Origin of the sequence: Aureimonas sp. AU22, assembly GCF_001463745.1 — a bacterium.
Taxonomy (GTDB): domain Bacteria; phylum Pseudomonadota; class Alphaproteobacteria; order Rhizobiales; family Rhizobiaceae; genus Aureimonas.
In genome coordinates, this window is the sequence record NZ_BBWJ01000058.1 from 1 (window position 1) to 57,671 (window position 57,671).

At 66.3% G+C, this 57,671-nt stretch carries 47 protein-coding genes (1 of these 47 running past the window's edge); 19 read left to right on the top strand and 28 right to left on the bottom strand.

Annotation, left to right across the window (positions count from 1 at the left end; translation table 11 throughout):
* Nucleotides 1-117: 117 nt before the first annotated feature.
* The 5 genes from AUL34_RS20540 to AUL34_RS20560 all read left to right on the top strand — a co-directional run bounded on the left by AUL34_RS20540 (nt 118) and on the right by AUL34_RS20560 (nt 6,289).
* Nucleotides 118-3,609, top strand: a complete 3,492-nt coding sequence (locus AUL34_RS20540) for an indolepyruvate ferredoxin oxidoreductase family protein (RefSeq protein WP_061938251.1) — start codon at nt 118-120, stop codon at nt 3,607-3,609.
* Between the two features lie 188 nt (nt 3,610-3,797).
* Entirely contained in the window at nt 3,798-4,055 is a 258-nt protein-coding gene (locus AUL34_RS20545) for a hypothetical protein (protein ID WP_061938254.1), read from the top strand.
* A 77-nt stretch (nt 4,056-4,132) separates the two neighbouring features.
* Nucleotides 4,133-4,330, top strand: coding sequence for a hypothetical protein (locus tag AUL34_RS20550; RefSeq protein WP_061938257.1), 198 nt, complete (start codon nt 4,133-4,135; stop codon nt 4,328-4,330).
* Between the two features lie 87 nt (nt 4,331-4,417).
* The gene (locus AUL34_RS20555) at nt 4,418-5,752 is read left to right on the top strand and encodes an O-antigen ligase (protein WP_061938260.1); all 1,335 of its coding nucleotides are present in this window, start codon (nt 4,418-4,420) and stop codon (nt 5,750-5,752) included.
* Nucleotides 5,753-5,911: 159 nt separating this feature from the next.
* Nucleotides 5,912-6,289 carry a helix-turn-helix domain-containing protein gene (locus AUL34_RS20560; protein ID WP_082653546.1) on the top strand — a complete coding sequence of 126 codons (378 nt, stop codon included), beginning with the start codon at nt 5,912-5,914 and terminating at the stop codon, nt 6,287-6,289.
* Nucleotides 6,290-6,311: 22 nt separating this feature from the next.
* Here the strand turns inward: AUL34_RS20560 and AUL34_RS20565 are convergent, their stop codons facing one another.
* Entirely contained in the window at nt 6,312-7,475 is a 1,164-nt protein-coding gene (locus tag AUL34_RS20565; protein ID WP_061938267.1) for a M20 aminoacylase family protein, read from the bottom strand.
* Between the two features lie 351 nt (nt 7,476-7,826).
* Between AUL34_RS20565 and AUL34_RS20570 the strand changes: the two genes are divergently transcribed.
* Together AUL34_RS20570 and AUL34_RS20575 are read left to right on the top strand one after the other, a co-directional pair.
* Nucleotides 7,827-9,041: a D-alanyl-D-alanine carboxypeptidase family protein gene (locus AUL34_RS20570; RefSeq protein ID WP_082653547.1), complete on the top strand. Its 1,215-nt coding sequence runs from the start codon at nt 7,827-7,829 to the stop codon at nt 9,039-9,041.
* Nucleotides 9,042-9,058: 17 nt separating this feature from the next.
* Entirely contained in the window at nt 9,059-10,162 is a 1,104-nt protein-coding gene (locus AUL34_RS20575; RefSeq protein WP_061938389.1) for a GTP-binding protein, read from the top strand.
* Here the strand turns inward: AUL34_RS20575 and AUL34_RS20580 are convergent.
* Entirely contained in the window at nt 10,159-10,446 is a 288-nt protein-coding gene (locus AUL34_RS20580) for a sulfurtransferase TusA family protein (RefSeq protein WP_244492663.1), read from the bottom strand. The two genes, AUL34_RS20575 and AUL34_RS20580, sit on opposite strands and share 4 nt — an antisense overlap.
* Before the next feature lie 26 nt (nt 10,447-10,472).
* Here AUL34_RS20580 and AUL34_RS20585 point away from each other — a divergent pair, with 26 nt between their 5' ends.
* A complete protein-coding gene (locus tag AUL34_RS20585) occupies nt 10,473-11,021 on the top strand; it encodes a DUF924 family protein (protein WP_061938270.1) in 549 nt (182 codons plus the stop codon).
* Between the two features lie 86 nt (nt 11,022-11,107).
* A complete protein-coding gene (locus AUL34_RS20590; RefSeq protein ID WP_061938273.1) occupies nt 11,108-12,394 on the top strand; it encodes a GNAT family N-acetyltransferase in 1,287 nt (428 codons plus the stop codon).
* Nucleotides 12,395-12,403: 9 nt separating this feature from the next.
* Here AUL34_RS20590 and AUL34_RS20595 read toward each other — a convergent pair whose 3' ends face one another.
* On the bottom strand, nt 12,404-13,219 hold the full coding sequence (locus AUL34_RS20595) for an N-acetylmuramic acid 6-phosphate etherase (RefSeq protein ID WP_061938276.1): 816 nt from the start codon (nt 13,217-13,219) through the stop codon (nt 12,404-12,406).
* 464 nt (nt 13,220-13,683) lie between these two features.
* Between AUL34_RS20595 and AUL34_RS20600 the strand changes: the two genes are divergently transcribed.
* Nucleotides 13,684-14,718 carry a calcium-binding protein gene (locus AUL34_RS20600; protein WP_061938278.1) on the top strand — a complete coding sequence of 345 codons (1,035 nt, stop codon included), beginning with the start codon at nt 13,684-13,686 and terminating at the stop codon, nt 14,716-14,718.
* A 148-nt stretch (nt 14,719-14,866) separates the two neighbouring features.
* On the opposite strand, the gene AUL34_RS22060 is transcribed toward AUL34_RS20600, so the two are convergent.
* The 9 genes from AUL34_RS22060 to AUL34_RS20640 all read right to left on the bottom strand — a co-directional run bounded on the left by AUL34_RS22060 (nt 14,867) and on the right by AUL34_RS20640 (nt 26,079).
* Nucleotides 14,867-15,457 (bottom strand): transglutaminase-like cysteine peptidase, encoded by a 591-nt coding sequence (locus AUL34_RS22060; RefSeq protein ID WP_082653549.1) that lies wholly within the window; start codon nt 15,455-15,457, stop codon nt 14,867-14,869.
* Nucleotides 15,458-15,600: 143 nt separating this feature from the next.
* On the bottom strand, nt 15,601-15,888 hold the full coding sequence (locus tag AUL34_RS22465; RefSeq protein ID WP_156421040.1) for a hypothetical protein: 288 nt from the start codon (nt 15,886-15,888) through the stop codon (nt 15,601-15,603).
* Between the two features lie 154 nt (nt 15,889-16,042).
* Nucleotides 16,043-16,858 (bottom strand): metallophosphoesterase family protein, encoded by an 816-nt coding sequence (locus tag AUL34_RS20610; RefSeq protein WP_061938284.1) that lies wholly within the window; start codon nt 16,856-16,858, stop codon nt 16,043-16,045.
* Between the two features lie 335 nt (nt 16,859-17,193).
* Nucleotides 17,194-18,399: a polysaccharide biosynthesis/export family protein gene (locus tag AUL34_RS20615; protein ID WP_244492664.1), complete on the bottom strand. Its 1,206-nt coding sequence runs from the start codon at nt 18,397-18,399 to the stop codon at nt 17,194-17,196.
* 211 nt (nt 18,400-18,610) lie between these two features.
* On the bottom strand, nt 18,611-19,921 hold the full coding sequence (locus AUL34_RS20620; RefSeq protein WP_061938286.1) for an HlyD family type I secretion periplasmic adaptor subunit: 1,311 nt from the start codon (nt 19,919-19,921) through the stop codon (nt 18,611-18,613).
* Nucleotides 19,918-21,672, bottom strand: a complete 1,755-nt coding sequence (locus AUL34_RS20625) for a type I secretion system permease/ATPase (protein ID WP_061938290.1) — start codon at nt 21,670-21,672, stop codon at nt 19,918-19,920. The genes AUL34_RS20620 and AUL34_RS20625 overlap by 4 nt, the downstream gene beginning before the upstream one ends.
* Nucleotides 21,673-21,842: 170 nt before the next feature.
* Nucleotides 21,843-22,595, bottom strand: coding sequence for a hypothetical protein (locus tag AUL34_RS20630; protein ID WP_156421041.1), 753 nt, complete (start codon nt 22,593-22,595; stop codon nt 21,843-21,845).
* Between the two features lie 26 nt (nt 22,596-22,621).
* A complete protein-coding gene (locus tag AUL34_RS20635) occupies nt 22,622-24,898 on the bottom strand; it encodes a polysaccharide biosynthesis tyrosine autokinase (RefSeq protein WP_244492665.1) in 2,277 nt (758 codons plus the stop codon).
* Between the two features lie 302 nt (nt 24,899-25,200).
* Nucleotides 25,201-26,079: a hypothetical protein gene (locus AUL34_RS20640; protein ID WP_156421042.1), complete on the bottom strand. Its 879-nt coding sequence runs from the start codon at nt 26,077-26,079 to the stop codon at nt 25,201-25,203.
* 357 nt (nt 26,080-26,436) lie between these two features.
* On the opposite strand from AUL34_RS20640, the gene AUL34_RS20645 reads away from it, so the two are divergent.
* Together AUL34_RS20645 and AUL34_RS20650 are read left to right on the top strand one after the other, a co-directional pair.
* The gene (locus AUL34_RS20645; RefSeq protein ID WP_061938300.1) at nt 26,437-27,981 is read left to right on the top strand and encodes an O-antigen ligase; all 1,545 of its coding nucleotides are present in this window, start codon (nt 26,437-26,439) and stop codon (nt 27,979-27,981) included.
* A gap of 192 nt (nt 27,982-28,173) precedes the next feature.
* A complete protein-coding gene (locus AUL34_RS20650) occupies nt 28,174-29,349 on the top strand; it encodes a glycosyltransferase family 4 protein (protein WP_082653551.1) in 1,176 nt (391 codons plus the stop codon).
* A gap of 100 nt (nt 29,350-29,449) precedes the next feature.
* Here AUL34_RS20650 and AUL34_RS20655 read toward each other — a convergent pair whose 3' ends face one another.
* Nucleotides 29,450-29,905, bottom strand: a complete 456-nt coding sequence (locus AUL34_RS20655) for a DapH/DapD/GlmU-related protein (protein WP_061938302.1) — start codon at nt 29,903-29,905, stop codon at nt 29,450-29,452.
* A gap of 459 nt (nt 29,906-30,364) precedes the next feature.
* Here AUL34_RS20655 and AUL34_RS20660 point away from each other — a divergent pair, with 459 nt between their 5' ends.
* Nucleotides 30,365-33,700, top strand: coding sequence for an Ig-like domain-containing protein (locus tag AUL34_RS20660; RefSeq protein WP_061938305.1), 3,336 nt, complete (start codon nt 30,365-30,367; stop codon nt 33,698-33,700).
* 41 nt (nt 33,701-33,741) lie between these two features.
* Here the strand turns inward: AUL34_RS20660 and AUL34_RS20665 are convergent, their stop codons facing one another.
* The 3 genes from AUL34_RS20665 to AUL34_RS20675 form a co-directional block, all read right to left on the bottom strand.
* Entirely contained in the window at nt 33,742-35,286 is a 1,545-nt protein-coding gene (locus tag AUL34_RS20665) for a hypothetical protein (protein ID WP_192845802.1), read from the bottom strand.
* A 242-nt stretch (nt 35,287-35,528) separates the two neighbouring features.
* Entirely contained in the window at nt 35,529-36,446 is a 918-nt protein-coding gene (locus AUL34_RS20670; protein WP_192845803.1) for a heparin lyase I family protein, read from the bottom strand.
* Nucleotides 36,447-36,636: 190 nt separating this feature from the next.
* Complete coding sequence (locus tag AUL34_RS20675) at nt 36,637-37,764, bottom strand: acyltransferase (protein WP_061938313.1); 1,128 nt, start codon at nt 37,762-37,764, stop codon at nt 36,637-36,639.
* A 749-nt stretch (nt 37,765-38,513) separates the two neighbouring features.
* Between AUL34_RS20675 and AUL34_RS20680 the strand changes: the two genes are divergently transcribed.
* Together AUL34_RS20680 and AUL34_RS20685 are read left to right on the top strand one after the other, a co-directional pair.
* Entirely contained in the window at nt 38,514-39,128 is a 615-nt protein-coding gene (locus AUL34_RS20680) for a hypothetical protein (RefSeq protein ID WP_061938316.1), read from the top strand.
* Between the two features lie 198 nt (nt 39,129-39,326).
* On the top strand, nt 39,327-39,731 hold the full coding sequence (locus tag AUL34_RS20685; RefSeq protein ID WP_061938319.1) for a host attachment protein: 405 nt from the start codon (nt 39,327-39,329) through the stop codon (nt 39,729-39,731).
* A 279-nt stretch (nt 39,732-40,010) separates the two neighbouring features.
* Here AUL34_RS20685 and AUL34_RS20690 read toward each other — a convergent pair whose 3' ends face one another.
* The 5 genes from AUL34_RS20690 to AUL34_RS20710 all read right to left on the bottom strand — a co-directional run bounded on the left by AUL34_RS20690 (nt 40,011) and on the right by AUL34_RS20710 (nt 47,045).
* On the bottom strand, nt 40,011-41,285 hold the full coding sequence (locus AUL34_RS20690) for an acyltransferase (protein ID WP_061938322.1): 1,275 nt from the start codon (nt 41,283-41,285) through the stop codon (nt 40,011-40,013).
* A 544-nt stretch (nt 41,286-41,829) separates the two neighbouring features.
* The gene (locus AUL34_RS20695; RefSeq protein WP_061938326.1) at nt 41,830-42,645 is read right to left on the bottom strand and encodes an inositol monophosphatase; all 816 of its coding nucleotides are present in this window, start codon (nt 42,643-42,645) and stop codon (nt 41,830-41,832) included.
* Nucleotides 42,646-42,653: 8 nt separating this feature from the next.
* A complete protein-coding gene (locus AUL34_RS20700) occupies nt 42,654-43,721 on the bottom strand; it encodes an ABC transporter ATP-binding protein (RefSeq protein ID WP_061938330.1) in 1,068 nt (355 codons plus the stop codon).
* Nucleotides 43,718-45,958: an iron ABC transporter permease gene (locus tag AUL34_RS20705; RefSeq protein WP_061938333.1), complete on the bottom strand. Its 2,241-nt coding sequence runs from the start codon at nt 45,956-45,958 to the stop codon at nt 43,718-43,720. The genes AUL34_RS20700 and AUL34_RS20705 overlap by 4 nt, the downstream gene beginning before the upstream one ends.
* Nucleotides 45,959-46,019: 61 nt before the next feature.
* Nucleotides 46,020-47,045, bottom strand: a complete 1,026-nt coding sequence (locus tag AUL34_RS20710) for an ABC transporter substrate-binding protein (protein ID WP_061938403.1) — start codon at nt 47,043-47,045, stop codon at nt 46,020-46,022.
* 123 nt (nt 47,046-47,168) lie between these two features.
* Here AUL34_RS20710 and AUL34_RS20715 point away from each other — a divergent pair, with 123 nt between their 5' ends.
* From AUL34_RS20715 to AUL34_RS20725, 3 genes are all read left to right on the top strand, one after another.
* Entirely contained in the window at nt 47,169-48,212 is a 1,044-nt protein-coding gene (locus AUL34_RS20715) for a LacI family DNA-binding transcriptional regulator (protein ID WP_061938335.1), read from the top strand.
* Nucleotides 48,213-48,524: 312 nt separating this feature from the next.
* The gene (locus AUL34_RS20720) at nt 48,525-48,902 is read left to right on the top strand and encodes a hypothetical protein (protein WP_192845804.1); all 378 of its coding nucleotides are present in this window, start codon (nt 48,525-48,527) and stop codon (nt 48,900-48,902) included.
* A gap of 18 nt (nt 48,903-48,920) precedes the next feature.
* A complete protein-coding gene (locus tag AUL34_RS20725) occupies nt 48,921-49,208 on the top strand; it encodes a hypothetical protein (RefSeq protein ID WP_061938340.1) in 288 nt (95 codons plus the stop codon).
* Between the two features lie 247 nt (nt 49,209-49,455).
* Here the strand turns inward: AUL34_RS20725 and AUL34_RS20730 are convergent, their stop codons facing one another.
* The 6 genes from AUL34_RS20730 to AUL34_RS20755 form a co-directional block, all read right to left on the bottom strand.
* Complete coding sequence (locus AUL34_RS20730) at nt 49,456-51,075, bottom strand: tannase/feruloyl esterase family alpha/beta hydrolase (RefSeq protein WP_061938406.1); 1,620 nt, start codon at nt 51,073-51,075, stop codon at nt 49,456-49,458.
* Nucleotides 51,076-51,153: 78 nt separating this feature from the next.
* A complete protein-coding gene (locus AUL34_RS20735) occupies nt 51,154-52,254 on the bottom strand; it encodes a serine hydrolase (RefSeq protein ID WP_244492667.1) in 1,101 nt (366 codons plus the stop codon).
* A gap of 243 nt (nt 52,255-52,497) precedes the next feature.
* Nucleotides 52,498-53,274 carry an ABC transporter permease gene (locus AUL34_RS20740; protein ID WP_061938343.1) on the bottom strand — a complete coding sequence of 259 codons (777 nt, stop codon included), beginning with the start codon at nt 53,272-53,274 and terminating at the stop codon, nt 52,498-52,500.
* Complete coding sequence (locus AUL34_RS20745) at nt 53,261-54,028, bottom strand: ABC transporter ATP-binding protein (protein WP_061938346.1); 768 nt, start codon at nt 54,026-54,028, stop codon at nt 53,261-53,263. The genes AUL34_RS20740 and AUL34_RS20745 overlap by 14 nt, the downstream gene beginning before the upstream one ends.
* 74 nt (nt 54,029-54,102) lie before the next feature.
* A complete protein-coding gene (locus AUL34_RS20750; RefSeq protein ID WP_061938349.1) occupies nt 54,103-55,104 on the bottom strand; it encodes an ABC transporter substrate-binding protein in 1,002 nt (333 codons plus the stop codon).
* A gap of 47 nt (nt 55,105-55,151) precedes the next feature.
* On the bottom strand, nt 55,152-56,234 hold the full coding sequence (locus AUL34_RS20755) for a 4-oxalomesaconate tautomerase (RefSeq protein ID WP_061938352.1): 1,083 nt from the start codon (nt 56,232-56,234) through the stop codon (nt 55,152-55,154).
* Between the two features lie 104 nt (nt 56,235-56,338).
* Between AUL34_RS20755 and AUL34_RS20760 the strand changes: the two genes are divergently transcribed.
* On the top strand, nt 56,339-57,238 hold the full coding sequence (locus tag AUL34_RS20760) for a LysR family transcriptional regulator (RefSeq protein ID WP_061938355.1): 900 nt from the start codon (nt 56,339-56,341) through the stop codon (nt 57,236-57,238).
* 290 nt (nt 57,239-57,528) lie between these two features.
* On the opposite strand, the gene AUL34_RS20765 is transcribed toward AUL34_RS20760, so the two are convergent.
* Nucleotides 57,529-57,671, bottom strand: the 3' portion of a protein-coding gene (locus AUL34_RS20765; protein WP_061938358.1) for an RraA family protein. The gene runs 532 nt beyond the window's last position; only the last 143 of its 675 coding nucleotides appear in the window; its start codon lies beyond the right edge, outside the window; the stop codon is at nt 57,529-57,531.

The window sequence follows — 57,671 nt, forward strand, 5'->3', positions numbered from 1 at the left end:
AGACGCGGAAAAACGCGCCTGCCGCGTCGCAGCGTGCCGGTGCGCTGCACATGCCTTAGATCTCTTCGCAACGAGAGCGGGTAAGCCGCCGGTGGTGAAGCGGATCGGGAGGATCCCATGGGGCTCGCAGCGAAACTGAACCAGAAGTATCTGGCGACGCATGGCCGCGTCTTCATGAGCGGGACGCAGGCTCTGGTCCGGCTTCCCCTCGTCCAGATGCGCCGTGACCGCGAGGCGGGGCTCGAAACCGGCGCGTTCATCTCCGGCTACCGCGGCTCGCCGCTCGGCGCCTACGACCAGCAACTCGAGGCCAACCGCGACCTTCTTCTCGCGGAGGGCGTCCATTTCCAGCCGGGGATCAACGAGGATCTGGCGGCCACCGCGGTCTGGGGCTCGCAGCAGGTCGGCCTGTCTCCGGGCGCGCGAAAGCAGGGCGTCGTCGGTATCTGGTACGGAAAGGGCCCGGGCGTCGACCGCTCCGGCGATGTCTTCAAGCATGCCAACGCCGCCGGTTCGGCAGCGCTCGGAGGCGTTCTCGCCATCGCCGGCGACGATCACGGTGCCAAGTCGTCCACCGTCCCGCACCAGTCCGACCACGCCTTTATGGCGGCGGTCATGCCGATGCTCTATCCGTCGTCGATCCACGAGTTCGTTGAGTTCGGTCTGCTCGGCATCGCCATGTCGCGCTATTCCGGCTGCTGGGTCGGCATGAAGGTGATTGCCGACACCGTCGAGACCACGGCGTCGGTGGATCTTTCCAACGAAGGCCGCCGGTTCGCTATTCCCCACGATTTCGAGTTGCCCGCCGGCGGCCTGAACCTTCGCGTGCCCGACGATCGCTGGAGCCAGGACAACCGGCTCCAGACCTACAAGGCTTATGCCGCGATCGCCTTCGCGCGGGCCAATCGCGTCGATCGCGTCACGCTGGATACGCCGGACGCGCGCCTCGGGATCATCGCCTCGGGCAAGGCCTACGAGGATGTCCGGCAGGCGTTGCGCGAGCTGGGCGTCGACGAGGATACCGCGCATCGTGCCGGGCTCCGGCTCTACAAGGTCGGCATGCCCTGGCCGCTCGAGCCGGAGGGGGTGCGCGAGTTTTCCGTCGGCCTCGAGGAAATCCTCGTCGTCGAGGAACGCCGCGAGATCATCGAGAACCAGATCAAGCAGCAGCTGTTCAACTGGCGCGCCGACGTGCGGCCGCGCATCATCGGCAAGTTCGACCATCTCGACCGGCCGGTCCTGTCGCTGGCGAAGGAACTCACCGTCGCGACGGCGGCCGTCGTGATCGGCGAACGCATCCTCGCGATGAGCCATCTCGACGAGGAGCACCGGGCCTTCATCGAGGCGCGGGTTCGCCATTTCCGCCGGCGCGGTGAAGAGGCCGGACAGCTGGAGCCGCCAGTGGCGCGCACACCGTTCTATTGCTCCGGCTGTCCCCATAATTCCTCCACCAAGGTGCCGGAAGGCTCGCGCGGGCTCGCGGGGATCGGGTGCCATTTCATGGTCACCTGGATGGGGCGCCGGACGGAGACGTTCAGCCAGATGGGCGGCGAGGGCGTCGCCTGGGTCGGCGCCGCACCCTTCACGGACGAGCGCCATGTCTTCGTGAATCTCGGCGACGGCACCTATTTCCATTCCGGCCAGCTCGCGATCCGCCAGGCGGTCGCCGCGAACGTCAACGCGACCTACAAGATCCTCTACAACGACGCGGTCGCGATGACCGGCGGCCAGCATGTGGACGGGCCGCTGGACCCGGCCAAGATCACGCATCAGCTCCAGCGCGAAGGCGTCTCGCCGATCTGGCTCGTGTCGGAATTCCCGGAGCGCTACCACGCCTCGCAGCTCGCGCCGGGCACCGAAATCCACCACCGCGACGACGTCGAGGCGGCGATGCTGGCGCTTCGCGAGATGCCGGGCGTCTCCGCCATCGTCTACGACCAGACCTGCGCGGCCGAGAAGCGGCGCCGCCGCAAGCGCGGGCTCCTGCCCGATCCCGACCTGCGCATCGCGATCAATCCGGCGGTGTGCGAGGGCTGCGGCGACTGCTCGGTGCAGTCGAACTGCCTGTCGGTCGAGCCGCTGGAGACCGAGTGGGGCCGCAAGCGACACATCAACCAGTCGACCTGCAACAAGGACACCTCGTGCCTCAAGGGCTTCTGCCCGTCCTTCGTGACGCTGGAAGGTGCCAAGCCGAAGACGCGCAGCGCCCTTGCGGTTCCCGACCTTGCCGGCATTGCGGAGCCGGCGCTGCCGAGCCTCACCGAGCCCTGCAATATCGCCATCACCGGCGTCGGCGGCACGGGCGTCCTGACCATCGGCGCCGTGCTCGGCATGGCGGCCCATCTCGACGGCAACGCGCCGATGCTCCTTGACATGGCGGGCCTTGCCCAGAAGGGCGGGGCGGTGCTGAGCCACGTGCGCATCGGCCGCCGGGCAGAGGATGTCACGTGCCCGCGCATCGTTTCGGGCTCGGCCGACGTCCTCATCGCCGCCGACGACGTCGTCGCGACCTCCAAGGATGCTGCCGGTCTCCTCAGCCCCGAGCGCACCCGCGCCGTCGTCAACACCCACCTGACGCCGGTTGCCCAGTTCGTGCGCGATCCCGACTTCGACTTCCGGCGCACGCTGGTCGCCGGCACCATTCGCCGCTCGGTCGGCGAAGCGGCTGACTTCGTCAACTTCACCGATCTTGCCGAAACGGTGAGCGGCGACGCCATCGCGACCAACATCATGATGCTGGGCTATGCCTGGCAGAAGGGCCTGATTCCCGTCACGCTCGCGAGCCTCCGCCATGCGATCGAGATCAACGGCGTCGCCGTGAAGGCCAATCTCGACGCTTTCGCCTGGGGCCGGTTCGCCGCCGCACGCCCCGACGAGATGAAGGAGTATCTGAGGCCCTGCACGTCGGCGCGAGCGCTTGCCGATCTGTCGACCGAGGATCTGATCGAGCACCGGGCAGCCTTCCTCGCAAGCTACCAGGACGAGCGACTGGCCATGCGCTATCGTGCGCTCGTCGAGCGGGCACGCGTTGCCGATGGGCGAGCGGAGGCGCACGGGCGCATCGAACGGGCGGTGGCCGAGAACTACGCCAAGCTCCTTGCGGTCAAGGACGAGTACGAGGTGGCGCGGCTCCAGACCGATGGCGCCTTCGATCGCATGCTGGAGGAGGAGTTCGAGGGAACGAGACGCCGACTCTACCACTTCGCGCCGCCGTTCCTCGGTGGACTGGATGCCAACGGACGTCCGAAGAAGCGCACGTTCGGACCGTGGATCCTGCCGGTGCTGCGTGTCCTTGCCCGCATGCGACGTCTGCGCGGCACGCCGTTCGATCCGTTCGATCCGTTCGGCCGCTCGGCGGAGCGCCGCGCCGAGCGTCGGCTGATCGACGACTACGAGGCCGACTGCCGCACGCTGTTCTCGCGCGCACGGCTCGCCGATCGCGATGTCGCGGTGGAGCTTCTGTCACTGCCGGCGAGCATCCGCGGCTTCGGCCCGGTCAAGCACGAGGCCATGCGGAAGGCCGCGCGCCGACGCGACGAGCTTCTGGTCCTGATGGGGGACGGCGCGCGCGAGCCGGACCGGCAGGCGCTGCGCACGCCAGCGCAATAGGGCCGAGCCGAAAGCCGGGAGAGGCGCGCGCGGCACCATTCACCCCTGACGGTTCCGTGCTAGAGGCAGGGCAGCGCGACGACGCGCGAACGCGCGGGGAAGGCGGGGGCGCACCCCCGTTCCCGCGCGTTCGGGGGAACCACGAGGCATCCGACCTCGTCTTACCCCAGCCAACAGGAGACCGCAGCATGCTGACCGACGCCCAGACCGACGAAATCTCCGAGAAGATCTCGACCCTGTTCCAGGGCATGGAGCTCGATGACGTCGCCAACGTCCTGAAGATCCAGATCGCGATGCTGGTCACACAAGGGAGCGAGGACGCCGACGGCGCCATGGAGTTCCTCGACGAGATCTACGAGGACGTCGAGCAGATGGTCGAATCCTTCCCCTTCGGCGAGGAAGAGGACGAGGATGAGGACGAGGCGGCGGCCAAGCCCCAGAACTGATCCGACTCGTTTCGAGCCGGAACGGAAGCGTCAGGCCAGGCGTCTACTCCCGGAGAACGCTCGCAGGAGATACGCCGATGTCCAACATCGAAGAGATCCCCAACGGACCGGGACGCGATCCCGGTCCGCCCGACGGGCCGGTTCCCATGGGCGACCCGCCGCAGCCCATGGTCGATCCGGACGAGGTTCGAGAGCCCGCCGACGATCCGATGCCCATCGAACCGGACCCGGAAGAGGTCCATCGCGACCGTCCGGACGACATCGAGCGTGCCTGACGCTTGGCACGGGGTCCGATGACCCCGGCGGGGACGACAAGACGGCCTTAACCGGCCGTTCAGCGAGATGGCGGATGATCTTGCGCAATGCGCCCCCTGCCGCCTCCCCGTTCCGGATCATCCCGCAGGGTCGTCTTCGACGCGCCCTCCGAGGCGTTCCCGCTCGGCACGGAAGAGGTGCGGGCCGTCAAGGCGGCGCTGTCGGCGCTGATCCTGACGCTTCTTCTCGTCACCTTCGAGCCCTATCAGGCGGCCTTCGTCGGGCCTGCGGGCTCGGGCAACCTCGTCAACCAGCTCGGTTATGGCGGGCTCGGGCTCGTGGCGGTGCTGATCCATGTGAGCATCACACCGCGCGCCGTGGCAGCACGGCTGATGCGGCCGGCCTGGGTCCTGATGGCGCTCGTCCTCCTCCTGTCGTCCACCCAGTCGATCTGGCCCGATTCGTCCTTGCGCGCCGTGGTCTTCTCGCTCGCCGCCATGCTGGCGATGACGGGAGCGCTGTGCCTGGCGCCCGACGAGCGCGCGTTCCGCTTCGCGCTCACGGTGGCCGCGCTCGGTGTCCTCGGCCTGTCCTATGCGGGGATCGTCCTGATGCCGGCCGCCGCCATCCACAACGAGGCGCTGGAGGCGCAGAACATCGGCCTGTGGCGGGGCATCTACTCCCACAAGAACGTCGCGGGGCCGGTGATGGCGGTGCTGTGCTTCGCCGGGCTCTATCTCGTGCGCAGCGGGCAATGGGCGACCGGTATCGTGATCGCGCTTCTGTCGGCCTTCTTCGTCCTCAAGACCGGATCGAAGACGACGCTCGGCCTGATGCCGCTCGTCGCCATCCTGGTCTCCGCCGGCCGGGTCTTCGGGGGGCGGCGCCTTCCGGTGATCGTCCTCGCACTCGCGCTCGGCGGGGCGGGGCTGATGACGCTGGGAACCGTGCTGTCGCCGCTTCTCTACGATCTCCTGCAATGGGCGCTTCCGGGCACCACCTACACCGGCCGGCTGGACCTTTGGCGTTTCGCCATCCACGCCCTTGGGCCTCGTGAGTGGACGGGAGCCGGTTTCGAAGCGTTCTGGTCGACCCCGGCCGTGATGCAGGCCGAGCCGCCCTTCGGCTCGAGCTGGGACCCGCGCGGCATCGTCAACGCGCATAACGGCTATCTCGACCTGGCGATCGCACTCGGCTGGCCGGGCCTCGCCTTCGGGCTCGTGGTGCTGGTCGTCCTGCCGCTGCGCGACTTCGTGCGCATCGGCGCGCAAGGGGCGGCCGTGACACGGGTGGCGGACTTCTTCCTGATGGTGCTGGCGTTCACGCTCCTCAACGCGCTTCTGGAATCCTTTCTCTTCGCACGCGGCAATCCGGTCTGGATGACGACATGGCTGGCCGTGGCCGGTCTGCATATCCTGCCCAAGCGCGACGGCATGACGTGAAGGGTCGCCGGCCGGCTATCGAATTCACGCAGACGCAGATTGCGCGATAATGGTACGCATCGGAGTTGCGCGTCGGCGTGTCGCGCTTTACTGCTCAGACAATTTTTGAAGGGTTCGGGATGGACGCCTTGGCCGTCCGTCGTGCGACAGGTGTAATTCGTGACCACTGTGAAGACCGAGCGAGATCCGATCGACCTGCATGTGGGCGCTCGGCTGCGCCTCGTGCGGACGTCGCGGCGTCTGTCTCTGGAAGAACTCGGCCGACAGATCGGCGTGACATACCAGCAGATCCAGAAGTACGAGACCGGGAGCAACCGCATCAGCGCGGCAACGCTCTATCGCGTCTCGCAGTTCTTCGAGGTCAGCCCGACCTTCTTTTTCGAGGGGCTCACGGAGCAGGGCGGGCCGGACGAGGTCACCGCGCCGAGTTCCGAGGTCATCCAGTCCTCCCTAGCCCTCGGGCGCATTCCCGACGGCGAGATTCGCCACCGCCTGCGTCTTCTGATCGACGCCCTCGCGCCCACCCAGGACCCCTGACGGCAGAGCACCCCCCGGCGCATCAAGGCCCCAGCGCACGCTCCACGAGGCGCACCCAATAGGACGCTCCGAAGGGAATGGCCGCGTCGTCGAAATCGTAGCCGGGATTGTGGAGGCCGGCCGTCGCCCCGTTGCCGAGAAACACGAAGGCTCCCGGGCGCGCCTCCAGCATGTAGGAGAAGTCCTCGGCCGCCATCAGCGGTGGTGCGGCGGCATCGACCTCCGTCTTTCCGCAGACTTCGGCAGCGACGGCGGCGCAGAAAGCGGCTTCGCGCGCATCGTTCACCGTCACCGGATAGTTGCGCTTGTAGCTCACCGTCGCCGTGGCCCCGTGCGCCGACGCGATCCCATGGGCGATCGCGCCGATGCGCCGCTCCGCAAGGTCCTGGGACGCGGCCGTGAGGGATCGCACGGTGCCGGAAAGCTGCGCCTCGTCCGGGATGATGTTGCGCGCGAAGCCCGAATGGAAGCGTGTGACAGAGAGGACCAGCGAATCGAGCGGATCGACGTTGCGGGCGGCGATCTGCTGCAGGGCCTGCACCAGCGCGGCTCCCGCCAGGATCGGGTCGGCGCCCTCGTGCGGCAGGGCGGCGTGGCTTGCCCGTCCGCGGATCGTCACTTCGAACTCGTCGGTCGCGGCCATGATCGGACCGGGGCGCAGCGCGATCCGGCCGACGGCCAGGCCGGGCAGGTTGTGCATCCCATAGACCGCCTCGATGCCGAAGCGCTCCATCAGCCCGTCCTCGATCATCGCCAGCGCCCCCGCGCCGCCTTCTTCCGCGGGCTGGAACACAAGCGCGACGCGGCCCCGGAAGGCTCGCGTCTCGCAGAGATGCCGCGCCGCGCCAAGCAGCATCGCCATGTGCCCGTCGTGCCCGCAGGCATGCATCATTCCCGAACGCGTCGAGGCGTAGGGCCGCCCGGTCTCCTCCGTGATCGGCAGGGCGTCCATGTCGGCGCGAAGCGCGATCGTGCGCCCGTCGCCGGCCCGGCCCTCGATGAGCCCGACGACGCCCGTCCTGCCCAGGCCGGTGACGACCTCGTCGCAGCCGAAGGCCCGCAGCTTGCCCGCCACGAACGCGGCGGTGTCCGGCAGGTCGTAGAGGATCTCGGGCATCGCGTGCAGAGCCTGCCGCCATGCGGCGATGTCGGCAACGCGCGTTGCGATCTCGGGAACGAGGGGCATCGATGTCTTCCGGTCGAGAGGCTGTCGGGCACCTGGAACAGGTGTTGTGCCGCGTCGGCGACGTTCAGGCGAGTGGGCGGTGTGGCTCAACCCGAGGCTGCGGGCTGAAGGGGACTTCGTGCCGGAGCGTGTTGCCGTTCCCGCCGATAGGCCCGCTGTCGACGGTGTCCGGCTTCGCCCGGCAGAGGGATCCGGTCAGCACGATGTTTCATCAAGATTCATAACCGCTCCCGGTGCCATCAAAAGGCGGAAATCGCCTGTTTCAAGGGACGCCTGAATCACCTTGCCATGATATGAACGCGGGTGCGAAGAGAACGCAAAGCGTCTTCGCGCGTCCGCGAGAAGGGTCCCATGACAATCATCCGCCGGCTCACGTTGATCCGCGCGCTTTCGGCGCTCCTGGTTCTGGCCGGCACGGGCATCGCGGCGGGACCGGCGCTGGCTGCCAACACGATCGTGGTGGACGTGGCGACGGGCAAGGTCCTGTCCGAAAGCAATGCCACCCAGCGCTGGTATCCCGCCTCGACCACCAAGCTGATGACCACCTATGTGGCGCTGAAGGCGCTGCAGACGGGAGAGGTCTCCGCCGACTTGCCCGTCGTGATGTCGCGTGCGGCCGCCGCGGAGCCGCCCTCCAAGATGGCCTACCCCGCGGGTTCGGTCATGCGGCTCGACGTGGCGTTGCGCATGATGCTGGTGAAGTCGGCCAACGACGTCGCCTTCGCCATCGGCCAGACCCTCGGCAAGGGATCGTTGGAAGCCTTCGTCGACCGGATGAACGCCGAAGCCGCAGCACTCGGCATGCGTGACAGCCACTTCGTCAACGCGAACGGACTTCCCGCGCCCGGCCAGTATTCCAGCGCCAAGGATCTGGCGATCCTCGCCGTCGCGCTGCGCAAGGAGTTCCCCGCCTTCAGCGACTACTTCTCCACCGAGGCCATCGCCGTCGGCAAGGGGACGATGAAGAACCACAACGGGCTGCTCGGTCGCTACAACGGCGCCGACGGCATGAAGACCGGCTATATCTGCGCCTCCGGCTTCAACCTCGTGGCATCGGCCACGCGCGACAACCGGACTCTCGTCGCCGTGGTGCTGGGCGCCGAGGGGCCGATCGTGCGCGAGCGCACCGCCGCCGAGATCCTCGAAAACGGCTTCAACACCAATCCGCGCTCGATCCGCGACACGGTGGCCGATCTTCCCGTCTCCAGCGGCCCGCCCGCCGACATCAGCGCCGCCATATGCTCGCCGGCCGGTCGCACCGCCCGGGCCAACGAGCGGCAGGAAGAGGACAAGCGCGAGGATACGTTCGGCTCGCCCTACATGACCGATCTCCAGCGCACGGCCGTCGCCGTACCGGTGGACCTCGGCGGCGCCGCCGGCGCACCGGGCATCGAGGCCGGCACGCGCCTGATCGCGGCCTACGGCATCCCCGTGCCGACCTGGCGACCGGCGCGTCCGGGCGAGCCGGGCTTCGACGGCGAACTGCCGGTGGGCGGCGCATCGGGCGAAGAGCATCCCGCCTCGCCCGCACCGGCAGCCGAAACCGCGGCGGCCGGCGGCGAATGAGGAGAGAAGCTGCGGGCATCGCGGGACCGGTGCCCGTCACCGTGCTGACCGGGTTCCTTGGTAGCGGCAAGACCACGCTCCTCAACCGCCTTCTGCGCGATCCCGCCCTCCGGGACACCGTCGTCATCGTCAACGAGTTCGGCGCGGTCGGGCTCGATCATCTTCTCGTCGAAAGCTCGGGCGAGGGGATCGTCGAACTCGCGGACGGCTGCATCTGCTGCACGGTGCGCGGCGACCTCGTCGATACGCTCGCCGACCTCGTGGACCGCGTCCAGACGGCGCGGCTCGCCCCGATGCGCCGCGTGGTGATCGAGACCACCGGGCTCGCCGATCCGACCCCGATCCTCGCCTCGCTGATGGGCCATCCCGTGCTGGTCCAGCACTTCGCGCTCGACGGCGTCGTGACGCTGATCGACGCGCAGAGCGGGACTGAAAGCTTGGCGGAGCGTCCCGAGGTGCGCCGGCAAGTCGCCTCCGCCGACCGCCTGGTCCTGACCAAGACGGATCTTGCGCCGGACACGGCCGCGTTGGTCCATTCGCTGCGCCATCTCAACGCGCGCGCGCCGCTGGTTGCGGTGGCGGATGTGGGACCCGCCGAGCTCTTCGGTTGCGGCCTCGTCGACCCCGCCACCCGGCGCGCCGACATCGGGCGCTGGCTGGGCGAGGAAGCCGGGGAGGATCACGGCGTCTGCGACGATCCGCATTGCGGCCACGACCATGCGCATGGGTCCCACCATGGCGTGCACGCGGGGATTCGCTCCCTGTCGCTCACCCACGACGCGCCGATGACGCGCTCGGACGCCGAGGGCTTCCTGGATCTTCTCCTGATGCGCTTCGGGGCAGGGCTCCTGCGCCTGAAGGCCGTCGTGTGGACGCAGGAGGAGCCCGGCCGGCCGCTCGTTCTTCACGGGGTGCGGACCTATCTCCATCCGCCCGTGCACCTCCCCGCCTGGCCTCCCGGGGAGACACCCCGCACCGCCTTCGTGCTGATCGGCGAGGGGTTGGACGAGCGGGTGGCGCGCGATCTCTTCGCCGCCTTTGCTCGCGCGCCCCGTATCGACGCGCCTGATCGCGCGGCGCTCGTCGACAATCCCCTCAGCCTGTCGTCGCGCGGGTTCTAGCGCAAGCTTTGCGCGCGGCGGATGCGAAAGCGCCAGCCGCCGTCCGGCAGGTCCTCGACCGCTCGCAGTTCATGGCCGCTCTCGCGGCAGAGATGGGCGATGTCGAGCCGCGCGAGCGGATCGTCGGCCAGCACCAGCAACTCGGCGCCCGGCTCGCATCGCCCCAGCGCCTTTTCGGTCCTGAGAGCCGGCAGCGGGCATTTCAGGCCGCGCAGATCGAGCGCTCGGCCGTCTGCACGCCCTTTTGCGTCCTCGTCGCGTATCCTATCTTTCGGCTCGACCACGTCCCTCTCCATTGCCGAACGGTTCCATGAGCGAATACTCGATCGATCCCCAGACCATCGTCGACTTCTGGCGCGATCTCGGCCCGGAGCGTTGGTTCGTCAAGGACGACGAACTCGACGAGACCATCACCCAGCGCTTCCGGGACGTTTACGAGCGGGCGGCGCAGGGCGAGTTCGACGACTGGGCGCAGGAGCCGAACGGTGCACTGGCGCTCGTGATCCTGCTCGACCAGTTTCCGCGCAACATGTTCCGTGGCACCGCCCAAGCCTTCGCGACCGACGAAAAGGCGCTGGACATCGCCAAGGCCGCCCTGCAGCGGGGCGACCAGTGGCATGTCGGCGAGGACGTGAACCAGTTCTTGGCCATGCCGCTGATGCATTCGGAAGACCTTGCCGACCAGGAGGACTGCGTGCGCTGGATGGGGGAGATCGGCGAGGAGAACGTGCCCTTCGCCGTCGAGCATCGCGACATCGTCGCCCGCTTCGGTCGCTTCCCCCACCGCAACGCGATCCTGGGACGCGCGACGACGGCGGACGAGACGACCTTCCTCGACGGCGGCGGCTTCGCCGGCTGATCGCCGCGCCGCACACAAACCTTTAAGCCCCATCCAATAGCCTATGGAGGACCCAGAAAGACCGACAGCATTTCGAGGCGTAGAGCGTGGCGAACCCGACCCTGACGAAGGCGCGAGAGGGTTCGGTCGAGCCCGTCGGCGAAAGGCCCTTGCTGCAAGAGGTCGACGCCCCGGCGCTGGATGGCTTTGCCGGCATGGAAGCGGGCGCCGACATTCGGCGCGTCGCGATCTACGATCCGCACGCCGTATTCGGCCTCGTGGACGAACTCGAGCATCTCGGTGCACGGGCCCTGGAGCCCAACGTCTTTTTCACTCCACGCTTTCTCGCCCCCGCCATGCCGCGCCTCGACGAGCGCCACGTGCGCCTCATGGTGGCGCGCGACGAGGACGACCGGCGGAGCCGCCTGCGCTTCCTGATGCCGTTTACGGTGGAGCGTCTGGAGCGCCCGTCCCGCCGGACGGCGGTGCGGGCGTGGACCCACCCCTTCGGCCCGCTCGGCAGTCTGCTGCTCGACCAGGACGATCCCGCCGGGACCGCGCGCAGCCTCTTCGAGGCGTTGCGCGCGCCGGAGCACGGCCTCCCCCCGCTCCTTGTCCTGCCCGATCTTCCCTTTGGCGGCGACCTCGCCAAGGTCTTCACGCAGACCGCGCGAGCGGCCGGAATGCCGCTCGCCTGGGCGGACCGGTCGAGCCGCGCGTTTCTGGACGCCGGGGATCGCGATCCCGACGAGGCGCTCGCCAAGGCCCTCGGGCCGGCGACGTTTCGCGACCATCGGCGCCGGCTGCGGCAGCTTTCCGAGCGCGGCCCGCTCGCCTTCGAATGCGCGCGTTCGCCCGGCGACGTGCGCCAAGCGCTAGAGGACTTCCTCCATCTCGAAGCCTCGGGCTGGAAAGGCCAGCGGCGCAGCGCGCTCCTCCTAGACCGCTACCGCGCCGCCTTCGCGCGCGAGGCGGTGAACGGTCTTGCCGAGCGCGACCTGGCGCGCGTCTATACCCTGCGTGCGGGAGGCGAGGCCGCCGCCAGTCTCGTCGTGCTTCATTCGCAGGGGCATGCCGTCGCCTGGAAGACCGCGTACGACGAACGTTTGCGACGCTACGGCCCGGGCGCCCTCGTGGCCGCGCTCGCCACGCGGGCGCTGATCGCCGATCCCGACATCGGCACCGTCGATTCCTGCGCCGTGCCCGACCACCGCGTGATGAACCGGCTATGGCGCGGTCGGATCGCCATCGGCACCCTGGTGATTGGGCTCGACGACCGGCGAGGCGAGGATGTCGCCGATGCTGTCGCCGCGATCGAGGGCGCGCGTCGCCGCCTCAACCGCCGGCGGATCTGGCGCGAGCGTCTGCGCGGCCTCTGGCCGGCGCGCGCCTGAAGCGAACCTTCAAAGCTTCCCTTCCACCATTAGGATTGCCTCGCGGATCGAGCCGCCGGACGCCTGGAGCGCCGCATCCGCCTGTGCCTCCGAACAGCCAGTCACTTCGCGAACGATGCGACCGGCGCGGGCCCTCAGCTTGGCGTTGGTCGGACGCATGTCCACCATGCGGCCGCGGAACACCTTGCCGAGACGGATCATCAGGAGCGTGGAGAAGAGGTTGAGCGCCGCCTTTTGGGCGGTGCCGGCGGCAAGGCGCGTCGATCCGGCGACGACCTCGGACCCGGTGCGCAGAAGGATCGCGTGCTCGCACGCGTCCAGAAGCGGCGAGCCGGGATTGTTGGCGAAACCAACGGTGAGGGCGCCTGCCTCACGTGCCGCTTCGCCCGCGGCGATCGTGAACGGCGTACGCCCGCTGGCGGCGAGCGCCAGACAGACGTCGGCCGGAGACGGATCGATCGCCAGCATGGCCGCACGGCCGGCCTCCGCATCGTCCTCGGCGCCCTCCCGCGCACGCCCGAGGCTCGCCTCGCCGCCAGCCAGGATGACGTGGCGCCGTCCGTCCGGCCAGTCGAAGGTCGGCCCGAGCTCCACTGCATCCAGCAGTCCGATCCGCCCGGACGTGCCTGCCCCGCAATAGATCAGGCGCCCTTGCGCGCCGAGCCGGTCGGCCGCGTCCGCGACCGCCCGCTCGATCGCGGGCAGGGCCGCCTCGACCGCGTCCAGCGATCGGCGCTGACCGGCGAGAAGCACGTCGAGGATCGCGGCCGGTGTCCGGCTTTCCAGATCGCGCAAGGTCTCGTCCGCCCGCTCGGTTTCCTCCATCTCGTGCTTCCCCGATGCCCAGACTTCATGTCGCGGAAGAACGTCAAAGGCGGCGAACGGTTCGAGCCGACGATGGGGCCGTCGGCGGACGGACGGGGAGAGTTCGCAGGCCGGGCCTCCTTCGATGCCAGGCGACCGCGGACCGGCCCGTTTGGGCCCACTGGGAACGCGATGGCCCTGTCCTGCAACGCCAACGGTGCGCGGGTGGTCTTGAGGCCGAAGACTTGGCGTTCCTGGCAACGGCCTCGCCGCTTTCGGCCCCGCGGCGGCCCTTGCTGCGCCGTTGCCTTGGTTCCGAGCATCAATTCGGCAAGGGGCGGCCGGCGAACGATCGGCGGCCCCCTTTCCTTTGACGAGACCTTTCGTATCTGCCCTGCAGCGGTTAGTAATAATTTGCTAACCTATATTGTTTGTAACGCAGCGGCGTGCATATGGTGCTGCCGATGCGTCACCTTGGAGATCCCATGATCTACGATCGCTCTACCGAAACCCTTTCCGGCCTCCAGCTTCTCGGCGAAGGCGACAACCGCCTGATCGCCGGCGGCTACGTCGGCGCTGCCGTCGTCGGCAACAGCGGCAACGACACGTTCGAGACCGCCAGCACCGGCGGCACCTATGCCTATTCCCAGTTCTTCGGTGGTGCGGGCGACGACCGCCTCATCATCAAGGACATCGACACCGTCGCGCAGGGCGTGAACTTCATCGGCGGCGCGGGTATCGACACCCTCGAGCTGACGGCCGGCTCGCGGATCACGATGACGAACGACGCGTTCGGCACCACGATCTCCTACGGCCAAACCGGCGGCACCATTTCCGTTACGGAAGTCGAGCGCTACATCATCAAGGGCAGCGCCGATGCGGACGCTCTCGCTGGTAGCGCGGGCGACGACTGGCTTGACGGCAAGGGCGGCCTCGACACGTTCCAGGGCTCGGCCGGCAACGACGGCTACGTGTTCGACACGGTCGGAGAGCGCGTTGTCGGCGAGACGGCGAACGGCGGCATCGACACGATCTGGGCCACCATCTCGGTGGACCTGCGCGACAACGCCAATGTCGAGAACCTTCGTCTGCAGGGCGGCAACATCAATGGCACCGGCAACGAGCTGAACAACCTCATCACCGGCTCGACGGGCAACAACGTCATCGCCGGCGGCGCTGGCAACGACCAGCTCTGGGGCAAGGGCGGTGCCGACACGTTCGTCTTCGCCGAGTTCGGCTCGGCCAACCGCGACACGATCTTCGACTTCGATGCCGACGACAAGATCCAGCTGGACTCCTCGGTGTTCTCGGGCCTCACGTCCGACGGCGGCGTGCTCGCGATGACCGACTTCGTGATCGGCACCAAGGCGACGGCCAATCACGCGCAGGTGCTCTACAACTCCAACACCGGCGTCCTGTCCTACGACGCGGACGGCACCGGCGGCGGCGCCGCGCAGGAGATCGCCTCGATCGGCAAGAAGCTCGGCTTCTTCGACCACACGGACATCCTGCTCGCCTGATCAGGCTGGCCTGTCCGCTATAGGGAGACCGTCGGCCCATCGGGTCGGCGGTCTTTTTCGTTCAAGGCGAGCGCACCGGGATGGAAAGCGCGCTCCATCCGCTCCGCGCAGGTGCTCGATGATCGCGTGTCGCCGCGCGAGGTGCACGTCAGGCGAGACGGTGCCACAGACGTGGGTCTTCCGACGATGCGATCTTCAGAAACGTCAGGTCGGTCTGGTGCCAGAGCAGGATGCGGTCGAGACGGTTGTCCAGGACGAAATCGCCGGACGGCGTGCTGACGACCAGAACGGCATGGCCTTCGCCCGATGCGGTCGTCGCCACGGCCATGCGCAGCGCGGAGGCCGGCAGCCCCATCTTCAGAAGCCGTTCGCGCTTCGTCAGCGCGAATTCCTCGCAGTCTCCCGCCGCAACGTTCGCCTGCCAGATGTCCCCGCCCTTGTCATTGACGGGGCGGATGCTCCGATTGACGCTCCGGTTGATCTCGGTAACCAGGTCCCGCACGTTCGGCGTCCATTCCATCGTCTCGCGCCCACTCACCCGGCAGGCCTGCGGGCTCGCGACGCAATAGCGGATGAAGGCGAAGGGAGCCCGCGTGTTGATGCCCTCCTGCAGTCTCGGGTGGGGCGAGGCGCGTTCCTGCCTCAGAGGTGCGAGGCTTCCTGCGTCTGCATGAGTAAGCAACGCGCCGCTCACGAGGACGGTCGATAGAATTCTCGATAAAATGTCTCGGAGTGCCATGCCACGTCTCCAATGCGCTGATTGGCACCAGAAGACATGACGAGTTCGGATATCCCGTTTAGGGACTTATTCGATTTTTAAGAGACCGAAACTTACCGGCGAAAAGAACGAAACTTCTCCCGGTGGTTCGAAGCCATTTCCATCTACTGTGTGACGACTGTATTTTTATTAGAATTCTTTGTATTGGCTGGACGTGAAGGTTGGCTCGGTTGGCGAAGCCGCTGAACCCGATCCTGGCTACGCTGACGCAGGCGCTGCAGCTGATCGAGCTCCCGGGCGTTGCGTGAACCATGGCGCAGCACCGAATCGTCGAGGCGTCGCTCCTGGCGCAGACGTTCCCCTTGGGAACGCGAACCGCCGACGGGCTGCTGAGCCTGCGCATCGCCAACGAACAGGCATGTGCCAAGAGCGAGGAAAAAAACCTTCATCATCCGCCTCTCCATCGCTTCCCCCGATCGGAACCTTGCCGCCAACCGGGGGAGCGCAGTCTAACGCATCGGCTGCCTGAAGCCGATACCGGCCAGTGGGATGGGGGTAGCGCCCGTCCGGGAGCGAACGGCAAAACGCCGTCACGCATGCGGCTGTTCAGCGGTCGTCGAGGAACGCCATCGTGCCCGCCATCAGACGAACAGCCGTCAGTTGCCCCCCCATATAGGCACCCGTATCCACTCCGACGCGTCCGCGCGTTGCGACAGGCACGTTGCCGGGCGTGTGGCCATGGATCACGAGCCGTCCGTCCTCGCCGGCGCCGTGCGTCAGGAACGGCTCACGAATCCAGAGGAGATCCTGGTCCTGTTGCTCAGTGAGGGGAACACCGGGCCGAAGCCCAGCATGGACGAAGATGTAGGACGGCGTCGACAGAACGGAGGGAAGCTGGCGGAGAAAGGCAATGTGCCGCTTCGGGATCGCTTCCAGGATCTCGGCCATCCGGTTCCCGCCACCGGCCCGGCGGTGCCGCGTCATGTAGGCGAGATCGTAGCCGTAGGACAGGAGCGTGCGCTCACCTCCGAGGCGCAGCCAGTCGTCCAGCGAACGACGTCCGTCCACGAGGTCGATCAGCGCTTCCTCGTGGTTGCCGCACAGGCAGACCCTGCTGAAACCGGCCGGAGGCGGCGCCATGAGGTGTTCCAGCACCGCCGACGAGTCCGGTCCGCGATCGATATAGTCGCCGAGGTAGACGAGGAGCTTCGAGCTCTCGATCACGGCGGCATCGGCGACGATCGCCTGCTCCAGACGTCGCAGCTTGTCGATGCAACCGTGGATATCGCCGATGGCGTAGGCGCATCGCGGATCGACGCCGATGTCGAACTTTCGTCGCGGCGCTCTGGGGCTCGGGGGGGCGACCGGAGCGGGCCGCGAAAGAAAGCGCTTCAGCATCTTCGGAATGGTGCTGAAACCCATGCCTGGCGCGATCCTCAACGAGACGAGAATGGAGGAAATGGCCCGTCGGCGTGGACGGTTTCACGAATACCGGGCGCGAAAGGCGACGGAGGGCCTGACGTCCCGGACCCCGAAACACGTATCACGGAATGTCCCGTTCCGCTGCCACCATCGACCGCTTCGATCGCGACGTCTTGACGATCGGCCATTCGCCGCCCGGGGTTCGCTCCCTCGCACGGATCTGCGAGCAGCGGCTTCGGTGGTTGGAATGGCGCACGCAGCCCGAGACGTGGTACCGGCGCGCCAGCCCTTGCGACCCGCCATAGGGTCGCAAGGATCGGGGCGGCGCCGAAGGATCAGCGCCGGATGAGGCGCGTCGACGTCCGGACGGACGCGGCATCCACCAGCGGGCCGCTGACGCCGCTCGTCGCCGCGTTCACGACGTCGAGGAACTTCACCACCTCCACCGAGTCCGAATTGGACACGTAGATGATGTCCTTGTCCTTCATCGGGAACCGCTGCGCCAGGAAGAGCGTCGACGGATCGCGCAGGTTTGCGCGGAAGATGACCGGGAAGGTCATGCCCGTCTTGCCTGCGACGGGGAAGCCCATGCGCGTCAGCGTTTCGGCGTCCACCATGCGGTAGAGGAAGACCTGGCCCGGATCGGCACGCGAATCGAGGAGGCCGCCGGCCTTGCCGACGCCTTCCGCCCAACTGAGGTTGGCGTCCTCGAAATCGATCGAGCCGTTGAGGCCCGAGGCGCCGAACGCCAGGTACGTCCGCCGCTCGCGGTTCACGTAGATGGTGTCGTTGGGGTAGACGAAGATGTTGTCCTGCGGGCTCGAGACCAGCTGGTTGAACGGCACGGTCGCGGAGGTGCCGCCACGCTGCAGGGTGACGCTGGTTTCCTCGGCGGGGGCACTGATGCCGCCTGCCCGCGAGATGACGTCGAGCACGCGCTCCCCGGCTTCGCTGAGGCTGACCCGCGCGGCGGCGTTCACGTCGCCGAGCACCGAGACCTGGCTGGACCGCTTCTCGATCAGGTTGATGATCGCCTGCGGCTCGATGGCCCGGTTGGAGAGGCGGTTCTCGATCTCCGCCTGGACCTGGCCCGGGGTGCGGCCGGTCACGGTCAGGGTGCCCGCGTAGGGGACCGAGATGCGGCCGGTCGTGTCGATGGTCTGCGGCGGCAGCGTGATGAAGTTGCCGGGGCGGCTGCCGGCCTCGGCCGGAATGAACAGACCGCCAGCCGAAGATTCGAACAGCGTGATCTGGATCGTGTCGCCGTTGCCGAGCGGCAGTTCGGGTGCGCCGCGGCGACTGGGGCCGAAGCCCGAGGCGAGACCCTGAGTCTGCATCGGAAAATAGCCCAGAACCGTCTCGGTGAGGTCCACCAGAACGTAGTCGGTGAGCGGTTTCTTCTTGTCCGCGGCGAAATAGATCGTCGCTTCGTCGCGGATTCGCTGATCGTCCGGCCCGGAACGGGGCAGGGTCGTGCAACCGGCGGAGGTGAAGGCCCCAAGGAGGCCCAAGGTTAGACCGATCGTCTTGGATCTATACAAATCGATACACCTATCCGACGGACGCAAAGACTCGGCCGCGAACCATAAGCCGACGTGGTAAAACGTCATATACAGGTAAGAGATTAAATTTCACGGAAATTGTCAGGGGTTGCATTTACGCGACACCATTTTCGCCGCGCCGCAGCATAGCATTCGGTGCCGGGCCCCGTCGGAGACCGGCCGAACGGCCGGTTCCGTCGCGATTGCCGGCTCAGCGCTCACGAAAGGCGCGCGAGACCTGATCCGACAGCGGCTGCACCAGGTAGGACAGGGCCGTGCGCTCCCCCGTCTGCACGAACGCTTCCACCGGCATGCCGGGTACGGGTCGCAGCCCCTCGAGCCGCGCCATCTCCTCGCTCGTCACGTCGATCCGCGCGGAATAGTAGGGAACGCCGGTTCGCTTGTCCTCGGACACGTCCGCCGCGACGCGGGTGACGGTTCCGTCGACCTCGGGCGTCGTGCGCTGGTTGATGCCGGAGAACCGCAGCTTCGCCGTCTGGCCGACATGCACGTCGTTGATGTCCTTGGGCAGGACCTTGATCTCGACGCTGAGCTTTTCCTCGAGCGGGACGATGTCCATGATCGTCTCGCCCGCCCGGATGACGCCGCCCACCGTATGGACGGCCAGCTTGTGGACGACGCCCGCCTGGGGGGCGCGGATCTCGATGCGGCGAAGCTCGTCCTCCGCCGCGGTCTTGCGCTCGACGAGTTCCGCGATCTGGGTGCGCGCTTCCTGGATTTCGCGCGAGGCCGCCTCGCGCGCGTCGTGATCCACCTGCGTGATCTGCAGCTTGGCGGCGGCGATCTTTCCGCGCGCCTCGGCGATCGTGGTGGTCAGCTGACCGCGCTCGCCGAGCGTCTCGGCCCGCTCGCGCTTGAGGGTGATCGCCCGCGTGGCGGTGACGAGCTTCTTCTGGACGAGCGAGACGACGTTGCCGAGCTCCTCGTCGATCAGCCCGAGCTGATCGTCCCGGGCCGCGACCTGGTCGGTAAGACCGGCGATCGTGCCTTCCAGCTCGTCGATCCGGCCCCGGAGCTGCGTTTGTTGGCCCTCGCGAGCGGCCCGGCGCAGTTCGAACATGGTCTGTTCGCCGGACAGGGCCTCCTGGACGTCGGGCAGGTCCGCTCGGCCGGCGAGTTCGCTGGGCATCGCGATGGTCGGCCGGGACGCCTGCTCGGCCTCGGCGCGGGCCTTGCGGGCGAGCGCCTCGTCGAGGCGCTTGACGACGATCTGAAGCGTCGTGCGCGCCTGTGTGGCGTCGAGGCGCACGAGGAGCTGGCCGGCCTCGACCTGGTCTCCCTCGCGCACCGCAAGCGTCTCGATGATGCCGCCGAGCGGATGCTGCGCCTGCTTGATGGCAGTATCCACGACAAGCGTGCCGTGAGCGATCACCGCTCCCGCCAGCGAGACGTTCGCGGCCCAGCCGCCCACGACACCGCCAAGAAGTGCCACGAGCGCGATGCCGACGGTCAGGTGGCGCCGTATGGAGCGCCGGGTGGTTTGCGTGAGAAGCGTGCTCATGCGGACTCCGCCTGCGGGATCTGCTGCTGCGGGGAGGGGCGGTCGGCCGCGACGGCCGGCGCCGCGGGTACCGGCGACAGGATGCGTCCGAGGACGTCGTCCTTGTCGCCGAAGGCCTGAACGCGGCCGTTGGCCATCATCATGACGAGGTTCATGGCAACGAGGGCGCTCGGCCTGTGGGCCACCACGATGACGATGCCGCCGCGCAGCCGGACGCCGGCCAGGGCGTTGGTGAGGGCGGCCTCGCCATCGGCGTCAAGGTTCGAGTTCGGCTCGTCGAGAACCACGAGGAAGGGCTTGCGGAAGAGCGCCCGGGCCAGACCGATCCGCTGGCGCTGGCCGACGGAAAGACCGAGGCCGTTCTCGCCCGTCGTGGTCTCGTAGCCGTCAGGAAGGCGCACGATCATCTCGTGGACGCCCGCCGCGGTGGCGGCCTCGATGATCTCCTCGGGCGTCGCGCTGGCGTCGAAGCGGGCGATGTTCTGCGCCACCGTTCCGGGGAAGAGCTGGAGCTCCTGCGGAAGGTATCCGACGTGGACCCCGAGCCGGTCCGGCGACCACTGGTCGATCGCCGCCCCGTCCAGTCTGATCGAGCCGTGCAGCGGAGCCCAGGCGCCGACGATCGCGCGCACGAGGCTCGACTTGCCCGAGGCGCTCTGCCCGATGATGCCGATCCCGTCGCCGGCCTTGGCGCGGAAGGTGGCGTCGCGCACGATCGGCACGCGGCTGGCCGGAGGCGCGACGCTGAGGTTCTCCACGGATAGATGACGGCACGGGCGGGGAAGATCGAGCGGTTCGGACTGCTCGGGGAGATGCTGGAGCACGTTGGACAGGCGGTTCCAGCTCGTGCGGGCCGAGATGAAGGACTTCCAGTTGCCGATCGCCAGCTCCACCGGCGCCAGAGCGCGGGAGCTGAGGATGGAACTGGCGATGATGATGCCGCCGGTGGCCAGGCCATCGATCACGAGATAGGCACCGACGGTCAGGACCGCCGACTGCAGCATCATGCGCGTGACCTTCGAGATCGCGCCCAGCCCCGAGTTCAGGTCGGCGTTGCGCTGCTGCGCCGTTGCGAGTTGGTCGTTGACGCTGGTCCAGGTCTGGCCGAGACGCCCCTCCATGCCCATGGCGCGCAGGACCTCCGCATTGCGGCGGAACGTCTCGGACAATGTGGTGCGCTGGCGTCCGAGAACGTAGGCGGCCTCGACCGGCTTGCGCGACAGGATCTCGGTGAAAAGGGCGATGACCACGAGGACGAGGCCGCCGATCGTCGCGGCCCAGCCGATCGCCGGATGGAAGGCGAAACAGATGACGAGGTAGAAGGGGATCCAGGGAATGTCGAACACGGCCGTTGGGCCGGGGCTCGCCAGGAAGCTGCGGATCGTGTCGAGGTCGCGCGCCGGCTGCGTGCTGTCGATGTTCGTGGTGATCAGCGGCAGGTGCGTCAGCGCCTGAAGGGTCCGGCCGTTGATCTGTGCGTCCACCGCCGTGCCGACGCGCGCCAGGAGGCGACCGCGGATCGCGTCGACGATGCCCTGGAACACGTAGAGGACGGCCACGATGATCGCGAGACCGACCAGCGTCGGGACGCTGCCGCTCGGCAGGACGCGGTCGTAGACTTCGAGCATGTAGAAGGAGCCGGTCAGGAACAGGACGTTCAGGACGCAGCTCAGAAGGGCGATGCCGAGGAAGGCCCAGCGGCAGGTGCCGATCGCCTTCACCAACTCTCTGTTTCGGCCAGGGTGCCTCATGCTCCGTCAGACTCCGTCATGCGTGTTACCCCGTCCGAATTGCCCTGATCCATCTCTTGGAGCGGAGCGAGCGACATGATCCTATGCCGTCCACGCTTTCGATTTCACGAATGGCCCTTCACCCGGATAATCGGTCCATCGCGGGCGACAGTGCCCGAGGCGGGAGAGGATCATCGGGCCGGTTCGCCAAAGGGTCGGTACTCGTAGGTGCGGTAGCGTTCCGGACGCCCGAAGGTCGAGCGCCGCCAACTCGTGCCGGTCTCCAGCGCTCGCAGGCGCTCGTCGGAGAGGCCAGCAACGAGATCGTCCGCCAGTGCCTGCCGGCCTCCCTTGCGCAGGCTGGCCAGGATCGCGGCCGCATCTTCGATCCGTGCGCTCGCGATCGCCCGGCGCAGGTCCGCCTCGAGGTCCAGGGGCAGCGCGACGCTCCCGCGCCCCAACTGCCAGGAAACCAGCCGCGCTCGTTTCGTCAGAAGGTCCGTTTCATGCGGTGCCAAGGCCGCGGAGAGAAGAAGCAACTCCTGGACGCGTCCCCAGTCCGTCCCGGATCGCTGTTCCAGGAGAGCCAGGAGGTACCAGAGGTTGGCATCGGCCGCGTTGCAACTGATGGCTTCGTGCACGGCCTTGCCGGCCGCGCCCTCCGCATCGGACCGGTTGGGCGAATCCGGTGCGTCCTCCCGGCTGCGTCGCAGAAGCTCCATGGCAACCGTGACACGGCTTTCCGGCAGATCCCAGTCGCAGGATGTCACGTCCTGCTCGGCCAGTCGCGCACTCAGGCGGTTGCGGACCCCACTCGGCAAATTCAAAGGAGCGGCGGCCGTTTCGATGCGCAGCGCGTAGCGGAGCCAGGGCTCCGCCCGGAGCGCGCCGACCAGCGCGACGCCGCTCGCCATCAGGAGGGCCAGCGCCGCAAGGCATGCCACACGGTCCGCCCCGCGCCCCGGCATCGTCAGTCGCGATAGTAGGATTCGTAGCGGGACGCGTAGTATTCCGGAGACCCGTAGGACCGGTAGAGCCGCATCTTCTTGCTATCGGCCTTGTTGAGGATCACGCCAAGCGACTTGCTGTGGAAGATGGGATTGCTGGCGATGGCGCTTCGCACGAGCTGGCGCGACGTCTTGCCCCACTCCACCACGAAGACGAAGGCATCCACCCTTTGTGCGAAGGCCTTCGCGTCAACCACGGGGCCGACCGGCGGGAGATCGACCACGATGTAGTCGTACTGGCCGCGGAAGCGGGCGAGGAGGCGGCTCATGCTGGCCGAGGCCAGAAGATCGCTGGTGTTGGTGATGCGGCTGCGCATGACCGTCGGCACGAGGGCGAGCGGCATCGGATCGTCCCGAAGCGTCACGTCCTCGACGTCGGCCTGTTCGAGCACGGCCTGGACGAGGCCCTGCTCGGGCTTGGTTTCGAGACCGCGCGTCAGGCCGGGATTGCGGATGTCTCCGTCGATCAGCAGGGTTCGCATGCCCTGAAGTGCCAGGAGATTGCCGAAGCTGGCCGCCACGGACGACTTGCCCTCGCCGGGAACGCAGGACACCACGCCGATCACCTTGCAGGGGATGTCGGGCATGCTGAGGTCCGCCGCCACCTTGATGTTGCGCAGCGTCTCGGCGAAGGATGACATCGGATGCCGCCGGACGTAGGTCGCCAGGGCACCCGGGCGCCACAGCTTGGACGGAGCCGCCTTCTGCTCGTCGGACTTGGCCTCCTCGGGGGTGAGGATGGGCATGAAGCCGAGGAACTCCATGTCGAGTTCGCTGCGGACCTGGCTGCCGACCCGGAAGAACCGCTCGCGGTACTCGCGGAACCCGGCGATGCCCGCGCCGGCCGCAGCGCCCATGAACGCGAACAGCGCGAGGATCAGCGGCTTCTTCGGCGCGCTCGGCTTGTCGGGGGCCTGGGGTTCGGTGATGACGCGCGCATCGGTGATCGGGAAGGACTGCTGCTGCACCGTCTGCTGATAGCGCTGCAGGAAGTCGTCGTAGAGCGCGCGGTAGGCCTCGGACTCGCGCTCGAGTTCGCGTAGGCGGACCTGCAGCGTGTTGTTGCCGGCGTTGACCGCCGTGACGTCGGTGAGGCTCGTCTCGAGCGAGCGCTCCCGCTCCAGCGACACCTCGTAGGTGCTGCGATAGCTTTCGGCGATGCGGCGCAGCTCGCCGAAGATCAGGCGTTCGTATTCCGCCATCTCGGTCTTCAGCCGGATCGCCTGGATATGGTCGGGGCCGAGCTTGCCCGCGATCTCGCTCTCGCGCCGGGCGGCGTCGAGATACTTGCCGCGAAGGGTGTTGATCGTGCTGCTGAGGAGGGCGTCGTTCACCAGGGCGTCCGTGCGCCCGTCCTGGATGATCTTCTCGATCTGGTCGAGCTGGGCCTTGGACTGTGCCGTCTGGGCGCGGGCGGCCGTGAGCTGGGTGTTGATCTCGCTCAACTGCTGCTGCGATACGAGACCGGTGCCGGTGAGGAGCAGCCCGTTGTCGTTGCGGAAATTCTGGACCGCGAGATCGGCATCGTAGGACTGCTGGCGCAACTCTGCGATGCGGTCCTGCAGCCAGCTGCTGGCGCGGCGGGTGGCCGCGTACTTGGCCTGCAGCTGGTCGTCGAGATAGGCGCTGCCGAAGCCGCGCGCGATGCTGCTGGCCAGGACCGGATCCGGAGAATCGTAGCTGAGGCGCAGGACATAGGTCCGCCCGACGCGCTGCACGTCGAGATTGTTCTGCAGGATGTTGATCGCCGTCTCGCGGCGCTGCGCCGACGCGTCGGCCTGCTCGACCGGAAGCTCGGAGCGAACCGCGGCGATGAGCCCGCCGACGGCCACGCGCACGGATCTGAGGATGGACGGGGTTCCGGCGAGGAACGCATCGTTCTCGTCGAGCTTGAGCTCGTCCACCACGTTGCCGGCGATCTGACGGGACTTCAGGAGCTCGACCTGGCTCAGCATCTCCGCCTCGTCCTGGAACACGCCGCTGGCGCTGGCCAGTTCGTCGACGAGCTTCGACTGACCCTTGTCGATCAGGATGTCGGTGGAGGACGTGTAGATCGGAACCGCCGTCAGGAGATACAGGATGCCGAGGACGATGCCGACCGCGACGGCCGCGATCACCACCCACATCTGGCGCCGCACCATCGCCAGGATGCGCTCGACGTTCAGGAACTCGCTCGCGCCGCCCTTGGCAGCCTTGGAGGCGGCGGTGTCGTGTGCGGTCATCTCGGTATAGTGCAGCATGACGCCTCAAGAATGGCTTCTGGACGGGCGCGAGGACCTCGAGGGCCATCGCACCTTCAGAAAATGACCGGACACCGTCGGGCCGGAGCATCGCGGCATCGGACCGGCGACGACGATCGGACGACCTTCGAAGCGCGACGAAGGGAGTGCGAAACGCAGAAAGGCCCGGCTTGTCCGGCGCCCCGTTCGCGTCCCGCATCGTCCGACCGGAGCGCGAACCGCCCCTTCCTGATGTCGTGCTCCCGAATTCCGCCAATCCGGGACCAAATTAAGGCGCCAGGGCACCGCAGGGTCGATCTATCTCAGAAAACGACCTGGCATCCGGTCGTGCTGGCATCCAGGGTGCAGACCACGAGGCGACCGGACGCGCCGTCCAGCAGGCTGTCGCCCTCGCTGAAGGCGACGCTGCCGTTGCCGCCGCGCGAACCCGATCCGCCGCCCGTCTGGGCGACAGTGGAGTCCACGCCGACCGGACCGGACGTGCCGGGGGTGCCGGTACCCGACAGCGAGCCGCTGCCGGGCGATCCGCCCGCCGCGCCGCCGCCCGCGGCGCCTGCGGCACCGATCGACGCCGTCTGGTCTTCTTCGGCGCCCGAGGCGCGTTCGAACGCCGCGATCAGTTCGCGCGAACCGGACTGGGCAACCGCCCACTGGATGTAGGCCGCATATTCCGGCGAGCCGTTCTCCGCGTCGCGCATGCCACTCGCCAGGCCTTCGGCGGTGGCACCGATCTGGGCGTCGCGCACGTCGGCTTGCTTGGCGAGGCCGACCAGCATCGCGACCGTGCGATTGTCCGTCCCCACCAGGGAGCGCACGAACTGGGACATGGCGCGACCGCCTGCCGGATTGTTGTCGAGAAGGACGCGCGGCTGCGCCATCCAGGCTTCCAGGGCATTGGCGGTCAGGCGGTTGCGGAAGGCGGGCGGAGCCTCGGGAATGGGGCCTTCCCAACCCGCCACGGTCTCGTCGATCGCGGCCGGCTGGGGCTCGCCCGGAATGGTTTCGGCCTGAACCGTCTGACCCGGAGCGGCGGCGTCCGGCGGCGTCGAAGCGTCGGGAACCTCGCCGGCTTGCGTGGCTGCCGGCGTCTGGGTCGGCGACGCCGCGCCGTCCTGCGCGAAGGCGCCGCTTGCTGGCGCGATCAGCGCCAGACCCATCACTCCAGCCCAGAACGTTTTCATAACCAACCTCGACGTCGACGCGGGACAAGTCATCTCATACTCATTTACTGACTAGCACAGGATAATGAATATAAGAAAGCGCGGATGACGCTCCGCAGGAAGCGAGTTCATTAACGTTGACGGCAGCTTGCGGATGCCGTTTTGCCCGCCGCCTCTCGACTCGCCCCGTGGTCGCTCTAGTCCGGCCGTTGGTGGAACGCGGCGAGCCTGTTGTTGAAGCGCGGCACCTTACGCTAAGGAGCGTTCGGTCGATGGTTCACGCCGACCGCCTGATACGGACCTGAAGCAGCGCGGGAACGCGGGAAAGGATGAGCGTCTCGGTCGGCTCGGGCCAGGAAGCGACGCCTCGAACCAGCCATGACCGGAACACAGACCTCCCGCGCGCCGCTTGATGCCGTGGCGCCCCGCGTCTCCGACAGCACGATGCGTCGTGGCGCCGACGCCGAGACCTGGCCGGAACGCAGGACGCCCATCCGGGTGCTGGTAGGGCGCGCGTTCCTGCTGGCCGCGCTCGTGGCGATCGTCTCGACGCGCGGGGCGGTGTCCTATGTCGCCCTCAGCGGAACGCTTCTCCTGGCCGGCTCGGCGCTCTTTCTCGGCGCTCTCTCCCCTCCGAGCGAGACGAGGGCGCTTCGCTCCTTCCGCTTCGCACTCCTGTTGGCCGGAGGGCTTGTCGCCTACGTCCTTCTTCAGTCCTGGAGCGCTCCGGGCAATCCGGTCGCCAATCCCCTGTGGAGCACCGTTGCCAGACTGGTCTCGCCGGCCGGCGGCGCGATTTCCGTCGACCCGGCCGCAACGCGCGACGCGGCCCTTCTCCTCGTCTCGCCGTTCGTGTTCTACGCCGCGGCGCTCGCCCTGTTTCCACGCGACCAGGGGGCCTTGCGCCTTCTGTCCTGGCTGGCGGCGTTCGGTGTCCTGTTCGCCCTCTTCGGCATCGCGCAGATCGCCTTCTTTCCCCGCAGACTGCTTCTGACGGACAAGACCGCCTATCTCGACAGCCTCACGGGCGTCTTCGTCAACAGAAACACGGCCGGCACGTTCCTCGGTATCGCGAGCCTGATCCTGATCACCCTGGCGGTCACGATGCTTCCCCGGCACAGGGGCGGTGGACGTCATGCCGGATCGGTGCCGACCGGTCCGCTTGGGCCTTGGCAGGGCTCCCGGCGGCTCCCGGTCCTGGTTCTCTCCGTCGTTCTCGTCTTTGCGGCGCTTTTCCTGACGCGGTCGCGCGGCGCGGTCCTGTCCACCGCGGTCGCCTTCGTCGCGGTCCTGCCGTTCCTGATCCTGAGCGGGAGGCGGTTTTCCGCCCGCTCCGAGGCGGCGTCCGGCTCGAGATCGGGTTTTCCCTGGCGCGCCGTTATCGCCTTCGGTGCGGTGGCGCTGGCCGTCCTCGCGGTCGCCGGTCTCTTCGGTGGCTTGACCCTTCAGCGGATGGACGCGCGCGGCTTCGACGAGGCGCGGCTGTGCCTCTATTGGTCGGCGCTCGACGCGTTCGGGCAGAATTGGCGGTTCGGCACGGGGTTCGGAACCTTCGCCTCCGTGTTTCCCATCTATCGACTTCCGGGGTGCGGGGCGCCGATGGACGTCATCCTGCGCGCCCACAACTTCTATCTCGAAGGGCTCGTCGGGCTGGGGATCGGCTTCGTTCCCGTGCTTTTCCTCGGCTACGCCCATGTCCTCGCCAATCTCGGGCGAGGCCTGCGCCATCGCCGGCGCCTGCGCGGCGTCCCGCTTCTGGCGCTCGGCGCCGTGCTCCTCGTGACCCTGCACGGCCTCGTCGACTTCTCGCTCCAGATTCCGGGCATGGCGGCCTACTTCGCCACATACCTGGCGGCCGCGACGACGATCAGCCTTGGCCGGGGCGGAAACGGGCGCCGGCGGACGTCGGTCGCAGGACGCTGATCGGTCGTGACGCCTGAACTGCCTCGACAGGGCGGCGATCTTCACCATAGCGCCGGTCGTCCTTGGGGCCGGCGGGGGAAACCTTGATTGGTGCGCTGCAGCAAGCTAAAGCTGCGTCCTCTATACGTTGGAAGCTGATGCCGGGACCTGATCCGCGCAGCCGATCATCCCCGAAGAGTTTGAGGGCCTGCGATGCCGTCCTGCGTGATCATCGTCGAGAATCTTCCCGTGCCGCTCGACCGGCGCGTGTGGCAGGAGGCCTGCGCCCTTCGTGACGCCGGCTGGACGGTCTCGGTGATCTGCCCGAAGAGCAAGCAGTTCTCGGCCGCCTTCGAGACGATCGACGACATCGAGATCTTCCGGCACGACCTGCCGCTGGAGGCCTCGGGCAAGGCCGCTTTCCTTTATGAATACGCGGCGGCGCTCTTCCACGAGATGCGCCTCCTCTTCAAGGTCAGCCGGCGCCGCGGCTTCGACGTGATCCAGGCCTGCAATCCGCCGGACCTGATCTTCCTGGTCGCCGCACCCTTCAAGCTTCTCGGCAAGCGCTTCGTCTTCGACCATCACGACGTCTGCCCTGAACTCTTCGTCGCCAAGTTCGAGCGCAAGGGCTTCTTCCACTCGCTGCTCCTGCTTGCGGAGAAGATGACGTTCCGCACGGCCGACCTCGTGATCTCGGCGAACGAGACCTATCGCAGCCTCGCCATCTCGCGCGGCGGCAAGAAGCCCGAGGACGTGGTGACGGTCTACAGCGTGCCGGACAAGGCCCGCATCCGCCGCGTCGCCCCGAACGAGGCGCTGCGCGCGGGCGCCGCGACGGTGCTCGGCTATGTCGGCATCATCGCCGATCAGGACGGCGTCGATCACCTCGTGCGCTGCGTGCACCATCTGGTGTCGGACCACGGTCTCCGGTCCATCCGCGCGGTCGTCGTCGGCGACGGTCCGGCGCTCGAATCGGTCAAGCGGCTGGCCGTCGAACTCGGCGTCTCCGACCAGATCACCTTCACCGGCTACCTGCGCGGCGAGGAGCTCCTCTCCGCCCTGTCGACGTTCGACATCGGCATCATTCCGGACCCGGTGAACGAGTACAACGACAAGATCAGCATGAACAAGGTGTTCGAGTATTCGGCGCTCGGCATCCCGTCCGTTTCCTACGACCTGACCGAGACGCGTCGCCTGCTCGGCGATGCGGGACGCTACGCCGGGGATGCGACGCCCGCGGGCCTTGCCACCGCCGCCCGTCCCCTGGTCGAGGATCTCGAGCTGCGCCATGCCGCCGGCATGCGCGCCAAGGCCCTGGCCGACGCCCAGTTCGACTGGGACCGCGAGGCCGAGCGCTACGTCTCGGCGTTCAGCCGTTTCATCTGAGAAGACGGTGCCCGCGGGCAGCCCGCGGCATCCCCTTCCAACGAAGACTCATGCCGAGGAAACGGCCGCGCAGTCCGGCGGCCGTTTCTCCGATCGCGCTTCAGGCCGTTGCCGCCTTCTTCCGATCGAGGGCGGACCGTAGGCGGCCGTAAGGGCCGACCTCGATCTCCGAACGGATGATCCTCGCCGGATTGCCGGCCACCATGCTGCGTGCCGGCACGTCCTTGGTGACCACGCTGCCGGCTCCGACGATGCATTCGTCGCCCACCGTGATGCCGGGCATGATGATGCTCTTCGCGCCGATGAAGCATCGGCGGCCAATGTACGTGTCGACCCATATCAGTCGCGTCGTGTCGTGGCACAGGATGGTCGCGTCGAAGGCAATATAGGTTTCGGCTCCGACATGAACTCCTCGCGGAAATGTCTTGTCGAAGCGCGTGCTCAGCGAGAATTCCACGGTCGGGTGGATGTCCATTCCCCAGACGCGGTTGAACCAGAACCTTTTGGCATCGACGAGCCGACGACGAAGTCCCAGAAATTTGTTCAACGATGCCATCGCAACGGGACCTTTCAGAAGCGCCGGGATGCCGTTCGGTAGGCGATTTCTCTGCATGCTGCAATGCATATAGGCGCGGCGGCACCGCTCCCGGCCCGGGTTTCGCAGGATGCGGCCGTGTGGCGAGATCGCTCGACGCCTCGTGGTGAGGCTGCAATCTAGAGCGTGGGGATTGAGGGATGCCCACGGATGGAGTTGGTGCGCGCCCCAGGGGCGCCCGCTGCGAGGCGCGGCGTGGATACGCGCAATCTGCCAAAAATTCTAAATAAATATACTTCAAAATAGAATGCAAATTTGCTTGAGACGCCTAACTATTTGCGAGGCGTCGACTTTTTGTCAGTATAAATCGAATAAAAAGCCGCCTTGCAACACAACAGTGGTTCAAGCCGTCGCTGTTACCGTCCTCCCATACGCCGCGATGACCCATGATCAAGGGCGGCACCGGGAACGGAAGCGACCATGACCCAGACCATCCAGCTGGCAGCCGGCGCCACGCAAGCCGACATCCAGTCCGCCCTGAACGCGCTCAAGCTCTCGGGCGGCACGCTCGTCCTGCCCAAGGACGCCACGATCCAGGTCGGCAAGGCGTTCACCCTGACGCTGACCGACAAGAACGTGGCGATCGACCTCAACGGAGCGACGCTCAAGGGCACGCCGGGCAACACCATCTTCTATGTCGACGGCAAGGAAGGCGGACTGACAGCCACCAGTTCCCTGGGCGTCGATGCCGGCGGCAATGCCACGATCACCTATTCCAAGATCCCGAGCGACATCAAGATCGGGAGCTGGATCAAGGTCGTGTCCGACGACGCGCTGCCCGGCGACCATATCGACGCGGCCGACAAGGGCATGCCGACGCGTCTCGGCCAGGCCATGCAGGTCGTCTCCATCGATGGCGACAAGGTCACGCTCGCCGGTTCGATGCTCGAACAGGATCTCTACAAGACCAACGTGCGCACGATGACCTTCTCGGAAGGGGAGTTCTCGCTGAAGAATGGAACGCTGAAGGGCGGTCAGGGGGACTTCACGACCGCCACGAGCTCGGCCGATCTCATTCAGCTGCGCAGCCTCGTGAACGCCAAGGTCAGCGACATCATCGCGCAGGACGGCGGAACGGCGGTGAAGACCGTCAACAACGTCAATGCGGAGATCACCAACGTCAACGCCAAGAACGTCTATGCCGGTCTCTACTCCGGCATGTCCTACAACACCCAGGCCAACGGCCTGTTCGTCGAGCATGCCGACCACGGCGTGATGGTGCACGGGATCGGAACGGCCGCCAACGACACGAGCGCGTCGCGCTACGGCGCCAATATCGGCCTCCAGGTCGTCAACGCGGTCGTCTACGACGCCGCGCGATCGGCCTACGACACCCATTCGGAATCCCGCTCGACCCTCTACGAGGACGTGCTGGCCTTCGATTCCCGCATGCTCGCCAGCGTGCGCGGCATCGGCAACACGGTGAAGGACAGTGCCGGTGCCGGCACCCAGTACGGTTTGCAGATCTTCGAATACGGCGTCGGCGATGGCCGCAACACGCTGATCGAGAACGTCACGCTGCGCGAGATCAAGAACTACGGCGTCATGATCTCCGGCAAGATCCAGGACAACAGGATCGTCGACAGCACCTTCGAGAGCCTCGGCAAGGGCTACAAGATCGCGCCGACCGCGATCTCGATGGCGACCACGAAGATCGTCGAAAGCATTCTGGGTGTCGACGACATCCTCATCGGCACGGTCCGGGACGACAAGCTGCTCGGCGGTCTCGGCAAGGACGTGATCGATGGCGGTGACGGGAACGACTACATCTGGGGCGGGGCCGGCGCCGACATCCTGACGGGCGGAGCCGGGCGCGACCGCTTCGCCTACAACGCCCTCTCGGAAGGGGGCGACCACATCACGGACTTCCAGGCCGGCGCGAACGGCGACCTGATCGACGTCTCGGCGCTCGGTGCCCGGCTCGGCTGGGGCTTTGCCAACCCGATCGCGGCGGGCCATCTGCGCGCGGTCGCCTCGGGGAGCGATACGCGGGTCGAGGCCAAGGGTGCGGACGGCTCCTGGACCCTGCTTGCGACGCTCGACAAGGTGAAGGCGACGCAGTTCACGGCCGCCAACGTCCAGTGGCTTCTGTCGGACGTTGACGGCAAGGCGGGCGCGGCCTCCGCCCCCGTTCAGGTCGGCGGCCAGCCGGTGCAGACGACGCCCGACAAGCCGGCTGTGACCCAGCCGGAGCAGCCTGCGACGGTCGCGCCCGGGACGCCCTCCGCGACGCTGCCGGATAAGCCCCCGGTGATCGCGCCCGAGAAGCCGGCGGAAGCGCCGGCCCTCGTGTCCTACACGTTCGAGAAGTCCGACGGCACGGTGCGGGCCGGCGAGACGGTGACGATCGCAGTGAAGTTCAGCGAGGCGGTCCGCGTCGTCGGCGATGGGCTCGGCATCGAGCTGAACAACGGGGCGATCGCCCGCTATGCCTTCGGGAACGGACGCGACACGTTCTACTTCACCTATAAGGTCGAGGCCGGCCAGGACCATGCCGATCTCGGCGTCACCAAGCTCGTCAGCGAGGGCGTCGGCGTGCGTTCGGCGGTGACGGGCCTTGCCCTCGTCCCCGGCACCGCGCCGGCCCTGGCGAGTGACAAGCTGGTCGTCGATACGATCGCGCCGACCACGAAGAATTTCACCCTCTCCTACGACGACAACGGCGTCGTCGGCGACGGCATCACCAACGTCAGGACCGTGATGCTCTCGGGCACGGCCGATGCCGGCTCGCGCATCCAGGTTCTCGACGGCGAGCGCAGTCTGGGCTCTGTCGTGGCGGGTGCGGACGGAACCTGGACGTTCGGCGCCCGATCGCTGGCGGACGGCCGCCACGACTTCAGCGCCATCGAGACGGATGTGGCCGGCAACAAGGGCACCGTTTCGCAGACCGCATCGGTCACGATCAGCACGCAGGCTCCCACACGCCCCACGATGGACGGCGCCTTCACCAAGTCGGCGACCATGCTGAACGAGGCCTCGGTGAGCGGCAAGACCACGGCCTTCGCCAGCGTCGCGGTGCACGACAACGGCGCGGTGATCGGCACGACGCAGGCCGACGCCGACGGACACTGGAGCTACCTCGCCAAGGATCTGGCGGTGGGCAACCATCGCTTCACGGCGCAGGCCAGCGATCTCGCCGGCAACGTCAGCGGCATGTCGCAGCTGCGCGACATCGTGGTCGATCAGACCGCGCCGGACATGGTCCTGACGCGCATGGCGGTGACCGGCGGCGAGGGCGGCGTGCAGTTCCGCGGGACCGTCGGCGAAACCCCGTCGGAAGTGCTCGTCTACGACAACGGCAAGCTCGAGGCCACGCTGAACACGACCTATGCGAAATGGCTGGTGGACCTCGTTGCCGATCCCGACAAGGCCCACACCTTCACCTTCGCGGCGAAGGACCTGGCCGGCAATCTCGGGACGATGGACGGGGCGGCGCTCCTCGGGAGCCGGGGCAACGACGTCCTGCGCTCCACCGCCCATGACGACGTCTTCACCGGCAACGGCGGCACCGACACGTTCGTCTTCGCACCGGGGTCGGGACACGACGTCATCAACGACTTCAAGGGCGGCGCCCTGTCCAAGGGCGGCGACATCCTGCAGTTCGAGGGCGGCCTGTTCTCGAGCTTCGCCGACATGATGGCGGACGCGCGGCAGGTGGATGGAAACGTGGTGATCACCCTTGGCGATCACGCCGACCTGACGCTCAACCGCATGACGCTGGCGAACCTGACGCACGAGAACGTGCTCTTCGCCTGACGAGCCGCGGCCCGTCGCCCCACGCGGGGCGATGGGGCGCGTCAGTCGGGAAAGCCCGATCCATGGTCCGCGGCGATCAGTTGGGGAACCGTGACCACATCGACCAGGCCGGCGTCGCGCTGGCGCGCCAGCCACCTGAGGAACGGCACGAACGCCTCGTCCACCGTTCGGTGGAAGTAGAGGCAGGCGACGGCGCCGCGAAGGATGGCAAGGTTCACGTTCTTCCGCATCTCGTCCGCGCTCAAGCGGGACGTCGAGCAACCGGGAAACTGCAGCCAGCCGTCGTCGAAGCCGAACCGCGTCGCGTAGGTTCCGGCAAGCGTCGTGCGGGCGAACTTGAACCCCGCCGCCTTCAGCGCCGCCGGCAGGCGGCCCTTGAAGTACGGGCCGGGTTCCCGGTCCTCGTAGAAGCCGTTGGGGTAGCAGATCGCGTCCCGGCCATCGCCGCCGGGGCCGTCGACGAGACGGTTCTTCTCCAGCCAGGCCCGGCCCGCTGCGAGTTCGGCGACGTTGTCAGCCGGGCGGCGGCGGGCAAAGCCGTTGCTGCTCGCGTTCATGGCGTTGTCGTCCGCGGTCCCGTCGAGGCAGACGGCATGGCCGCGCGCGTGGAGGTCCTGCAGCATGGCGACGGACATGCGACCGCGCGTCGGGATCGTGCCGTCCACGACCTGCCAGGGAACGAAGAACGACAGTCTCATGTCCACGGCCTCGGCCTGGCGGGCGGTCTTGCCGTGCTGCGTTTCGAAGCCGTCGTCGCAGGTGAGCAGCACCTTGGCGCGGCCCTGCGAACAGGCGAGCGTGCGCAGATGCCGCCGAACCGTCCGGAAGTTCGACGTCTTGAAGGACGCGGCGGTCGACAGGTTGAGGGCGACCGGCCTCCTCATGGCCGCAAGCGCGGGAGCCTCGCTGACATGGCGGGCACTGTTGTGCACCCCGAGCGATCCGTCGTCCGAAGGGCCCGAGCGGATGCCGCCGCCGATCGCGATCGAAAAGTCCGTGCCGGTCGAGAACAGGTTCGTCGGACCGCTCGACTGGTTCAACGCCGGATCGCTGCCGCGATCCTGCAGGATCGTCACCACGCCCCATTCGGACGGTGCGTGCACGCCGATCGCCTTGTGGGCGCGCCCCGGGCCGCCGGTCTCCGTGACGACGAGCTTGCCGCCCGCCAGCGACAGGGCGGCGCGTCCCGCGACCGTCCAGCCGGCGGTCGTCTCGAAATTCTCCAGAGGCAGGATGGTCACCGGCACGGGGTTCCAGGCGGCCGCGACCCTAGGCTTGCCGCCGTCGATGCCGCTCATCACGAGGCGGAAGCCGACGTCCTCGGGCGTGGCGACATAGGTCCGGCCGGTCGCTCCCGCGATCTGCGTGCGCGCTCGCGGCATTGCCAGCGTCTCACGATGCCATTGCGGGATGTCCCAGTCCGGTCCGGTATAGGTCTGCCCGGCCGAGCCGTCCGTGGTCTTCGCCACGAGCCCGAAGAGCAGGGACGGCGCGTGTCCAGTTTCCGCCGTCGAAGCGCGGCCCGCGCCGCTCGTGAACGGGACGGCGATCGAGCCCGCCACCGTCGCGCCGAGGCCGACCAACACTGCTCTTCGATCGCGATCCAGCGTCCTGCTCCTGCTCGTCGGCACGACGATCCCTTCACCGCACCGAGCGCGGGCTCGGGGACGGCTTCTATCGACCCTGCCGCGCGGATGCCACCGCCATCGGCAGGCCGGCTGCGGACGTCGTCGCGCAGTCGCCCCGAACTCGGTCGACGGCCCGTCGCATCGCCGCCCGCGGCGAGCCTGCGATCATCGGAACGACCGTCGCCGCAAGAGCGTCGGACTCACGACGGGACACGCCGGGGCGCGGCAACGAGGGGATCGCTCGCCAGCGGCCGAGGATCGCGGACGCGCGCCTCGAGAGAGGCGAGGGTGGCTCCTTCGACATTGGCATGGCGCACGGCATAGGTCTGCGTGCCGGCGCGGCGATACTGCCCCCATTTCAGGTGGGGCGTGCAGCGCTTGTCGTTGGGAAAGCCAATGCTCAATCCCGTTTCGTCGACGATCGATCGGCCGTCCCGCCAGATCGTCAATTCGCCGGTGCCATCGCCCAGCACCACCCGGTAGACGAGACGGGTGTAGCGTCTGCGCTCGAAGGCCTGATCGGCGTAGCGCAGCGTCCCGGGTCCCGGCTTGGCGACGTCCGAGCGATCGAAGCTCGTGTGGATCAGCAGCTTCGTCCCGATGAGCTGGGTGAAAAGCAGCGGGTTGACGCGCGCGATGCCGGAATGGAGCTGATTGACGATGGTCCAGGGAGATCGGGGCTTATCGTCGGTCTCCACCGCGATCGTGTCGGTGAACCAGATCGCCTCGCCGCTTGCCGGTAGCGCGGCGCCGCGCTGCTGCATCTCGGCCCGGTTGCGGGGTGGTTTGGCGTCCTTGTCGCCCGCCCATCCGTCGCCGTCGCGCAGTTCGAACCGAAACTCGTCCGCATCGTCGAACCGGGTGAGCGCCCACGGTTTGCGATAGGTCGGATACCGGTTCGCCGTCTGCGTCCGATAGGTCGTGCCATCGATGCGGAGATCCCGGAAGTCGCGCAGGACGGTGGATCGCCGGACGTCAGCCTCCTCGACCGGTGCGGGAGCGGAACCGGCGGCCATGGCGCGGGGCGCCGACACCAGGGCGGACGCGCATCCGGACAGGAACAGCACGCCGGCCTGCCGGCGTGTGAGACGGTATCTGGCGCGGGGTGGAGGGGTCATGCGGTGTCTCGACGTCGTTCGGAGGCAAACTATGCCGGAAATGGGCAGGAAGATGGCTCCGTCACGCATTCCGCGCGAGCGACACCGGCGAGGGGGATGTCGGCGTGGCGCCCTCCGGAGGGGCGCGCGCGGCTTAGGGGTCGGCGGTGGTTTCGCCGCTCCGCCGGCGTGCGCCGCCCTCGCACGTCCGTCAAACGGCTTGCGTGCCGTCCGCTTCCCTTCGATCCACTTGGGATCTCTGCGCGAAGCGCCCGGTCGCCATGCGGGTGCCGAGCAGGATGCCGGGCTTTTCGATGAAGCGGAACGAAAGGTAGCTCATCAGGATCGTCGATGAGACCGTGCCGGCGATCACGAAGAGCGCATAGGCCGAGAGACTGTCGGTAAGGCGAACGGCGATCCACATGCAGCCGTAGAGCGCGATCATGTGCAGAAGGTATGTCGAGTACGAGATCCGGCCGAGCCACATGAGGAACGGATTCCCGAGGATCGAGCGGCCCGCGCTCGTCAGCCGCCGATTGACGCCGCACAGCATCAGCAGAAGCGGCGCCCATAACACCGCGCCCACGTCGCGCCATATCAGGCCCGCTGCCAGGAGACACAGCGCCGCGACCGCGGCGACCAGCCGCCGCTTCGGCAACCCTTGGTTATGCCAGAGCCAGAACGAGCCGATGCCGACGAGGAACCACGCCAGATGGTTCAGCATGAAGGCGTCATTCAGCTTCAGACCGTCTCCCGTCGCGAATTCGGCCAGACCCAGCATGATGACAACCGTCGAAACCGCCATCAACGGGCCGCGGAACAGCATCCGGATCAGAAACGGCGCGATCAGGTAGAATTGCCACTCTACGCTGATCGACCAGGCTTGGCCGAGGATCGCATAATCCGAGGACTTCCGTATTGTTTCCGGAACAAGTCCATGCAGCATCGTGATGTGAGCGAGAAGATGCTGAACGGGATGCATCAAGGCCTCGTCGACGAGGTCGATACGCGTCAGATTTCTATCCGTAGAAAACGGAGAGCTGAAGATCGCCGATCGCTGGATGCCAAGCATGAGGAATGCGGCAAGCAAGGCAGCGATGTATGCTGGAAAGATGCGGAAGAATCGACGGACGATGAATGGCTTGTACCCCTCGTTCTTGCTGACGAGGAGGTGCGCGATGACGAAGCCGGAAAGGATGATGAAGAGGCTGACCGCAGACGTATGCTGCGTAAGGCGACCCGCACGATCGGAAAACGCGAAGGTGACATGTCCGAAAACGACCCACCAGGCGAGTACGCCACGCAATCCCTCGAACTCGTCAAGTCGTCTTGTCTGCATGTCCTCCCCACCGAGTCTCTTATTTTATGTTTTGTTCACCATGTCCTCTATCGCCAAGCAAGTCCATCGGGAACTGGTTGTGTGGTTACCTTCGGGCAGTCGACATGCTCGCGCAAACGACCGCGTTGAAAATGTTTGGTGTTGTCCCCTGTGGAAACTCGTTGGGACAAGTGAAAGTGCGTAGTCTGGAATAGGTCGGCAGGCGCAGTTCCATAGAGTTCCAAACCATTCGTGTGGCGCAGTGCATCACGATTGAAGCGATCTGCTGTCACGGTGCCTGTGGAGTGGCGGATTGGTCGGGCAAGCGCAGGCTGGGCCGCCGACAACGAGCGCAGCGAACGGATTCGGCATCGTGGGACCTCGAATGCCGAGTCGAACAACCGACGCGCGAACGATCTTCCGCTGAACGAAGGGCCGAAAGACCCCGTTCGAGCCGATGAAGCTCTCGCATGGCTACCGCACCTGCTCGAGCGACCGAGCCCGGATATCCCGCGGCCAGACGATCTGACAACGAGGGGGTACGCCAAACACACCTGCAATGGATCTCGACCTGGCGCCTGATGGGGAGGGCTCGGTTGACCGCGTTTCTGGCGATCTGCCGCTTCGACGAGATGTGCCGTCGCCCTCTCGGCATTCCGAGCGGATCACGATGGGGCTTCCGGCCTTGAATCCACCGGAATTGGCGCGGTCTCCTGCCGTTCCAGGTTGGACGCCTGCCCTTAGGTGCCCCCGTGCGAAAGCTTCGATCCATGCGCCGCCTTGCCCGAACCGCTGCCTTGCTTCTCGGCTCACTGGCCCTTTCCACCACTCTGGCTGCCGCACAGGACGGGCAACCGTCGCGCGTTCGCGGCACCATCGCCGCTGTCGACGGCAGCACACTGTCCGTCACCTCGCGGGAGGGGCCGGTGGTGAAGATCGCCATGGCGCCCGATGTCGGTATCCGCGGCGTCAAGGCCGCCTTGGCCAGCGACATCAAGGCCGGCGATTACGTGGGCGCGGCCACGCTGCCTGCGGAGGGCGGCAAGTCCGGCGCGCTGGAAGTCCTGATCTTCCCCGCTGTGATGAAGGGGGCAAACGAGGGTAGTTTCCCCTGGGATCTCCAGCCCAACTCCACCATGACCAACGCCACGGTGTCGAACGCGGTGGAGAGCGTGTCGGGCCGCGAGCTGACCCTGACCTATCCGACGGGGTCCAGGCAGATCACCTTGCCGCAGGGCATCCCGGTCGTGACATTCGCGGAGGCTACGGCGGCTGATCTCAAGCCGGGTGCGCCCGTGTTCGTCCCGGCGACCAAAGCGGCGGACGGGTCGCTTTCGACGGCCTTCGTGGTGGTCGGAAACCAAGGCGTCGTGCCCCCGATGTGAGGGAATGCGTTGCAGGCTTGGCTCCGATGGAAGGGGGCGACGTCAGTCGACCCCGACCGCCCGGTGGCTGGAAGAAGCATCGCATGCGGGTTCTGCAAGGGCCGCTCCGGTTCCGCTGTTGCCGGAGCCTTCCCCACCGCCATGCGTTGCGCTTCTCCATAGGCAGCGGATCATCCGTTGCGGCGAACGGAGAACACCATGCACATTCCCAAGGGCGCGACGGTTGCTGTGGTCGACGGACAGAAGCTCAGCCTGTTCCAGAATAGCGGCGACGAGGCGTCCCCGAAGCTGACGGCTCTTCCCGTCGGCGACATCAATACCGACAACAAGAGTGGCGGTCAGGGGCACTCCAGCAGCTCGGCCAATCCGGACGACGACACGCAGGACGAAGATGGCTTCGTCGCCGGCGTGGTGGACGTCCTGAACAAGCAGGCCGTTGCGGGCAAGATCTCGAAGATCGTCGTCGTCGCCGCGCCGCGCGCGCTGGGCGAGATGCGCAAGCACTACCACGTCAAGCTGAAGGACGCGCTTGTCGGCGAGATCTCGAAGGATCTGACCGGCCAGACCCGCAGCGACATCGAGAACGCGATCGCCGCGGCTTGAAGCCCGTCGCCACGGTGTAGAGATGGGGCCGCCCGCAGCGGGTGACCCCGTTTTCATCCCCCTCGGATGCCGCCCGGAATGCCCGGAGCCGCGGGCGCCAACGGGGTGTGCCTGATTGGGCTGGTCGGCCGATCGTTGCCGATGCCTGGGCCACCGTCCGGTCGGCCGATCGCATCGTTGTCACGGTGGCCGGGTCGGTCGGGCTCGGACAGATCCTGACCCAGGTGGTGATCGTGTTCGGCATCGTCGCCTCCTTCGTTCAGGAGACGACGATGCCGTTCAGCCCGGAGCCGCCGGCTCGATCGTCGGTCGTCGCGTCGCGCGATCAACTCGATCCGTCGATACGGGGAAAGGCGGTCCTGGCTCATAGGCTTTCGCCCCGGGCACTCTTCGAGACAGAGCCGACATCGCCTTGTCCGTCCACGCACCGACCCGGCGAACCCACCAGTGATCAAATGCCGCGACCGGAATGGCCAGGATCAGGGTCGCCGAGGCCGTCGCCGCGAAGGTGGCGACGAGCTGGGGCACATGACCCCAGCTTGCCGTCCCCGAGAAGACGACGCTCGCGACGGAGCATATGACGACGACCTGGCTGAGATAGATGCCGAATGACAGGTAGCCGAGGGCGAAGCCCACGCGACCGGACATGTGACGGCGGACAGCCGTCGAGCGAAGGAACAGAAGGATAAGGAGCGCGGCAGCGAGCGTATGGAGGACGACGCGAAAACCCTGCATGTTCCCCGACGCAAGCGGCGTGAGCCAAGCGTAGATGCCAGAAGGTTCCTCGCTGACGAAGCTTCGATCGAAGCCCGCGAGCAGCACAGCGACGCCGAAGGCCAACCAGGACTGCCAGGGCCGCCAGTCGCGACGGGGACATTCTCGCCACCAGAGCGCCAGCGCGACACCGGCCACGAAGGCGCTGACATAGGGGCTCAACAGGAAGACGACGAGCCAGACGGCTCCGAGTGCCGCAAAGCGCAAGCGTGGAAGGCGCGAGACCAGGAGAGCCACCGCCAGGACCACGAAGCTTCCCACGAACTCGTAGACCATGGTCCACAGGTTCGAATTGTAGAAGCTGTCACCGGTGACGAAGGTGCTCGCCCCCTCCCAAAGGCTCGACGAGATTTCTCGCCATCCCATGCTCGGCCAAGTGTAGAACCACCCCAACCAGACGGACGGCACGCTCGGCGCGGTCTCGACGTTCCGGAACAGACCGGCCGCCATCATCGCGCCTGCCACGACGTTCGTCAGCATCACGGGGCCTGCCAAGCGCGGCCACCGTTTCGCTGCAGCTATCAAGGCGTCGATCGCACTGCCCGTGCGCAGGACCCGCAGCGACAGAACGAAGCCGGACAGGACAAAGAAGACGATGACCGCCGCCGATCCGTTGACGAATGCGAAGGCAGGCGTGCCGAACAGCGAATATGGTTGATCGCCGTAGGTCATTCCGTGCAGGCGGGGCGCAAATCCCAGCATGAAGTGGTGGATCAGAACGACGATGGCCGCGATGCCGCGGAGCGCTTCCAACTCCACGAGCTTCGTCGTCGACCGCATCTTGTGATCCGCCAGAACCTTGTTCGATTCGCGTCATTCACACCCGACGCGGCTGGAGGCAAGGGCGAAAGCATGGTCGAACAACCGCAATCGTCGGGAATGACGCGATACGCCCGAGGATCAAAGGCCTACGAAGACGCCCTGCAATAGGGGCCGATGGCCGCGTTGCCGAAGTCGACCTCTTCCCGGACGCGCTGGAAAAGGCGCTGCCCAATGGCGGCGTGATTGGTTCAACAGTCGAATCGCAGAGATCCTGGTCGAAACCATCTCCCAACTCGTCGACGCGGATCTGGGAAGCAAGGTCGTCAGGTCGAGGGATTTGGAGGTGCGAGGATAGTTGGCGATCCGGGCCCTCTCCATCGCCCACCGCATCCGCTCGATGCCCTTGCCGCTTGAGTGCCAGCGCTCGGTCGGCACCGCGGGATCGATGATCGCTTCGGAATGCTTGGCGAAGAGGAGCGATGCCATGGGGAAGGCTCGGCAAAGCGACGAAACGGACGCTGCGCCGAGTATGGGTTCGATGGGGGCAGGATGCGACGACCGTTCAGGCCGCGTTCGCCTCGACGATCCGCAGGAGGTCCGCCCTGGTGCCGGGCGAACCCACGACCACGGGTCCGCCCGCGTTCATGCTGCTCCAGTTCGACGGATCGATGATCCAGCCGCCCGCCTCCTCGATCAGGACGTAGCCTGCGTAGCAATCCCAGGCGTTCATGTGGGGCTCCCAGTAGGCCGCCAGTCGCCCCGCCGCGACGTAGGCCATCATCAGGGCGCCGGACCCGTTGCGGATGAACATACCGCCTTCGTCGAGCAGTTGCCGGACGACGCCGGAGACGACCCGGCTGGGAATGCGGTGATTGGCGCCGAGGCCAAGGACGCCGGATTGGAGCGTCGCCTCACTGGAAACCCGGATGGGCTGCCCGTTCATTGTCGCGCCGCCTCCACGACGCGCAGAATAGAGCTCGTCGGTGGTCGGCGCAAAGATGACGCCGGCGACGATCGCCTCGCCCTGCATGATCGCGATCGATACGCACCAGGCGGGGATGCCGAACACGAAGGGGCTGGTTCCGTCGATCGGATCCATCACCCAACGAAAGCCGGATGTACCCTCCTGAAGGCCGTATTCCTCACCCAGCAAGCCGTCGTCGGGGAAGCGTTCCGCGATCCGTTCCCGCAACAGGGTCTCGACCTCCTTGTCGGCGATGGAGACGACGTCCTGCCCGCTCGTCTTCTGGTCGATCGTGAGGCGCGAGCGGTCGCGGAAATAGCCAAGCGCGATGCGTCCACCCTCGCGGGCGATGGCTTCAGCCAGCATCTGGCGAGTTGCAACGGCGGTGTCGGAGTGTTCGATCGTGTCGGACATGGTCTCTCTCAGGCAGGGATCAGGGCGACGCCGCGCTCATGCAGGCCGATGCCGATATCGCTGGCGACGGCCCGCACGTTCTCGATCGCGGTGTCGACGACGAAGAGGCGGCCGTGCGCCGTCTCGACCTCGTATTCGATGTGGTCGCCGAGATAGGCGGCGCTGGCGACGCGCCCGTCCAGGCGGTCGGGGCTGGGCTCACCGATCGTCATCGCGTTGGGCCGGATCGCGAGCTTGGCGGCTCCTTCGCGCTCGGCCGGCGCTCGGATCGGATGGCGCAGGCCACCGAGCCGGGCTTCCAGCCCGCCGTCCGCGCGCCTTGCGACCTCGCAGGGGACGACGTTCGCCTCGCCGATGAAATCGGCGATGAAGGAGGAGGCCGGCGTCTCGTAGAGTTCGCGCGGCGTGCCCGCCTGCGCGATCTCGCCGGCCTGCATCACGACGATCCGATCGGAGACGGCCAACGCCTCTTCCTGGTCGTGCGTGACGTAGACGGCCGTGAAGCCGAGGCGTTGCTGAAGCTCGCGGATCTCGGTGCGCACATGGCGGCGCAGGCGTGCGTCGAGGTTGGACAGGGGCTCGTCGAGGAGGAGCACCTGAGGCTCCAGCACCAGGGCGCGGGCCACGGCCACGCGCTGCTGCTGGCCGCCGGACAGTTCGCTCGGCAGACGGTCGGAAAAGCCCGCCAGACCAACGAGCGCCAGGCCGTCCTTCCCCCGCTCGAGCGCGTCGCGCTTGGAACTGCCGCCCGAGCGCAGGCCGTAGGCGACGTTCTCGCCCACCGTCATGTGCGGGAAGAGGGCGTAGGACTGGAACACCATCGAGACGTCGCGCTCGTTGGCTGGCAGGTTGGTGACGTCCCGCCCGCCGATGAGGATGCGCCCCGCCGTCGGCTGCTCGAGGCCGGCCAGCATGCGCAGCGTCGTGGTCTTGCCGCAGCCGGAGGGGCCAAGCAGCGTCACCAGGGTTCCCGGCTCGATGTCGAAGGACAGCGAGCGGATCGCGATCACAGATCCGAAGCGCTTCTCGACGGCATCGAAGCGCACGGACCCCTTGCGTGCGGTGGGCTGGCTCATGCGGGCGACTCCTTGGAAAGCGTGACGGCGGTCGCCGGGGCTGCGGCGGCCGGTGCGGCGTTGCGGGTCTCGCGCCGCAGCGTGCGCCTGCCCACCGCAAGCTGGAACAGTCCGATCACGCAGATCATGACCACGATCAGCATGGTGGAATAGGCGATGGCGACGCCGTATTCGCCGTTCTCGGTGAGGCCCACGATGTAGGAGGTCGCCATGTTGTACTGTGCGCTGACCAAGAAAATGACGGCGCTGATGGAGGTGATCGAGCGCACGAAGGAATACACCAGCGCAGCCACGATCGCGGGCTTCAGAAGGGGCAGCACGACCCGCCGGAGCGTCGTGTAGGAGTTGGCGCCCAGCGTCAGCGACGCCTCGTCGAGGCTTTTGTCGAGCTGGCTCATGGCTGCGATGCCGCCGCGTACGCCGACCGGCATGTTGCGGAACACGAAGCAGATCACGAGGATCAGCGCGGTGCCGGTCATCTCCATCGGCGGCAGGTTGAAGGCGAGGACGTAGGACACGCCGATCACCGTGCCTGGGATGGCGAAGGAGAGCATCAGCACGAACTCGAGCAGCTCGCGGCCGGCGAACCTCTGGCGGACCAGGAGATAGGCCGACAAGAGACCAACGAGCGCCGTGAGGGGCGCGGCGATCAGGGCGATCTCCATCGTCGTCCAGAACGAGTCCCACGCGACGCCCGTCCAGCGCAGGCCCGGTTCCCCGGCAGAGACCGAGAAGGCCTTGGCGTAGTGTTCGAGCGTCAGCGTATTGTCGAGGCCGAGCGTGCGAACGAAGCTGCCGGCGACGATCATCGCGTAGACGGTGAGCGTGAAGAACACCCAGATCGAGACCGCACTCACCACGACGGCGCGCAGCTTCGGGTCGAGGGGCGCATGGCGGCCGGAATCGCCCTTGCCGGTAACCGTCGTATAGCTGCGCCCGCGCAGCCAGAGGCGCTGGAGGAAGAAGGCGGAGAGGGTGAAGCCGAGGAGGACGAGGGCGAGGACGGCGGCTCGGGCCGGATCGTTCTGCGCGCCGACGACGGCGAAGAAGATCTCGGTCGACAGGACGCCATGGCTGCCGCCGAGCACCAGCGGATTGCCGAAGTCGGCCATGCTCTCGATGAAGCCGACGAGAAAGGCGTTGGCGAGGCCGGGTCGCATGAGGGGGAACGTGACGGTCCAGAACGTGCGCCATCGGTTCGCCCGCATGGTCTGCGCGGCCTCCTCCATCGCGGGGCTGATACCCTCCATCACGCCGATCAGCACCATGAAGGCGATGGGGGTGAAGCTCAGCATCTGTGCGATCCAGATACCGGGGAGGCCATAGAGCCAGCGCCCGCCGTCGAGGCCAGTCAGCGCGAGGATGCTTTGCGTGATGACGCCCGATCGGCCGAACAGGAGGATCAGGGCCAGGCCGATCACGAAGGGAGGCGTGATGATGGGAAGGATGGTGAGAAGGCGCAGCAGTCGCTTGAACGGAAAGGCAGTGCGGGTCGCCACGAGGGCGAAGGCGAAGCCGAGGATCGTCGTGCCGAGCCCGGTGCAGATCGCGAGCGTCACGGTCCGCCAGGCGAGGCCGCAATTGCCGGCGCCTGTGACGCACGCGAGCGACCAGATCGACGGATCCTGGATGTTCGACAGGAAGCTCGACCCGTCGAACGAACCGTCGAGGGCTTGGAATGCGCCCGCAAAGAGGCTTGCCAGCGGATAAAGCACGAAGGCGGTGACAAGCGCGACCACCACCGCGATGGCCGACAGCACGAACGCGTCGCCGCGCAGCCGACCACGTTCGGCCAGACCGAAGGACAGAAACAGGAGGAACGCCAGAGCCAGCGCGAAGGCGCCGAGGCCGAACGGCGGCTGGCCGTCGTTCAAAGGGCCGAACAGGGATTCCCAGCCGCTCCAGTTCCAGCCGCCGTAGCCGACGGCCAGACCTTCGATGATCAGGAAGGTCAGACCGATGCCGCCGACGGTCGCCAGCCGCTGGCCCCGCCGTTCGCCGGGCGGCGTGAAGCGCAGCACCACGGCCGCGGCGATCGCAATGCCCAGCGGCACGAGCCACAGGGCGGATCGCAGGCCGATCTGGAGAAGGCCTGGCGCCGCATTCGGCGAGAGCGGCCAGTCTCCCACCCAACCGAGCGTCCAGAGGCCGCCGTCGAGCCCGTACCAGGGCAAGACAGCGAAGGCGACGAGAGCAAGAACCAAGGCGCCGTCGAGCCGGCGAACGCGCGAATCCATCGACAGATCCTCCGGGATGCTGGGGATGGCGGGCACCAACGCGGTGCCCGCCGAAGCCGGATCAGTTGGCGGAAGCGCCGATCTCGCGGTCCCAGCGCTCGAGCAGCGCCTTGCGGGTCTCCGCATTGCCGTACTTGGCGAAGTCGTAGTCGATCAGCTTGATGTCATCGAGCTTGGGCGCCTCGGGCGGCACGGTCGCGCTCTTGTTGGACGGCAACTGGAAACTGTCGGCCTCGGCGGCCTTCGACTGCACCTCGGGCGAGAGTGCCCAGTCGTAGAAGATCTTGGCGTTCTCCAGGTTCTTGGCGCCCTTGACGATCGACATCGAGCCCACCTCGAAGCCGGTGCCTTCGCACGGCGCGACGGTCTTCACCGGGAAGCCCTGCTTCGTCATGGCGACCGCGTCGTGCATGAAGACGATGCCGATGCCCGTCTCACCGCGCGCCGCCGCCTTGACCGGGGCAGAGCCGGACTTCGTGTACTGGGTGACGTTGGCGTTCAACGCTTTCTGGTAGGCGAAAGCCTCGTCCTCGCCCATGAGCTGGACGAGCGTGGCGAGCGCCGTGTAGGCGGTGCCGGACGAGTTCGGATTGGCGATCTGGATCTCGCCCTTGTACTTGGCGTCGGTGAGGTCCTTCCAGCAGGCGGGCGACTCAAGCCCCTTCTTCTCGAGGATCTGCGTGTTGTAGCCCCAGCCGAGCGCACCGGAATAGACTCCGACCGTCTTGTAACCAGAGACTTCCGCCTGTTTCTGCGCCCAGGGCTGAAGCTGATCGAAAACCGGCGATTTGTATTCGAGCGTCAGGTTGTCGTCCGCCGCCTGCAGATGCGGGTCGCCGGTGCCCGCCCACCAGATGTCGGTCTTCGGGTTGCGGGCCTCGGCACGCAGGCGCGCGTACGCCTCGCCGGAGCTCATGCGGACCATGTTGACGTCGATGTCGTGGCTCGCCTCGAACTCTCGTTCCATCAACTCACACCACTTCACGTCGGCGGCGCAGACAAGATTCAGCGTTCCGGCGGCACGGGCGGATGGGGCGGCTGCCAGCGCGCCGAACAGGATGGTCGTGACGAGAAGTTTGGTGCGCATGGTCGAGCCTCCCAGCATCGTGATCGTCGTTGCACTGCTGTGCAAGCTCAACTGGAAGTCCCTGATTGTCAACCGCGTACTGCGGTGCCATGGTCGCGCCGAAAGCCGGTGCACGGCCATGCAATGGAGATCGGGGCTCTGAGCAAGACGACGCGTAGCCCGGGGAACGGACCCGCCTTTGCAAGTGCTCAGGAAGTGGCGCGGCTTGCCGGTGTGTCTCGTTCCGCCGTGTCCCGCGCCTTCACGCCGGGTGCCAGCATCTCCCCCGATACCCGCGCCAAGGTCGAGGCGGCCGCGGCCGAACTCGGCTATCACGTGAACCATCTGGCGCGAGGGCTGATGCGCCAGCAGACGGGGATCGTCTGTCTCGTCGTCGCGGACATCCACACGCCCTATCTGTCGCGACTGCTCGAAAGCCTCTCGCGGTCGCTCCAGGAGGCGGGCAAGGTCGTCATGGTGCTGAATGCGGGCAGGGCCTCCGGCAACGTGGAAGGGGCCCTGCGCCAGACACTCAATTATCGCGCCGACGCGACGGTCGTTCTCTCCGGCACGCCCTATCGCTCGATCGCGCAGAGTTGCCTCGATAGCGGCCAGCGCCTCGTTCTTCTCAACCGGAACGATCATTTGCCGGGCACGGTCAACCTTTCGGTCGACAACGCTCGTGCTGCCCGGACGGCTGCGACCCTCTTCCTTCGCGCCGGATACAAACGCCTTGCCCTTGTCACCTCGGGCATCGGAACTCCGAGCCTGATTGCTCGGCGTGAGTGCTTCATCGCCGTCGCAAAGGAGGCTGGGGCAGATGTCACGGTGTGGGAGGGCGGCGCGACGGCTTACGAGAGCGGGCTTCAGGGGGGAACGGCGCTGTTCTCCTCCGACGATCCGCCCGATGCCGTCTTTGCCGTGACCGACCTCCTGGCCTGCGGCGTCATGGACGCCGTGCGTCACCGCTTCCGGCGCCGCATTCCGGACGAAGTCGGGGTGATCGGCTTCGACGACATCGAACAGGCCGGTTGGGCGTCGTACGATCTGACGACCTTCGCGCAGCCCGTAGCGGACATCACCGATTGGACGGTGCGGATCGTCGCGGACGGGATCGTCGAGGGAGCGGCGGATCGCGTGTTCGAGGCATCGCTTGTATGGCGGTCGTCGGTCGCTCGGGCTTTGTAGTCGATCCCTCCTACACAATCGGCGCCTGCGTTGGAGCAATGTTCACGCGCTGTTGCCATACTGGGTTCACCGTCGCTGCGATCGAGGGAAGCGCGCCAGCCCTGGCGGAAGCGTGAACCCTGGTCGACCGCTTCCAGTCCATCGTCCACCGTAAGGCCGAACCCGATGTCGCCCCTTGGCTCCAAAACGCCGGCTCCAGCCTGATCGCCTCTTTCGCCCGCGGCATCACCAGCGATCTTGCGGCTAAGCGTGCTGCCGTTATCGAGCCCTGGTCGAACGGCCAGACCGAAGGACACGTCAACCGCCCGAAGCTTGTCAAACGCCAGATGTACGGCCGCGCCAAGCTGGACCTTTTCGAAGCGCGACGTCTCGGAGCGTCCTTTTAGTCATCGAGACGGCGTCATATCCCCGTTCCAACGCCGTTTGACAGGCTGGGTCGCAGCCCAGTGGAACCCTGCCGTTCGCGCCCGCTTCCAGGCGCTTCTCGCCGCGCTGGCTGAACGCTTCGACGGCCGGCTGTTTGCCGTGAACCTACCCGAGACTTCAGTGGACCTCGACACCAGGAAGGGCAACGCGGGCTTCACCTGCGACGTCTACTCCGAGGCAGAGAAGGACACCCTCGGTGCGGCCCGTCGTGCGTTCCAGCGCACACGCGTCGTCCAGTATGTCAGTTTCTTGCCGTGCGAGTGAGAGAACGATCACAACGACATGGGACGCCTTTTCGCGTTCGCGGCGAAGAATGACGTCGGCTTGGGCGGTCCCGACGTCGTAACGGGCCGCAAGGGGCAGATGAAGAACAGCAACCCCTTCTTCAAACGCTACAAGGGCCAGCTCGCCTTCGTCGGCATGGCGGTTCAGGAACCGACGCTGACCTACGAGAACCCGAAGACGGGCAAGCTCTTCAGGAAGGATGAATTCGAGGCATTCGCCACCGAATACCTGGGAGTGGACGTCTTGTTCCGGAGCACGGGGTCGCCCTGGTTGCGGCACCCCTGAAAGCAGGAGTGCCATTGGGACAGCCGCGTTGGGTCGAGTGCGGAAGGTCGGGTTGCAAGCGTCTGCTTCTCTGCTTCTGATCGACGCGCTTGGGTGGTTTGCGATCAGTCAGCTTTCGACAAGACAAAACTCGGAGCAGACGATCCTTGAACGGAAGTTTAGCCAGGGCTCCCGGCGACGGCGGCTGACCGCTATGGGACAATGACCCTCGCCCCGAGCACCAGACGGCAGAGGCGCGTTCGCAATCCTAGTTCTTGGACGCGCAGGTGAAGTTGGCCGCGTCCCGAACGTCACCTTTGCCCTCGAAACGAGGCCAGGTCGGATAGGCGCAGACAGGTAGGGTCCGGCCGCGCGTCGGCGTGTCGGTCGTGTCGGTGGCGACGTAACCTTCCGGCACGATCCCGTTTACCACCCAGTTGTCGAGGGCCGCGAGACTGTCCCAAGTCGGCGCAAAGTTGCCCTTTCCATGGGCGAGACCGGGCAGCATGTAGAAGCGGACGAAGGACGATGCCTTGTCCGCTCCCATCGTTTCCCGGACATTCTCGTAGTAGGCTGCGGTGCCGAGGGGGGTAACGCTAGGGTCTTCGCTGCCCTGCACGAGGATCACCTTGCCTCCGGCCTGTTGAAACGCAGAGAGGTCCGGGTTGTTGGCGTCGGCCATCTCCGAAATCTCAAGCAGCCGATCGCGGTAGGGCCCAGGGTTCGCAATGTCGAAGCTGCGGTAGTCGAATTTTCCGTCGCGGCCGATGAAGTGTTGGAAGAACTCGTAGGCGCGAGCCGCATGGTGGGCGTTGGGGCCGGAGATCACGGGCTCGTCATAGGTCGCCTGCTTGCCGAGGTTCATCGTGATCCCCTCGAGGCTGTTGTAGCCGGGATAGCGGTCGAAGCCGTTAGCCAGTTCGTAAGGCAGGCTGTAACCCTCGTGGTAGACCTTGATCGTGCGGTCGATCTGGACGGGCGTGAGGCAGCTAGCGTCGCTCTGGCCGTCCTGGCAGGCGAAGTGATCGATCACGTCCTGCGCGCGCGCGCGGCAAGCGGCCACGTTGCTCACGAGCCCATCCTTGGCTCCGTCGAGGTCGTCGCACTGCTCGGTCGCGTAGTCCGCGATCGCCTTCACGAGGTCCGGTGCGATCCAACCGGCCGAATTGTCGTCGTAGATCGCCCGGTTGAGCGCGGCGCCCCAGAGGCGCAGACCAACGAAGTTGGCCGTGGGGTAGTAGGAGATGATACCGTTGTAGATGTCGGGCCAGCGCAGCGCCGCCGTCAGGGCTTCGCGTCCCCCGGTCGATCCGCCGGCGAAGTAGGTGGCCCTCGGCTCTTCGCCATAGGCCGTCTTCACTAGCCATGCCGCGACGTCGCGAGTCTTGCGGATGTGCATGTAGGCGTAGTTGACGAGTGCCTCGTCGTTCTTGGCGAAGGACGCGTCGTTCGTGTTCTGGGCGGTGTGTCCGCTGTCGGAGCCGAAGGTCACGTAGCCCTGCGCCAGGGGCACGGGGCGATCGAGCGGCCCATGGATCGAGGCCTTCGTGGTCTCCGGCAGGATGCCGTTGTACCCGCCACCGCCGTATTGCAGCATCCGGCCGTTCCAGACGGACGGGAGATCGATCTCCCAGGAGATCGCGGGCGCTTCAGGGTCGACCGGCAGCACCGTCCCCAAGACCTTGCAGAAGGGAGCAGAGCCGGAAAGATCGGTCCAGCGCGCGCTCGAGATCGCCGCGCCTCCCGTCTTGAGGCTGATGGTGTCGGCGGGGATGCCGGACGACGAAAGCGTCTCGCAGGCCTGCCGGTCCAGGGCGGCCGCCAGCGTGCCGCCAGACGTGGAAACGAGGAGAATCCCCGCTGCGAGGAGGGGCGAACGAATGATCATGGACATGTCCTGGAGCTTGGGAAATCCGCCACGCGGCAAACACTCGCCGCGCGCTCGATCGAAGATCGCGTTTCCGTCTCAGCCGCGGCTGGCGACGACCGCATCCGCGATGTCGAGGAAGGCGGTCGCCTTGACGCCGGCGGGCAGATAAGTCGTCTCGCCGAGATTGCGGGCCATGGCGTACTGGTCCGTCACCGCGCGACGGTGCACGATCACCGTGTCGATGGCGGGCAGGCAGAGGATATACTGACCGAGATTGCCGTTGGCATAAAAGGAGCCTTCCCAGGCCGCGCCTTTCCGATCGGGAATCCACCAGAGATAGGCGTATCCGGCGGAATCGCGCGTCTGTACAGGCGTGAAACGCGGCTTCGTGCTCTCGGCCACCCATTCTGCGGGCACGATCTGGCGCCCGCTCCATTCGCCCTTGCGCAACATCAACTGGCCGAGCTTGCCCATGTCGCGGCCCGACAGGAACATGTGATAGGCAAGGAATCGCGACCGGTCGCCGTAGCCCAGCATCTTCTGACGCCCGAGTTCGAAGTCCTGGAAGCCCAGCGGATCGGCGAGATCGCGCTTCAGAGCCTCGAAGATCTTCTGGCCCGTTCGTTTTTCGAAGATCGCGCCAAGGACGTTGAAGTCCCAGTTGTTGTACTGGAAATAGCTGCCGTGCGGCTTGCTGCCCCGAGGCGGATTGTTGTCGTTGCCGCCTGGACTGCCGGCCGGATGGTAGACGCCGGAACTCGACGAGAGGAGATCGCGAACGGTCGCCTGCCGCTCCGCATCGCTCAAGGTCTCGTTGTCCTGGATGTCGAGATTGGCGAGCGTCGCATCGAGGTCGATGGTGCCGTCCTCGACGTACTTGCCATAGAGCATCGAGAGGACGCTCTTGCGGGCGGACGCGAGGTAGCTCACGTCGCGGCCGTTGCCGTATTCGTAGGCGAGCCTGCCGCCGTTGTAGACCAGCAGCGACGTGGTCGGCATTTCGTAGAGCTTGCGCTCCATCTCCAAGAGTCCGTCCGTTTTGAACGGGCCGCTGTCGGCGACCGCCATGCGGGATGCGTCGGAGGTCTTCGACTGGGCCGCGGCCGGCAGGCCGAGAGCGGACACGAGGCTGAGGCTGGCGACCCCTCCGCCCACACTCTTCAGAAGCGAACGTCTCGATACGCTGGAATACGGCACGCGGCTATCCTCCCGATTGGCCTTCGATACCGTAATGCTGGCATAGTTTTCCGGCTGCGATAAATGCAACGTTCCCAAGTTTGATTGCAATATTCGCAATAATAAATATTATTTTTCCGCCCACTAGGCTGCGATGATCTGCGTTTCATTGTCAAATCAGGCAAAAATCCGCCCGACGGACAGCCGTTGGGCGGATCGATACTTTGGATCAGGGCCCGGCGTGGCGACCCGGAATTCGATCGGTCAGGCCGGACGCTCTTCGCCGGCCTTCGGCCGCCACGTGATCAGGCGACGCTCCACGAAGTCGAGGAGAACGTCGATCACGAGAACGAACATCGCCAGGATCAGGATGCCGGCGAAGACGCCGACCGCGTCGAAGTTGCCTTCCGAACGCGCGATCAGGTAACCGAGGCCGGCCGAGGCGCCGAGATATTCGCCGATGATCGCGCCGACGACGGCGAAGCCGACCGAGGTGCGAAGCGACGACAGGATCCAGCTGGCCGCCGCCGGGAAATAGACGTGGCGCAGGAGGTCCGAGCGGCTGGCGCCGAGGATGCGAGCGTTCGACAGGACAACCGGGTTCACTTCCTTCACGCCCTGCATGGCGTTGAAGAACGTGACGAAGAACACGAGCGTCACAGCGAGCGCGACCTTCGACCAGAGCCCAAGACCCAGCCAGAGAACGAAGATCGGCGCCAGCACGACACGCGGGATCGCGTTGAGGCCCTTGATGAACGGATCGAGCACGCGCGCCATGAAGGGGCTGAGGCCTAGCCATACGCCTGCGGCGACGCCGAGGCCGGTTCCGATGACGTAGCCGAGAACGGTCTCGGTCAGCGTGATGTAGACGTGGTTGTAGAAGCTGAGTTCGGTGACCCAGGCAAAGACCTGCTTCACGATGTCGAGTGGGGCCGGGAAGAAGAAGCGGTCGATGATGCCCGACGCCACGCCGAGTTCCCAACCGCCCAGGACGACCACCAGAAGGGTGATCTGAATCAGCCGAACGTTAGCGCCGTGCATAGCTCTTCTCCACTTCTCCACGAAGCGACGCCCAGATGTCGCGATAAAGGGTCAGGAACCGGGAATCGAGCTTGATCTCCGCGACGTTGCGCGGCCGCTCGAGGTCCACAGGGAAGCTGTCGATGATGCGGCTCTTCGGCCCGGCCGCGAGCACGACGACGCGGTCGCCGAGGGCGATCGCCTCCTCGAGATCGTGAGTGATCATCACGACGGCGCGGCGGTCTTCCTGCCAAAGGCGTAAGAGCTCGTTCTGCATGAGATGGCGGGTGTGGATATCGAGCGCCGAGAAGGGCTCGTCCATCAGGATCACCTTCGGCTCCATGATCAGAACCTGAGCCATCTGGACGCGCTTGCGCTGGCCGCCGGAGAGCTGATGGGGGTAGCGCCCCTCGAAGCCCTTGAGGCCGACCTTCTCGAGCCACGCCATGGCCTTTTCCCGCCGTTCGGCGGCATTGACCCGGCGAAACATCAGACCGAGTTCGACATTCTCGAACGCCGTCTTCCAGGGAAGGAGCGCGTCCTGCTGGAAGAGGTAGCCGATCTCGTTCTGAACGCCCGAGACCGTCGCGCCGTCGATGGCGACCGTTCCGGACGCCGGCTTCAGGAGCCCGGCGATCGCGTTCAGGATGGTGGACTTGCCGCAGCCGGTGGGGCCGACGATGGCGAGGAACTCGCCATCACCGACCTGGAGATTGACGTTCTCCACCGCGACGAAGTTCCCGAAGGCCATCGTCACGTTCTCGATGCCGACCATCGGTCGGGTGCCGGTGGCGTTCACGGGAGATACGGATTGCAATTTGCGCACGGTAGCCGACATGGGACCGATCCTCAATTGGCCGCCGGCTTTCCAGCGGCCTCTACGAACGTGTTCGTGTAGGTCTTGGAAAGGTCGATGTCGGCGTTCTTCACGCTGTCGTTGAACGACTTCAGCACGGCGAGCGGGGTTTCGAGATCCGCCGCAACGAACAGGCCGTCGTCCGAGAAGATGGCCTTCGCGTTCTCGACGGCCTTCACGTAGGTCTCGCGGTCGCCGGTCACGAAGTCGGGCGGCAACTGCTCGACGATCTCCTCGGCGGTGTGCGCCTTCATCCAATGCAGCGCCTTTACCGTCGCGTTGGTGACCTTCTGGATCACCTCAGGGTTCTCTTCGATAAAGCTCTGGTTGGCGTAGAGCACCGACGTTGGATAGATGCCGCCGTAGACTTCCTTCGCGCCCTGGTCGCTGCGGGCGTCGATCAGGATCTTGCCGATGCCGCGCTCGACGACGATCGTCGCGGCCGGGTCGTAATTCACGAGAAGGTCGATCTTTCCCTGCTGAAGGGCCGCGACGGCGGCAGCGCCCGAGCCGACGCCGATGATCGACACGTCGTTCTCGCCCAGACCATGCTGCTGAAGGTAATAGCGCACGAAGAAGTCGGACGACGAACCGGGCGAGGTGATACCGACCTTCTTGCCCTTGATCGTCTCCGGCTTGGCCGGGTCGAAGTCGGTGTCGTTCGTGCCCGCAAGAACGAGGCCGGAGTTGCGGGCCAGCTGGATGAAGCCGACGACGTCCTTGCGCTGCGCCTGCATCTGGATCGTGTGATCGTAGAAGCCGACGGCGACGTCCGTTGAACCGGCGACCAGTGCCTGCAGAACCTTCGAGCCGCCCTGCGCGAAGTTTTCGGTCGTCACGTCGAGGCCCTCTTCCTCGTAGAAGCCGAGGCTCGATGCCACGGGGAAGGGCAGGTTGTTGAGATTGTAGGAGCCGACGCTCATCCGCACGGACTGAGCATGGGCGACATTGGCCAGCGCCAGGACGGCGGTGGCGGCAAAAAGCAGACGACGCATGAATTTCCTCCCTTGGAGATTACCGGCTCTTCGGCCGGACGTTGGGTCTAGGCCGCGCGGTTTAACTGCGAGGCAGGCTTTGCGAAGGCGAAGCCTTCGAACAGGCGGCGGGCAGTGCGCAGGAGTCCTGCGACCGTCACGCCGTTTCGGGTTTCGAGTTCCACGTCGAGGCGCCCGCCAGGGTGCTCCACGCCGATCCGCGCAGGAAGCGTCAGAGTGCCGGCGAGAGTTGCCGCGATCGTGCCCGGCGTGATCGTGGCCGTTGCGATTCCAACCGCACCGGTGGTCGCCAGCGAGGGATGGCACTCGTGTGGCATGAAATAACGGACGTTGAGGGTTCCGCCCTTAGCGGCAGCCGAGATCAGCACCGGCTTCGGGATCACCATGTCGGACACGTCGCCCATGCCCATTCGCCGTCCCGCCTCGACCCGGATCGAGCCGAGGCGCTGCATGAGGTCGGCGTTGGCGGAGAGTTCGTCGGCGCGCTCGTATCCGGTGATCCCGAGATCGCCAGCCCGCACGAGCACCATCGGGATCGCACAGTCGATGCAGGTGGTCTCGACACCATCGATGACATCGACGGCGTGCCCGGTCGGGAGCAGTTTCCCGGTCTTGGCGCCTGCTGCATCCAAAAAGGTCAGGGCGATCGGCGCGGCCTGGCCGGGAACGCCGTCGATCGAGGCGTCGCCGAGATAGGTCACGTCCCCGTCTTTCACTGGAACCTTGGCGACGATCAGCTTGCCGGTGTTGACGTTGTGGATGCGAACGAGCGTATGGCCCTCCTGGGCCGGCACAAGGCCGGCCTCGATCGAGAAGGGGCCGACGGCTGCAAGCATGTTTCCGCAGTTGGGAGAATAGTCGACCATCTGCCGGTCGTTGCGGACCTGGGCGAAAAGGTAGTCGACGTCCGCACCCTCGATGCTGGCAGGGCCGATGATCGCGACCTTGCTGGTGACCGGATTGCCGCCGCCGATCCCGTCGATCTGAAGCGGATGTCCCGATCCCATAATCGACAGGAGAGCGGCATCGCGCTCCACTGGATCGCTGGGCAGATCGGACGCGATGAAGAACGGACCGCGCGAGGTACCACCGCGCATCAGCACACAGGGGATTCGGGTCAAATCATTCATAGCCACACCAGTTATTCACAGAACGGAACAATCCGTTGCTTTATTGCTATCTGGCGGTATGAAGGCGATTAGTGAAATGCAAAGAATGGTAGGATTATTGCGATATGCGCATAAATTGCGAGATTCTCGATCTTCGAGCTTTCCAAAACGTGGTGGAGTTCGAGAGTTTTCATCGTGCTGCCGAGGCTCTCAACATGTCGCAACCAGCGTTGACGCGACGCATTCAGAAGCTTGAAGCTTCCATCGGCGCCCCGCTTCTGGAAAGGACCACGCGCCACGTAGCACCCACCGCGATGGGCCAAGAGTTGATGCCGCTGGTTCGTAGAATGCTGGAGGAGTTCGACGGCTCGCTCTTCGCGTTGAAGGACACAAGCAGCCAGCAGCGCGGGCTGATCACGATGGCGTGTCTCCCCACAGCTGCGTTCTACTTCCTGCCCAAGGTCGTCCGCCGCTTCAATGAGGAGTTCCCCCATATCCGCTTCCGGATCCTCGATCTCACCGCCAATGATGGCCTGCGAGCCGTGGCGCGGGGGGAGGTGGAGTTCGGCATCAACCTCATGGGGAACTCAGACCCCGACCTCGATTTCGAACCCTTGATCGATGACCCGTTCGTCCTAGCCATGCGTAAGGACCACGTGCTTTCCCAGCACAAGGAACTGACCTGGCCCGATCTGGAAGGCCACACGCTGATCGTCGTCGATCGCTCCAGCGGGAACCGAACCCTTCTCGACGCCAGCCTCGCAAAGGAAAAGCTGAAGCTCAACTGGTTCTACGAAGTGACGCACCTGAACACCTCGTTGGGTCTCGTCGAGGCTGGTCTCGGCATATCGGTTCTCCCGCGTTTGGCCACCCCTCAGGACGACCATCCGTTCCTTATTACGCGACCGATCATCGATCCGATTGTGACCCGCACGATCGGGATTGTCCGGCGGCGCAATGGGCGGCTCTCGCCAGCTGCCGAGCGCTTCTTATCGATGCTGATTCGAACCTGGAAATTTGAGTAGAGTCGTTGAGTTCGCTCATGTCCGCTCTTGGGCGTTCAAGCAACAAACCGTATGTCTTTGTTGGGTCGAAGGCGGAAAGGCAGATTTCATCAAGATAAAATCGAAAGCTGCTGGTCTGCTTTCGGCCCAAAGCAAAGGTTGATGATTTTAATATTTGGAAGGAAAGCGAAGAGCCCGCTGTAAAATAAACGCCTCGTGTAGCGAAATACCAGCGATAGACGCCACACGTCCATCAGGCCTATCCCACTCGCATATGATGCGCCTATCGACCGGCACTTCATGTTGGAACGTCAGACAGGGCCTGAACTTCCAACCGGCCAAATGTCCCGTAGTTTATCACCGGCTAGCAACCGCTTGCGGCAGTCGGCTTCCGCTCTGCCGTTCGCGTCGGCCGCGTCGGCAATCGTTCCCACCAGCTCGTACGGGATGACGA

Bases quoted from the DNA above. Each gene is read 5' to 3' on its own strand.
- AUL34_RS20650 (WP_082653551.1), top strand. From the start codon at position 28,174: ATGCCGTCCTGCGTGATCATCGTCGAGAATCTTCCCGTGCCGCTCGAC.
- AUL34_RS20635 (WP_244492665.1), bottom strand. From the start codon at position 24,898: ATGCTGCACTATACCGAGATGACCGCACACGACACCGCCGCCTCCAAG.
- AUL34_RS20725 (WP_061938340.1), top strand. From the start codon at position 48,921: ATGGGACGCCTTTTCGCGTTCGCGGCGAAGAATGACGTCGGCTTGGGC.
- AUL34_RS20540 (WP_061938251.1), top strand. From the start codon at position 118: ATGGGGCTCGCAGCGAAACTGAACCAGAAGTATCTGGCGACGCATGGC.
- AUL34_RS20655 (WP_061938302.1), bottom strand. From the start codon at position 29,905: ATGGCATCGTTGAACAAATTTCTGGGACTTCGTCGTCGGCTCGTCGAT.
- AUL34_RS20715 (WP_061938335.1), top strand. From the start codon at position 47,169: ATGGAGATCGGGGCTCTGAGCAAGACGACGCGTAGCCCGGGGAACGGA.
- AUL34_RS20680 (WP_061938316.1), top strand. From the start codon at position 38,514: ATGCGCCGCCTTGCCCGAACCGCTGCCTTGCTTCTCGGCTCACTGGCC.
- AUL34_RS20660 (WP_061938305.1), top strand. From the start codon at position 30,365: ATGACCCAGACCATCCAGCTGGCAGCCGGCGCCACGCAAGCCGACATC.
- AUL34_RS20620 (WP_061938286.1), bottom strand. From the start codon at position 19,921: ATGAGCACGCTTCTCACGCAAACCACCCGGCGCTCCATACGGCGCCAC.
- AUL34_RS20700 (WP_061938330.1), bottom strand. From the start codon at position 43,721: ATGAGCCAGCCCACCGCACGCAAGGGGTCCGTGCGCTTCGATGCCGTC.
- AUL34_RS20675 (WP_061938313.1), bottom strand. From the start codon at position 37,764: ATGCAGACAAGACGACTTGACGAGTTCGAGGGATTGCGTGGCGTACTC.
- AUL34_RS22465 (WP_156421040.1), bottom strand. From the start codon at position 15,888: ATGATGAAGGTTTTTTTCCTCGCTCTTGGCACATGCCTGTTCGTTGGC.
- AUL34_RS20625 (WP_061938290.1), bottom strand. From the start codon at position 21,672: ATGAGGCACCCTGGCCGAAACAGAGAGTTGGTGAAGGCGATCGGCACC.
- AUL34_RS20745 (WP_061938346.1), bottom strand. From the start codon at position 54,028: ATGGTCGGCATCGAGAACGTGACGATGGCCTTCGGGAACTTCGTCGCG.
- AUL34_RS20585 (WP_061938270.1), top strand. From the start codon at position 10,473: ATGAGCGAATACTCGATCGATCCCCAGACCATCGTCGACTTCTGGCGC.
- AUL34_RS20610 (WP_061938284.1), bottom strand. From the start codon at position 16,858: ATGGGTTTCAGCACCATTCCGAAGATGCTGAAGCGCTTTCTTTCGCGG.
- AUL34_RS20555 (WP_061938260.1), top strand. From the start codon at position 4,418: ATGCGCCCCCTGCCGCCTCCCCGTTCCGGATCATCCCGCAGGGTCGTC.
- AUL34_RS20710 (WP_061938403.1), bottom strand. From the start codon at position 47,045: ATGCGCACCAAACTTCTCGTCACGACCATCCTGTTCGGCGCGCTGGCA.
- AUL34_RS20705 (WP_061938333.1), bottom strand. From the start codon at position 45,958: ATGGATTCGCGCGTTCGCCGGCTCGACGGCGCCTTGGTTCTTGCTCTC.
- AUL34_RS20565 (WP_061938267.1), bottom strand. From the start codon at position 7,475: ATGCCCCTCGTTCCCGAGATCGCAACGCGCGTTGCCGACATCGCCGCA.
- AUL34_RS22060 (WP_082653549.1), bottom strand. From the start codon at position 15,457: ATGGCACTCCGAGACATTTTATCGAGAATTCTATCGACCGTCCTCGTG.
- AUL34_RS20670 (WP_192845803.1), bottom strand. From the start codon at position 36,446: ATGACCCCTCCACCCCGCGCCAGATACCGTCTCACACGCCGGCAGGCC.
- AUL34_RS20760 (WP_061938355.1), top strand. From the start codon at position 56,339: ATGCGCATAAATTGCGAGATTCTCGATCTTCGAGCTTTCCAAAACGTG.
- AUL34_RS20690 (WP_061938322.1), bottom strand. From the start codon at position 41,285: ATGCGGTCGACGACGAAGCTCGTGGAGTTGGAAGCGCTCCGCGGCATC.
- AUL34_RS20750 (WP_061938349.1), bottom strand. From the start codon at position 55,104: ATGCGTCGTCTGCTTTTTGCCGCCACCGCCGTCCTGGCGCTGGCCAAT.
- AUL34_RS20755 (WP_061938352.1), bottom strand. From the start codon at position 56,234: ATGAATGATTTGACCCGAATCCCCTGTGTGCTGATGCGCGGTGGTACC.
- AUL34_RS20730 (WP_061938406.1), bottom strand. From the start codon at position 51,075: ATGATCATTCGTTCGCCCCTCCTCGCAGCGGGGATTCTCCTCGTTTCC.
- AUL34_RS20645 (WP_061938300.1), top strand. From the start codon at position 26,437: ATGACCGGAACACAGACCTCCCGCGCGCCGCTTGATGCCGTGGCGCCC.
- AUL34_RS20640 (WP_156421042.1), bottom strand. From the start codon at position 26,079: ATGAAAACGTTCTGGGCTGGAGTGATGGGTCTGGCGCTGATCGCGCCA.
- AUL34_RS20695 (WP_061938326.1), bottom strand. From the start codon at position 42,645: ATGTCCGACACGATCGAACACTCCGACACCGCCGTTGCAACTCGCCAG.
- AUL34_RS20550 (WP_061938257.1), top strand. From the start codon at position 4,133: ATGTCCAACATCGAAGAGATCCCCAACGGACCGGGACGCGATCCCGGT.
- AUL34_RS20740 (WP_061938343.1), bottom strand. From the start codon at position 53,274: ATGCACGGCGCTAACGTTCGGCTGATTCAGATCACCCTTCTGGTGGTC.
- AUL34_RS20600 (WP_061938278.1), top strand. From the start codon at position 13,684: ATGATCTACGATCGCTCTACCGAAACCCTTTCCGGCCTCCAGCTTCTC.
- AUL34_RS20545 (WP_061938254.1), top strand. From the start codon at position 3,798: ATGCTGACCGACGCCCAGACCGACGAAATCTCCGAGAAGATCTCGACC.
- AUL34_RS20685 (WP_061938319.1), top strand. From the start codon at position 39,327: ATGCACATTCCCAAGGGCGCGACGGTTGCTGTGGTCGACGGACAGAAG.
- AUL34_RS20595 (WP_061938276.1), bottom strand. From the start codon at position 13,219: ATGGAGGAAACCGAGCGGGCGGACGAGACCTTGCGCGATCTGGAAAGC.
- AUL34_RS20570 (WP_082653547.1), top strand. From the start codon at position 7,827: ATGACAATCATCCGCCGGCTCACGTTGATCCGCGCGCTTTCGGCGCTC.